The following is a 57,671-nucleotide window of genomic DNA, read 5'->3' as shown; positions in this document are numbered from 1 at the left end:
TCTTAAAAAAATAATTCATTTTAAATAAAATTCCGAGCAATTGGCACGTGGCTTGCATGATTACTGTGTTTGCTGATGACTTGTCGACGGAATACAACATTACGCTTATTAATAAAAACATGGCCGGAGAACTTTTGATGATTGGTTTTTCTGTTCAAGCGTCATGATTTTATTTAAAAATTAAAGATAATCGGTTGATATTTTAGACTAGCGGATATTTTGTAAGTATGAAATACTATACCGTTGCGAGATAGTCAAAGGCCTAAATTTCGTCTCAAAGTGACAATAAACGTCAGCTTGAGATAAGCATTTTGCTGGGAAACCTCCGCATAAATTCTTAAAGTAGCGTCATGTTCATGCTCACGCTTTTATCCATCATAAAAAGAGAAAGACACACCAATGAATAAGATATTTAAAGTTGTTTGGAACCGTACGATTCAATCTTTCGTCGTAACTTCCGAATTGGCCAAAGGCCGTGTGAAATCGTCCGCAGAACAAAACAGTACAGATGTATCTGCCGAATCCGGTAAAAATGGTATCGCGACAGTTTTTAGATTGACAGTGATTTCGGCAGCTCTTTTAGGTGCGGGTAATTCGTATGCGGCAACTGCGGGGGGAAGAGAAATTGCATTTGATGCTGTAACCAGAGCGACCGCGGTCAGCGGTGCAACAGCGACCGGTATTGGTGCGCTGTCAATAGGAGCATCAGCCAATGCTACGGCTAATGGTGCAGTTGCGGTAGGTACGAGTGCAAATGCAACACATAATAACAGCCTTGCTGTTGGTACAAATGCCAAGGCTATTCAAAATCATGCTGTTGCGATGGGTGCAGATACAAGTGCAAGTAGTTCACAAGCAACAGCGATAGGTAAAAGTGCCAATGCTGTTTCTGCAGATTCAACAGCACTGGGTGCAGATTCCAAAGCAAATGGTACGCAAGCGACAGCGGTAGGTAAGAATGCTCTTGCTAATAATACGAGCACAACAGCATTAGGTAATTCGGCACAAGCATTTGGTATAGGCTCAATGGCTTTAGGTCGTTCCAGTACATCAAGGGGCCAAGACGGCATTGCAATCGGTAGTGGCAGCCAGGCTGCAGCCAATGCGCAAAATGCCATTGCAATCGGTACCAATGCAGTGGGTTATCAAAGTGAGACTATCGCTATAGGTAGTTCAACCCAAGCTCAAGCTGCAAATACCATTGCCATTGGTAAAGGTGCAGTGGCAAATTCTCCAGCTTCGGGTAGTGCGTCATCAAGTGCTATTGCACTTGGTGCAGACGCGAATGCAACCGGACTTGGTACGATTGCTATTGGACGTGCATCTGGGGTTCTTTCTCAAAATATTATGAATGTGAATGTAACGCACAATAATATTGCTATTGGTAATACGGCTCGAGTAGGCGATTCAAGTAGTTCTAAGATAACTCAGTCTATTGCTATTGGTTCAGGTAACCGTGTTGATCCACAGGGCAGACCTGAGGGTGCGTGGGCAAAGGGAGACCAATCTATTGCGGTTGGCGGCAATGTCTTGGCTAATGGTAATTCATCTGTTGCTATTGGTGGTGATGATTTAGATGCGGTAGGTGGTACTCGATATTCTGGCAATGCAACGGATAAATTCATCAAATATAATGAAAAAGGTGCAAAGACCGGTGAATATACGCTGAGCGGTAAAAGTCTGCGTGATATTTATAAAGAGATGACTGGTGATACGATGAATTACGGTTCTTATGGTAATACTATTGCCGGTCAAGGTTCTGTTGCATTAGGTGTGCAGTCTAATTCATCTGCCGATTTGTCTCTGGCTATCGGTACCAAATCTCAGGCGACTGCTTTTGGCGGTGTAGCTTTGGGTACAGGTGCGAAGGCTACTTTGCTGAACTCTGTGGCTTTGGGTACGGCTTCTAAAACCGATAAAGAAGGTCAGGCATACGTTCAACGCGAAATTATGGGTGTAACCTACACTTGGGCAGGCGGTCAAACTACCGATGCCGGTGATGTTGTGTCTGTCGGTTCTAAAGGCTATGAACGCCAAATTATCAATGTATCCCCTGGCGATATTTCTGCTACTTCTACTGATGCCATCAACGGCTCTCAACTTTATGGCGTTTTGAGTGCAATTGAGCGTATCCGCTATTTCTCTGTTAAGTCAGAAGAAGGCAAAACTGATGGTACGAAAAACTGGAACAATGACGGCGCAAAAGCAACCAATTCGATTGCCATCGGACCGAATGCGGCAACAAGCACTAGTGCGACGGGTAGTGTCTCCTTAGGCTATAATGCCAACGTACTTGGCGAAAATTCTGTTGCTGTTGGTCAAAATGCAACGGTAACTTCGGGAACTGTGGGTGCTGTTGCCTTGGGCTCTAATGCCAATTCACGTGGTACAGGTTCTATCGCCATAGGTTTGAATACAGAAAATAATTACAATTACTCTGTAGTCGTCGGTGCTCACAGTAGGGCCAACTACGAAAATGCAACCGTTGTCGGTGCAAGGGCAGCGGCACAAAATAACGGTACGGCAATGGGCTATTTGTCAAATGCAGTCGGTGATGATTCTGTTGCAATCGGCCATCAGGCGCAGACAACGCAAGCTTATTCTATCGCCATTGGTAAGCAGGCAAACAGTTCAGGCCTTTATTCCACCGCTATTGGTTCCTCAGCCCAAGCTGCCGGGCAGAATAGTTTTGCCGGCGGTAATAATGCAAAAGCGACCGGAAGCGATTCAGTTGCTTTGGGTAGTGGCGCGACGACTACGATCGGTAGCTCTGTTGCATTGGGTAATGGTGCTGTTGGTACCGCCAATAATTTTGATGCAACAGCTAAAAATGCGACATTCAAAAACGATAGCGGTGCGACGACCAATGTCAGCTATGCAGCTTCTTCATCTGCTAAAACAGGCGCGGTTTCTGTAGGCAGCGCAGGCAATGAACGCCAAATTCACAATGTTGCCGCAGGCCGTATTTCCGCCACTTCGACCGATGCGGTCAACGGTAGCCAACTGTACACAGTTATGAACAATGTTGGACACAATATCCAACAAAACGGTACAGATAAATCCCGTATCAATAACAACGGTACAGTCAACTACGCCGATGGCAACTTGACGACCGTTGCGGTCACCGATGGCGAAAATGCGTCAAAAGTTCAAATCAATGTCACTCAAGGCACATTGTCTGTCGATAATAATGGCACAGTTTCCGCGCCGACTGCCGGTGTGGCGACTGCCGGCGATGTAGCCAATGCCATCAATAATGCCAAAACCACAACCAAGGTGGCGGCAGGCAGCAACACGCATGTCAATAAGACAACTTCAGGCAAAGAAACCACTTATACCGTCAGCGCAGATAAAGCAACGGTACAAGTTTCCAATGCTTTGAATTTGACCTCCAATGCTACAACTGCAGCCGATGGTGCAGTAACAACTGATTACAGTATCGATCTCGCTCAAAGCACCAAAGACGACATCCAAAAAGGCGTAGACGCCAAAACCACCGTTGACACCAAAGGCCTGACCTTCAACGGCGACAGCGGCAGCACCAATGTCGAAAAACTCGGCTCTACCGTGACCGTTGCCGGCGACGACAACATCACCACCGAAGCCCAAGACGATAAAGTAACCGTCAAGCTGAACAAAGACCTGGTGGTAGACAGCGTCAAAGCCGGCGACACCACCGTGAACAACGACGGTGTGAAAGTCGCAGGCGGTCCTAGCCTGACCAAGTCCGGTATCGATGCCGCAGGCAACAAAGTGACCAACGTGGCCGACGGCGACCTCAATGCCAACAGCAAAGACGCCGTCAACGGCAGCCAACTGTTTGCGACCAACCAAAACGTCGCCAACAACGCCACCAACATCGCCAAAGGTCTGAACATTGCCGCCGACAACGGCAGCGACGACAACGTCCAACTGGGCGAAACCGTTGCCTACCGCAGCAGCGACCGCAACATCGTCACCACCGTGTCCGACAACCAGATTGACTTCAAACTGGCCAAAGACATCACCGTTGACAGCGTCACCGCAGGCGACAGCAAACTGAATTCAGACGGCCTCACCATCACAGGCGGCCCGAGTGTGACCAAGTCCGGCATTAATGCCGCCGGCAACAAGATCACCAATGTTGCCGCCGGTACCGATGATACCGACGCCGTCAACTACAGCCAGCTGAAACAGCAAAGCGCCGCCGCCCGTACCGAGGTTGCTGCCGGTACCAACATCAAAGACGTGGTGAAAACGACCGGCGCCAACGGCCAAGACGTTTACACCGTCAACGCCAAAGGCACGACCGCGAGCGCAGGTTCCGACAAAGTGACCGTCACTGCTTCAGCAGCAGACGCGAACAACGTGACCGACTACAGCATCGACTTGGCGCAAGACACCAAAGACGACATCCAAAAAGGCGTAGACGCCAAAACCACCGTTGACACCAAAGGCCTGACCTTCAACGGCGACAGCGGCAGCACCAATGTCGAAAAACTCGGCTCTACCGTGACCGTTGCCGGCGACGACAACATCACCACCGAAGCCCAAGACGATAAAGTAACCGTCAAGCTGAACAAAGACCTGGTGGTAGACAGCGTCAAAGCCGGCGACACCACCGTGAACAACGACGGTGTGAAAGTCGCAGGCGGTCCTAGCCTGACCAAGTCCGGTATCGATGCCGCAGGCAACAAAGTGACCAACGTGGCCGACGGCGACCTCAATGCCAACAGCAAAGACGCCGTCAACGGCAGCCAACTGTTTGCGACCAACCAAAACGTCGCCAACAACGCCACCAACATCGCCAAAGGTCTGAACATTGCCGCCGACAACGGCAGCGACGACAACGTCCAACTGGGCGAAACCGTTGCCTACCGCAGCAGCGACCGCAACATCGTCACCACCGTGTCCGACAACCAGATTGACTTCAAACTGGCCAAAGACATCACCGTTGACAGCGTCACCGCAGGCGACAGCAAACTGAATTCAGACGGCCTCACCATCACAGGCGGCCCGAGTGTGACCAAGTCCGGCATTAATGCCGCCGGCAACAAGATCACCAATGTTGCCGCCGGTACCGATGATACCGACGCCGTCAACTACAGCCAGCTGAAACAGCAAAGCGCCGCCGCCCGTACCGAGGTTGCTGCCGGTACCAACATCAAAGACGTGGTGAAAACGACCGGCGCCAACGGCCAAGACGTTTACACCGTCAACGCCAAAGGCACGACCGCGAGCGCAGGTTCCGACAAAGTGACCGTCACTGCTTCAGCAGCAGACGCGAACAACGTGACCGACTACAGCATCGACTTGGCGCAAGACACCAAAGACGACATCCAAAAAGGCGTAGACGCCAAAACCACCGTTGACACCAAAGGCCTGACCTTCAACGGCGACAGCGGCAGCACCAATGTCGAAAAACTCGGCTCTACCGTGACCGTTGCCGGCGACGACAACATCACCACCGAAGCCCAAGACGATAAAGTAACCGTCAAGCTGAACAAAGACCTGGTGGTAGACAGCGTCAAAGCCGGCGACACCACCGTGAACAACGACGGTGTGAAAGTCGCAGGCGGTCCTAGCCTGACCAAGTCCGGTATCGATGCCGCAGGCAACAAAGTGACCAACGTGGCCGACGGCGACCTCAATGCCAACAGCAAAGACGCCGTCAACGGCAGCCAACTGTTTGCGACCAACCAAAACGTCGCCAACAACGCCACCAACATCGCCAAAGGTCTGAACATTGCCGCCGACAACGGCAGCGACGACAACGTCCAACTGGGCGAAACCGTTGCCTACCGCAGCAGCGACCGCAACATCGTCACCACCGTGTCCGACAACCAGATTGACTTCAAACTGGCCAAAGACATCACCGTTGACAGCGTCACCGCAGGCGACAGCAAACTGAATTCAGACGGCCTCACCATCACAGGCGGCCCGAGTGTGACCAAGTCCGGCATTAATGCCGCCGGCAACAAGATCACCAATGTTGCCGCCGGTACCGATGATACCGACGCCGTCAACTACAGCCAGCTGAAACAGCAAAGCGCCGCCGCCCGTACCGAGGTTGCTGCCGGTACCAACATCAAAGACGTGGTGAAAACGACCGGCGCCAACGGCCAAGACGTTTACACCGTCAACGCCAAAGGCACGACCGCGAGCGCAGGTTCCGACAAAGTGACCGTCACTGCTTCAGCAGCAGACGCGAACAACGTGACCGACTACAGCATCGACTTGGCGCAAGACACCAAAGACGACATCCAAAAAGGCGTAGACGCCAAAACCACCGTTGACACCAAAGGCCTGACCTTCAACGGCGACAGCGGCAGCACCAATGTCGAAAAACTCGGCTCTACCGTGACCGTTGCCGGCGACGACAACATCACCACCGAAGCCCAAGACGATAAAGTAACCGTCAAGCTGAACAAAGACCTGGTGGTAGACAGCGTCAAAGCCGGCGACACCACCGTGAACAACGACGGTGTGAAAGTCGCAGGCGGTCCTAGCCTGACCAAGTCCGGTATCGATGCCGCAGGCAACAAAGTGACCAACGTGGCCGACGGCGACCTCAATGCCAACAGCAAAGACGCCGTCAACGGCAGCCAACTGTTTGCGACCAACCAAAACGTCGCCAACAACGCCACCAACATCGCCAAAGGTCTGAACATTGCCGCCGACAACGGCAGCGACGACAACGTCCAACTGGGCGAAACCGTTGCCTACCGCAGCAGCGACCGCAACATCGTCACCACCGTGTCCGACAACCAGATTGACTTCAAACTGGCCAAAGACATCACCGTTGACAGCGTCACCGCAGGCGACAGCAAACTGAATTCAGACGGCCTCACCATCACAGGCGGCCCGAGTGTGACCAAGTCCGGCATTAATGCCGCCGGCAACAAGATCACCAATGTTGCCGCCGGTACCGATGATACCGACGCCGTCAACTACAGCCAGCTGAAACAGCAAAGCGCCGCCGCCCGTACCGAGGTTGCTGCCGGTACCAACATCAAAGACGTGGTGAAAACGACCGGCGCCAACGGCCAAGACGTTTACACCGTCAACGCCAAAGGCACGACCGCGAGCGCAGGTTCCGACAAAGTGACCGTCACTGCTTCAGCAGCAGACGCGAACAACGTGACCGACTACAGCATCGACTTGGCGCAAGACACCAAAGACGACATCCAAAAAGGCGTAGACGCCAAAACCACCGTTGACACCAAAGGCCTGACCTTCAACGGCGACAGCGGCAGCACCAATGTCGAAAAACTCGGCTCTACCGTGACCGTTGCCGGCGACGACAACATCACCACCGAAGCCCAAGACGATAAAGTAACCGTCAAGCTGAACAAAGACCTGGTGGTAGACAGCGTCAAAGCCGGCGACACCACCGTGAACAACGACGGTGTGAAAGTCGCAGGCGGTCCTAGCCTGACCAAGTCCGGTATCGATGCCGCAGGCAACAAAGTGACCAACGTGGCCGACGGCGACCTCAATGCCAACAGCAAAGACGCCGTCAACGGCAGCCAACTGTTTGCGACCAACCAAAACGTCGCCAACAACGCCACCAACATCGCCAAAGGTCTGAACATTGCCGCCGACAACGGCAGCGACGACAACGTCCAACTGGGCGAAACCGTTGCCTACCGCAGCAGCGACCGCAACATCGTCACCACCGTGTCCGACAACCAGATTGACTTCAAACTGGCCAAAGACATCACCGTTGACAGCGTCACCGCAGGCGACAGCAAACTGAATTCAGACGGCCTCACCATCACAGGCGGCCCGAGTGTGACCAAGTCCGGCATTAATGCCGCCGGCAACAAGATCACCAATGTTGCCGCCGGTACCGATGATACCGACGCCGTCAACTACAGCCAGCTGAAACAGCAAAGCGCCGCCGCCCGTACCGAGGTTGCTGCCGGTACCAACATCAAAGACGTGGTGAAAACGACCGGCGCCAACGGCCAAGACGTTTACACCGTCAACGCCAAAGGCACGACCGCGAGCGCAGGTTCCGACAAAGTGACCGTCACTGCTTCAGCAGCAGACGCGAACAACGTGACCGACTACAGCATCGACTTGGCGCAAGACACCAAAGACGACATCCAAAAAGGCGTAGACGCCAAAACCACCGTTGACACCAAAGGCCTGACCTTCAACGGCGACAGCGGCAGCACCAATGTCGAAAAACTCGGCTCTACCGTGACCGTTGCCGGCGACGACAACATCACCACCGAAGCCCAAGACGATAAAGTAACCGTCAAGCTGAACAAAGACCTGGTGGTAGACAGCGTCAAAGCCGGCGACACCACCGTGAACAACGACGGTGTGAAAGTAGGCGACGATGTCGCATTGACCCAAGACGGCGTTAAAGCAGGTGACGTCAAACTGACCAAAGACGGTTTGAACAACGCCGGCAACAAAGTGACCAACGTGGCCGACGGCGACCTCAATGCCAACAGCAAAGACGCCGTCAACGGCAGCCAACTGTTTGCGACCAACCAAAACGTCGCCAACAACGCCGCCAACATCGCCAAAGGCATCAACTTCGGCGGTACCACCGGCAGCAACAACTACGCATTGGGCGACACCATCAATGTCAAAGGCGACAGCAACATCATCAGCGAAACCGTAGCCGGTGGTGCACAGCTGAAACTGGCCGATGTGTTGAATGTCGGTCAAGCAGCTCCGGTGAAAATCGATGGCGACAAAGGCGAAGTCAGCGGCTTGAGCAATACGACTTTGGGTGGCAGCGATTTTGCCCAAGGCAAACGTGCGGCGACCGAAGAGCAGCTGAATGCAGCCCAAGATCAGTTGGTGAATGTATTGGGTGGCAATGCGGCCAATAACGGCGGCAATATCAGCATGACCGATATTGGCGGTACGGGTGAGAACAACATCCACGATGCAATCAAAGCCGTCAATGCAACTGCCAATCTGCCTCTGACTTTCGGCGGCGACAGCGGCAAAGACGTTGAACGCAAACCGGGTACGAAGCTGAATATTGTCGGCGGTCAAACCGATGCAGCCAAACTTTCAGACGGCAATATCGGCGTTGTAGCGAATGGCTCCGATAAGTTGGAAGTCAAATTGGCTAAGGACTTGGCAGTTGACAGCGTGAAAGCCGGCGATACCACAGTCAATACTGACGGCGTGAAAGTTGGTGATGTCAACCTGACTAAAGCCGGCTTGAATAACGGCGGTAACAAGATTACCAATGTTGCAGCCGGTACCGACGATACTGATGCGGTGAATGTTGCTCAGTTGAACAAAGCTGCGGCTGCGGCTAAGACTGAAGTCGTTCAAGGCGATAACATTGTTGTTACTCAGGATGTCGGCGCCAATGGCCAAACCATTTACAAAGTGGCGACCGATAAAAACCTGAAAGTCGACAGCGTTACCGCAGGCGATACCGTGATGAATAATGATGGTGTGAAAGTCGGCGATGATGTTGCCTTGAACAAAGACGGCTTGAAAGCAGGTGATGTGAACCTGACCAAAGCCGGTTTGAACAACGGCGGCAATAAGATTACCAACGTTGCGGCCGGTACGGATGACACCGATGCAGTCAATGTTTCTCAACTGAAACAAGCTGCCGCTGCGTCTAAGACTGAAGTCGTTCAAGGTAAGAACATCGTTGTCACTCAGAAAACAGGCGACAAGGGTCAAACTGTTTACGAGGTGGCAACCGATAAAGACTTGGATGTTGATAGCGTGAAAGCCGGCGATACCGCAGTGAACACTGACGGTGTGAAAGTGGGTGACGATGTTGCCTTGAACAAAGACGGCTTGAAAGCAGGCAAGGTAAACCTGACGAAAGACGGCTTGGATAATGCGGGCAACAAAGTAACCAACGTAGCGGATGGCGATCTCAATGCAAACAGCAAAGACGCCGTCAACGGCAGCCAGTTGTACGCAACCAACCAAAACGTAGCCAACAATGCTGCGACTATCGCTAAAGGCATCAACTTTGGCGGTACGACCGGCAGCAACAACTACGCGTTGGGCGGCACCATCAACGTTAAAGGCGACAGCAACATCATCAGCGAAACCGTTGCCGGTGGCGCTCAGCTGAAGTTGGCTGACGAGATTAGCGTGAAGACCGTGAATGCCGATACCTTCAAAGCAGGCGATACTGTGATGAACAAAGACGGTGTGAAAGTCGGCGATAAAGTTGCGTTGAACAAAGACGGTCTGACCGCAGGCAATACCGTGGTCAACAACGACGGCGTAACCATCGCTGCACCGACTGAAAGCAATCCGAACAACCAAGTCAAACTGTCTCCTGTCGGTCTGAACAACGGCGGCCAACGCATTACCAACGTGGCTCCGGGTAAAGACGGTACAGACGCGGCAAACGTGAACCAGTTGATTGGTTTGGGTACCGAGTTGCAGAACAACATCAACCAAGTAGGTAAGAAAGCCTACGCGGGTGTGGCCGGTGCGATTGCCCAAGGCTCGATTCCGCAAGTAACCCGTCCGGGTGCGACCGGTATCGGTGTCGGCAGCGGCTACTACGGCGGTCAGTCTGCCATGGCCATCGGCGTGTCTGCGATGAGCGACGGCGGCAACTGGATTGTCAAAGGCAACTTCTCGGCCAATACCGACGGTCATGTCGGTGTCGGTGCCGGTGCGCTGTATCAGTGGTAAGTTGGCAATGACAGGCAACTAGATTTGCTGCCTGAATAGGAAGGCCGTCTGAAATTTTAGGTTTCAGACGGCCTTTTTTTCTGAAAACACTTGAATTTGGGCTATCTGAAACGATATGCTTCATCTATTTACCGCATAACCCCGAAAGAGAAAAAATGAGCAAAACCGTCCATTATTTGAAAGACTACGCCGCGCCAGCGTACCGTATTCTGAAAACCGACCTGCATTTCGATATTTTAGAACCGCAAACCATCGTCAAATCCAGCCTGACCGTCCAACCTGAAAGAGCAGGGGAGCCGTTGGTATTGGATGGTTCGGCAAAACTGCTGTCTGTGAAAGTAAACGGCCGGGCCGTAGATTATGTGTTGGAAGACGAAAAACTGACGATTGCCGGCGTGCCGTCTGAAAACTTTACGCTGGAAGTGGAAACCGAAATTTTGCCGGCTGAGAACAAATCGCTGATGGGTCTGTATGCTTCCGGCGGTAACCTGTTCACCCAATGCGAACCGGAAGGTTTCCGCAAAATTACCTTCTACATCGACCGTCCGGATGTCATGTCTAAATTTACCACCACGATCGTTGCAGACAAAAAACGCTATCCAGTGTTGCTGTCTAACGGCAATAAAATTGATGGCGGTGAGTTTTCAGACGGCCGTCATTGGGTGAAATGGGAAGACCCGTTTGCCAAACCTAGCTATCTTTTTGCTTTGGTGGCAGGCGATTTGGCGGTAACGGAAGATTATTTTACGACCATGAGCGGCCGTAAGGTCAAAATCGAGTTCTACACCACTGAGACAGACAAACCTAAAGTCGGTTTTGCAGTGGAATCGTTGAAAAATGCGATGAAATGGGACGAAACACGCTTCGGTTTGGAATACGACTTGGATATTTTCATGGTCGTTGCGGTGGGCGATTTCAATATGGGCGCGATGGAAAATAAAGGTTTGAATATTTTCAACACCAAGTTTGTGCTGGCCAACAGCCGTACCGCGACCGATACTGACTTTGAAGGCATCGAATCTGTGGTCGGCCACGAATATTTCCACAACTGGACAGGCAACCGAGTGACCTGCCGCGATTGGTTCCAATTGTCGCTGAAAGAAGGTTTGACCGTATTCCGTGATCAAGAGTTTTCCGGCGACCGAGCCAGCCGCGTGGTACGCCGTATCGACAATGTCCGCATGCTGCGCCTGTTCCAATTCCCTGAAGATGCGGGCCCGACTGCGCATCCTGTCCGCCCGGCCAGCTATGAGGAGATGAACAACTTCTACACCATGACTGTCTATGAAAAAGGTGCGGAAGTCGTGCGCATGTATCACACCTTGCTCGGGGAAGAGGGCTTCCAAAAAGGTATGAAGCTGTATTTCCAACGCCACGACGGTCAGGCGGTAACCTGCGATGATTTCCGTGCCGCAATGGCAGACGCAAACGGCATCAATCTCGATCAGTTTGCTTTGTGGTACAGCCAAGCCGGTACGCCGGTTTTAGATGCCCAAGGCCGTCTGAAAGATGGTGCGTTTGAATTAACCATCAAACAAACCATTCCGGCCACGCCCGATATGGCAGACAAACAGCCGATGATGATTCCGGTCAAAACCGGTTTGCTGAACGAAAAAGGCGAAGTGGTTGAGTTTGAATATCAAGGCAAACGTGTGAAAGAGGCTGTTTTGGTATTGACTGAAGCCGAGCAGACTTTTGTGTTGGGCGGCGTCGATGAGCCGGTTATCCCGTCTCTGCTGCGTGATTTCTCTGCGCCGGTTACCCTGAACTATCCGTACAGCGATCAAGAATTGGCGACTTTGCTGGCAGCAGATGAAAATGAGTTTGCACGCTGGGAAGCTGCTCAAACCTTGTACCATCGCGCCATTAACGCCAACCGTCAGGCATTGGCGGAAGGCCGTCCTTTACCGGAACACAAAGCATTGATGGACGCTTTGGCTTTGGTGGTTTCCGGTGACTTTGATCCGGCATTCCGTGCTATTTTGCTGCAAATGCCGTCTGAGACCGATGTATGGGCGGAAGAAGAAAATATTGACCCGATTCAGGTTCATCAAGCGCGTGAAGCCTTGCTCAATGCCGTTGCCGTCAAGTTCCTGCCTCAATGGCGTGAGTTGAATCGTCAAGCTGCCGAGCAAGAAAACCAGGCCGATGCCGCTGTTCGTTATGAATACAGCCCGGAATTGGCCGGCTGGCGTACTTTGCGCAATGCTTGCAGGGCATTTGTCCTTCGTGCTGATGCTGCGCATATTGAACACGTTGCGGAAAATTACGAGGCAATGGCGCAAAACATGACCCACGAATGGGGCATCTTATCCGCAATCAACAGCAATGAAAGCGAAATTCGCGATCGTTTGTTGACGCAATTTGCCGATAAATTCTCCGATGATGCTTTGGTAATGGACAAATACTTTGCCCTGATTGCTTCAAGTCGCCGCAAAGATACTTTACAGCAAGTTCAGACGGCCTTGAATCATCCTAAATTCAGCATTGAAAACCCGAATAAGGCCCGTTCTTTGTTGATCAGCTTCAGCCGTAATATTCCGCACTTCCATGCAGAAGACGGCAGCGGCTACCGCTTTATAGCCGATAAAGTGATGGAAATCGACCGCTTTAACCCGCAGGTTGCCGCCCGACTGGTACAAGCTTTCAATATCTGCAACAAATTGGAAGCCAACCGAAAAGCCGTCATGACCAAAGAATTGCAACGCATCAATGCACAAGAAGGTTTGTCCAAGGATGTGGGCGAGATTGTCGGTAAGATTTTGAATGAAAAATAAAGCTTGTCTGTTAAACTTATTGTAATCTAGCAATAAGGACAGATAGACTAAAGGCCGTCTGAAACCGATTGGTTTCAGACGGCCTTTTTATATATCAACGCTTAAATTAATTTTCGTTGAGGGTAGGGAATATGAATAAAAAAAGAGCCTGCATAAAACAGGCTCTTTTTCATACTAATCCGAAGATTAGAATTTGTGACGCAGGCCAACCAAACCAGAGATGGTTTCAACTTTGTGAGGGCCAGACTCAGCACCACGCAACCAGCCGGCAGAAACCAAAGCAGTAGTGCGTTTAGAGAAGTCGTAGTCAGCACCAACGATAACTTGGTCGTATTGAGTGCCTTTCAGTTTTTCGCCGTCAACTTTAGCTTTGAAGCCGTGAGCGTAAGAAACGCGAGGAGTTACGTTACCGGCGCGGTAAGCGGCAGTAGCGGCAACTTCGATAGTTTCAGCAGGACGGCTGTCCAAGCCAGCAGCAGTACCGAATACTACGTTAGAAGCGTTAGTACCGGCAGCACGCATAGCAGAAGTTACAACACCGTTAGATTGGGCTTCAGCGTAGTCACCCAAAGTTTCCCAGTTTTTAGCGTATTGACCGGCTACAGATACGAACAGGTTGTTAGCATCGTAACCACCTACCAAGCGGTGTACGTGACCGTCTTTTTCAGAAACGGCGTTTTTACGGAAACCACCGGCGTATTGACCGAAGAAGCCAGAGTTTTCGTAGTTCAGGCCAGCGTAGTAAGTGTCACGGGTAGCGTCGTTGTGAGTGTATTTGTCAGAAGGGTTAGCATTGTCGCGAGGAGTGTATTGTACGCTTGCGCTGAAGCCTGAGAATACAGGGCTGTCGTAACGTACAGAAACTGCACGTTCGTCAACACGGGTAAATACAGACATATTCAAAGCGCCGTTGCTGCTTTCCCATTGGTCAACATTATCGCTAGTATTTTTAACAGTAGAGTCCAGTTTACCGGCACGAACTTTACCGAAACCACCTTCCAAACCGATGAAAGATTCGCGAGAAGCCCACTCTTTGTCGCCACCGGCGATAGAAGTGTTTTGTTCAACTTGCCAGATGGCATTCAGGTTGTTACCCAAGTGTTCGTGGCCTTTGAAGCCGATACGTGAGCCGAAGTCGGCGATTTCAGTAGCAGTTTTAGAGCTTTTCTCGTGGCCCAGTTTAGCAGCAGTTTGTTCACCCAATTTTACTTTGGATACTTCAACGCCAGCTTTAATTTGACCGTACAGAGTTACGTCAGCCATAGCTGCAACAGGCAGAGCCGCCAGAGTCAGGGCAATCAGTGATTTTTTCATTGCTGTTTTCCTTTTTTAAGTGTGAAGAAGCGAGTATTCGTCCTTCTTATTACGATATCGTTCTCTTTCAACGATTCCATGACCATAATATAAAGGTTATGGCGTAGGAAAACAAATTTTCCTCTTGTTTTGAGTGATTTTTGCAGGGAAACGTTGTTTTTTACAGACAGGGTGGAAGCAAGGCGGTCTTTTATTTTGTAATGTGTTTTCTAAAAGGGAATTTTGGGATGGCTATAAAATATGGGGTATATAAAATTGGGTTGTGAATATTGTTTATCGTGTTTTCAGACGGCCTTGGTAATTGGAATTTATCGTGTATTGGGTTTGCAAATATATAAAAAACCTGCCTGATTGCTCGGGCAGGTTTTATTTGATTGAAAGACAGATTAGTTTTTGTCTTGGTCAACCAGTTTGTTTTTGGCAATCCAAGGCATCATGGAACGCAGTTGAGCGCCGACTTTTTCAATTTGGTGGTCGGCGGTCAGACGGCGGCGGGCTGTCATGCTGGCGTAGTTGACGGCACCTTCTTGGATAAACATTTTAGCGTATTCGCCAGTTTGGATGCGTTTAAGAGCATTGCGCATGGCTTCGCGGGATTTGTCGTTGATGACTTCGACGCCGGTTACGTATTCGCCGTACTCTGCATTGTTGGAAATGGAGTAGTTCATGTTGGCGATACCGCCTTCGTAAATCAGGTCAACGATGAGCTTCATTTCGTGCAGGCATTCGAAGTAGGCCATTTCTGGGGCATAGCCTGCTTCAGTCAGGGTTTCGAAGCCGGTTTTGATCAATTCGACCACGCCGCCGCACAATACGGCTTGTTCGCCGAAGAGGTCGGTTTCGGTTTCTTCGCGGAAGTTGGTTTCGATTACGCCGCCTTTGGTGCCGCCGTTGGCTGCTGCGTAAGACAGGGCGATGTCGCGTGCTTTGCCGCTTTTATCTTGGTAAACGGCGATCAGGGAAGGTACGCCGCCGCCTTTCAGGAACTCGCTGCGTACGGTGTGGCCTGGGCCTTTAGGGGCAACCATGATAACGTCGAGGTCGGCGCGGGGTACGATTTGGTTGTAGTGTACGTTGAAGCCGTGAGCGAATGCCAATACTGCGCCTTCTTTCAAGTTCGGCTCGATTTCGTTTTTGTATACGATAGGTTGGTTTTCGTCAGGCAGCAGAATCATCACAACGTCGGCTGCTTTGGTTGCTTCGGCAACGGTGCGCACGTCGTGGCCGGCTGCTTCGGCTTTTTTCCAAGAGCCGCCTTGGCGCAGACCGATGACGACATTTACGCCGGAGTCTTTCAGGTTTGCTGCGTGTGCGTGACCTTGTGAGCCATAACCGATGATGGCAACGGTTTTGCCTTTAATCAGAGAAAGGTCAGCGTCTTTATCGTAATAAACTTGCATTTTATTTCCTTAGTGTAAGAGGGTTCCGGACAATCCGGGTTGAGTTAAAAGTAATAGGGGGTTAAGCGGGGACTTGGTTCATCAAGACGATTTCCAATGCTTCGGTTTTTCCTTCGATGGATTTGACGAAGTTTTGGAAATGTTCGCTGGCATTGTGTTCGTCAATAGCTGCTTGGGATTTCCAATTTTCTACGAATACGAAACGGTTGGGTTTGCCGATTTCTTGGTGCAGGTCGTAGCTGATGTTGCCTTCTTCTGCACGGCTGGCTTTGACCAATTCTTTAAATTGGGCAGCCAGAGCCTCGGTGTATTCGGGTTTGACGGTAACTAATGCAACGATTTGGATGCTTGACATGTTTGTCTCCTGCTGTTTTCAGACGGCCTTGGTTGAAAGTAACAGGCCGTCTGAACGATACAGCGTTAAATTTTCAAAATACGCTCGCCGCGGCCGATGCCGGCTGCGCCTGTACGTACGGTTTCCAAAATTTGAGCACGACCGACTGTTTCGAGGAAAGAGTCGAGTTTTTCGGTAGAACCTGTGATTTCGATGGTATAGCTGCGGTCTGTTACGTCAATAACGCTGCCGCGGTAGATTTCGGTCAATCGCAGGAATTCGTCGCGGTCTTTGCCGACGGCGCGGACTTTTACCAACATCAGTTCGCGTTCGACAAAACGGCTTTCGTTCAAGTCAACCACTTTGACAACTTCAATCAGTTTGTTGAGTTGTTTGGTGATTTGCTCGATGACGTGCTCATCGCCGTGGGTGACAATGGTCATACGGGACAAGGTTTTGTCTTCGGTTGGGGCTACGGCCAGGGAATCGATGTTGTAATCGCGTGCGGAGAATAAACCTACCACACGGCTCATCGCACCTGATTCATTTTCCATCAGAATAGATAAGATATGTCGCATTTCTTTCTCCTTACGCTTTTGCAATATCGCGCATATGCGGCGGCAGAACCATTTCATCCAAACCTTTGCCGTTGCCGACCATAGGCAGTACGTTTTGTTTCTTGTCTGTCAAGAAGTCGAGGAATACCAAACGGTCTTTTTGGTTTAATGCTTCCAACAGGGCGCCTTCGACGTCGGATTTTTTGTCCACACGGATGCCGATATGGCCGTAGGATTCGGCCAGTTTGACAAAGTCGGGCAATGAATCGAAATAGGTTTCCGATTCGCGGTTGCCATAATACAGCTCCTGCCATTGGCGAACCATACCCAAATAGCCATTGTTTAATGTAACGACATTGATGGGGACATTATATTGGAAGCAGGTGGACAGCTCTTGGATATTCATTTGAATAGAGCCTTCGCCTGTGATACAGAAGACGTCTTGCTCCGGAGCCGCCAGTTTGGCACCGAGGGCGTAAGGCAGGCCTACACCCATCGTACCCAAGCCGCCGGAATTGAGCCATTGGCGGGGACGCTCGAATGGATAATATTGAGCGGCAAACATTTGGTGTTGGCCAACGTCGGAAGTAATAATGGCTGAGTTTTTGGTAATTTCTGCCAGTTTTTGAACAACGTATTGCGGTTTGATGATTTCGCTGTCGTTTTCAAACCACAGGCAGTTGTGCGAACGCCATTCTTCGATGGTTTTCCACCATTTGTCCAATGAGTCGGTTGAAGGCGCAGTTTCTTGTTTGCCCCATAGATGAGTCATTTCAGTCAATACGTTTTTGACATCGCCGACAATCGGGATGTCCACTTTAACGCGTTTGGCAATGCTGGACGGGTCGATGTCGATATGGATGATTTTTTTGGGTTTGTCCAAGAATTTTGACGGTACGGAAACCACGCGGTCGTCAAAGCGCGCGCCGATTGCCAAAACGACGTCTGCATTTTGCATCGCCAAATTGGCCTCGTAAGTGCCGTGCATGCCCAACATGCCCAAGAATTGGCGGTCGCTGGAAGGGTAGGCGCCCAAGCCCATTAATGTGCCGGTACAGGGTACGCCGGTCATGCGGACAAATTGGGTCAGTTCATCGGAGGCATTGCCCAATACCACGCCGCCGCCGAAGTAAACGATGGGGCGTTTGGCAGAAGCCAGCATTTGTACGGCTTTTTTAATTTGGCCGATGTGGCCTTGTACAACCGGTTGGTAGGAGCGGATGAAGATGTCTTCTTGTGGATAGCTGAATTTGGCCATCGCTTGGGTTACGTCTTTAGGAATATCGACGACAACGGGGCCCGGACGGCCGCTGGCGGCAATTTGGAAGGCTTTTTTAATCGTATCAGCCAGCTCGCCAATATTGGTAACCAGGAAGTTGTGTTTGACACAAGGGCGGGTAATGCCGACCGTATCCACTTCTTGGAACGCATCTGTACCGATGAGGGAATTGCCCACTTGGCCGCTGATGACGACCAGGGGGATAGAATCGCTGTACGCAGTGGCAATACCGGTCAATGCGTTGGTTACGCCCGGGCCGGAAGTTACCAAGGCCACACCGACTTTGCCGCTGACGCGGGCATAGGCATCTGCCGCATGTACGGCTGCCTGCTCATGGCGGGTCAGAATGTGCTTGAATTTGTTGAGTTGGAAAATGGCATCGTAGATTTCGATAACCGCACCACCGGGATAGCCGAATACGTATTCAACACCTTCGGCTTTAAGACTTTGCACGACGATTTGTGCGCCTGATAATTGCATATTGACCTCTTTTATGCGGTTTCTAACCAATAGGAACAATCCGCCTCACCACAGCACCTGTAATGCAATTCCGCCAAGCAGCGATTTAGGGTACGCGCATTGAGGGAATACGGCGACAGTCAGACTGTCCAAACAATTGGAAAGGAACACAGAGTTTGTGAAAAAGAGTAGAAAAGATAACGCAAACCGACTGTTCAATCAAGATAAAATCTTTCATCTTTTAACATTTGAAACGGGAAAATAGATTGAAGGTTGATTTTAAAGAAATAAAAAAACAGTTTTATTGATCTTGGTGTGGATGGATTGTTGACAGTTTGAGTAAGGAGAAGGTTTTTGCAAATGACGAATTGCAAAAAACCTCTTGACTGAATCAAGAGGTTTTTTAAATTTGGTGCCCAGGGTCGGACTCGAACCGACACACCTTGCGGCGGGGGATTTTGAGTCCCCTGCGTCTACCAATTTCGCCACCTGGGCTAGCGAAGAAGTCGTTATTATAGCGAGTTCTCGAATCTTGTAAAGCGGTATTTGAAAAAAAATTGAATTATTTTTATATTTATTTGATTTTTAATGAATTAAACTTTTTGAGTTTAATGCCTGTCCAAATGGAAGGCAGGTTTTTAAAACAAAAAAACGGTATTTATCTACAAAAGGGCTACTTTTAATGTGTCAAACGCGTTAATATGAAGATGTTTTGTTTTTAGACTGGCCGGGTGGTTGTTTGGCCTTATTTATTTGAAACGGTTTTGGAGAAAATTTATGCTTTCCGTTACACGAACTTTCTTACTCAGTGCTATTGCGTTGGCCACCCTGGCTGCTTGTCAGCCTAAAGAGGAAGCCAAAGAGGCTTCTTCGGCGCCTGCCGCTTCTGCCGCACCGGCCGCTTCCGGTGAATCTACTGCCAAAGCGCAAGCGCGTGGTACCGATATGCGCAAAGAAGACATTGGCGGCGATTTTACGTTGACCGATGGCGACGGCAAACCTTTCAGCCTGAGTGATTTGAAAGGCAAAGTGGTTATCCTGTCTTTCGGTTATACCCACTGTCCTGACGTGTGCCCGACCGAGTTGCTGACTTACAGCGACACTTTGAAACAATTGGGCGACCAGGCTAAAGACGTGAAAGTGGTATTCGTCAGCATCGACCCTGAGCGCGATACGCCTGAAGTAATCGGCAAATACGCCAAACAGTTCAACCCTGATTTTATCGGCCTGACGGCCACCGGCGATCAAAGCCTGCCTGTCATCAAACAGCAATACCGCGTGGTATCGGCTAAAGTGAACCAAAAAGAAGACAGCGAAAACTATTTGGTCGACCACTCTTCAGGTGCATATTTGATTGATAAAAACGGTGAAGTGGCGATTTTCTCGCCTTACGGCAGCGAGCCTGAAACGATTGCAGCCGATGTGAAAACTTTATTGTAAAACCGTAGTTGAGGTCGTCTGAAATGGGTTGTGGATTTCAGACGGCCTTCTTGCTTTTGATACGGCAAAGGAAAAGAAAAAATGACCGACACACTTTTAACGATTGCTTTATCCAAAGGACGGATTTTTGAGGAAACCCTGCCGCTGTTGGCCGCCGCCGGTATTGTGCCTGCAGAAGAGCCGGAAAAATCGCGCAAGCTGATTATTGGCACGAATCATGACAACATCCGTTTGGTGATTGTGCGTGCGACCGATGTGCCGACTTATGTGCAATATGGTGCGGCGGACTTCGGCATTGCCGGGAAGGATGTGCTGATCGAGCATGGCGGAGATGGCCTGTATCAACCTTTGGATTTGCACATTGCTTCATGCCGCATGATGGTTGCAGTTAAAAAAGGTTTTGATTATGCCGCTGCTTCCCAACCCGGCAGCCGCTTGCGGATTGCCACCAAATATCCCGACATCGCCGCCGAACATTTTGCCGACAAAGGTGTGCATGTGGACATCATCAAACTGTACGGCTCGATGGAGCTTGCGCCTTTGGTCGGTTTGAGCGACGCGATTGTTGATTTGGTTTCCAGCGGCAATACGTTGAAGGCCAATGGTTTGGAAGCTGTAGAACATGTGGCTGATATTTCCAGCCGCTTGGTGGTCAACAAGGCGGCATTGAAAACCAAATATGCGCTGTTGAATCCGATTATTCAGGCATTTGAAAATGCCGCTAAGGCCGTCTGAAAATTTTGGATAGATATTGCAAACCTGTTTGCCAACCCAGTTTGAAAGCCCCGTCATGATGCAAAGCAAGCCGACACTCGATACGATTCTTTCCCATCGCTCCATCCGCAGGTTTACTTCCGAGCCGATTACCGATGAAATCCTCGATACGCTGGTGCGCGCCGGGCAGCAGGCTTCGACTTCCAACAACCTGCAATGCGTTTCCATCATCCGCGTATCCGACCTTGCGCTGAGACAGGGGATACATGAAGCGGCTGGAAGCGCACCTTATATTGTCCATTGTGCGGAATTTTTATTGTTTTGCATCGATTTTTCCAAACACAAGGCAATGTTTCCCGATGTACAAATTGATTGGGCGGAAGTCACCCTGATTGGCGCGGTCGATGCAGGCATTATGGCGCAAAACGTATTGCTTGCCGCCGAATCGCTTGGGCTGGGCGGCGTGTATATCGGCGCATTGCGCAATAATGCGCAAAAAGTATCGGACGTATTGAACCTGCCGGATTATTGCGTGCCTTTGGTGGGGCTCTGCCTCGGTTATCCTGACCAAGACCCGCCGTTCAAACCGCGCCTGCCGAAGGAAATGGTGTACGCCGAAAACGCCTGTCCAAGCCTGAATGCCGATGCGGTTGAAACCTATAATCAGGCAGTAGCGGATTATTATGAGTTACGCAAGGGTAGTCCGATACCTTGGAAGGAATCGCTGGCCAAAACCTTGGGCAATCCTGTGCGGCCGCATATGTTGGCGTTTTTGCAGAAAAAAGGTTTTTTGAAAAGATAATGTTCAGACGGCCTGTGTGTGGCTGAGGCCGTCTGAAAACAATAGGAATAAAACAAAGAAGAAAGCAAACCATGAAGAAACTCGACACCCAATTCCCTGATTTTCAAGCCGAACTCAAAGCGTTACTTGCTTTTGAAACCGCGCAAAATCCTGAAATAGACCGTATTGTCGCCGACATCTGCGCCGATGTTCAAAAACGCGGCGATGCGGCGCTGATTGAATACACCAACCGCTTTGACGGTACATCCGCTCAAACCATCGACGATTTAATCCTGACGCAAGACGATTTGCAGTCTGCGTTTGAGCGTTTGCCTGAAAACATTCAGATAGCCTTGAAAACGGCCGCGAGACGGGTGGAAAGCTACCATAAACACCAAAAAATGGAGTCGTGGACTTACGAAGACGAAGACGGCACGCTTTTGGGCCAACAGATTACGCCGCTTGACCGTGTCGGTATTTATGTTCCGGGCGGTAAAGCCGCTTATCCGAGTTCCGTCATCATGAACGCCATGCCTGCCCACGTTGCCGGCGTGAAAGAAATCATCATGGTCGTTCCCACTCCGAAAGGCGAGCGCAACGATATTGTGTTGGCGGCTGCTTTTGTGGCCGGTGTAACCAAAGTGTTTACGGTCGGCGGCGCGCAGGCGGTTGCGGCTTTGGCTTATGGTACGGAATCGGTGCCTCAAGTCGATAAGATTACCGGCCCGGGCAATGCTTTTGTCGCTGCGGCCAAGCGACGCGTGTTCGGCGTGGTCGGCATCGATATGGTGGCAGGGCCGTCTGAAATTTTGGTGATTGCCGATGGTACGACGCCTGCCGATTGGGTGGCCATGGATTTGTTCAGTCAGGCGGAACACGATGAAATTGCACAAGCGATTTTGATCGGTACTTCCCAAGCGTATTTGGACGAAGTTCAGACGGCCATGAACCGCCTGATTGAAACCATGCCGCGCCGTGCGATTATTGAAGCTTCATTGGGTAACCGCGGCGCAATGATTTTGGCTAAAGACTTGGACGAAGCCTGCGAAATCGCCAACTATATTTCTCCCGAACACTTGGAATTGTCGGTTGAGAATCCGCAAGAGTGGGCGAAAAAAATCCGCCACGCCGGCGCGATTTTCATGGGACGTTATACCAGTGAAAGCTTGGGCGACTATTGCGCAGGCCCTAACCACGTTTTACCGACCAGCCGCACGGCGCGTTTCTCTTCTCCTTTGGGAACGTATGATTTCCAAAAACGCTCCAGTTTGATTCAGGTTTCGGAACAAGGTGTGCAGAAGTTGGGCAAAACCGCCAGCGTGTTGGCGCATGGCGAAAGTTTGACTGCGCACGCCAGGGCGGCTGAGTTCCGTTTGAAAGACAATCCGTAAGAAACCAAAAAGGGCATCTAAACAGATGCCCTTTTTATTGTGATGAAGGTTTGGCCGATAAGGCATCAGGCCGTCTGAAAACAGGTTTAACGGTTTTTCAGCCAGTCATTACGCATTTGTGCGGCTTCTTCAAAATAGCGGTAAAGCTCGGTTTTGTTGCCGTCTGAAAGGAGCTGTTCCAATTTGGATAATTGTTCTTTCAAGTCGCCGGTCAGCTTGAGCAGGGCAGGGCGGTTGGCCAGGCAGATGTCTGTCCAGACGGCAGGGTGGCTGGAGGCAATGCGGGTAAAGTCGCGAAAGCCGGTGGCGGCATAAGGGAGATAGTCTTTGCCGTGCGGATGGTCGAACAAAGCGTGGACGTAGGCAAAGGCGGTCAAGTGAGGCAAGTGGGAAACGGCGGCAAAAATATTGTCATGTTCTTCGGCACTCATGGTGAAAATCTGCGAACCAACCGCCTGCCACAGGCTTTTCAACCGTCTTAGGCCGTCTGAAGCCTCTTGGCCGTGCAAGGTAATGATCAGGCGGCTGTTTTGAAACAAACCGCAACGAGCGGATTTTGCACCGCTTTGATCCGAACCGGCAATCGGGTGGGCGGCAAAACATTGCGGCAGGCGCTCGGACAAGTGGGTGCGGAAGGCATCGAGTGCCGATTGTTTGGTGCTGCCGACATCGGAAACGCAGGCAGTGTCTTTTAAGAGGGGCTTGATGTCGCGGCATACGTCAGGCAGGACGGAGACCGGCGTGGCAATCAAAACCAAATCGGCATGGCCGATGCTTTCAGCGCAAATATTCGGGTAGGCATGGTCGATGATGCCGCAGTCGAGCGCGTAATTGAGGTTGTCGGCATTGGTGTCGATGCCGGTAACGCTTTGCACCAGCCCCAAGCGTTTGAGGTCGAGCATGAACGAACCGCCGATTAAACCGACGCCGATAAGGGTGATATGGGGGAAAAAGGCGGAAGTGTTCATGGTTTGCATCCGGTTTTAAATGGAAAAGCTTATTTTAATCTGTCATCGAGGCCGTCTGAAAGATGAAATCAAGGTTTCAGACGGCCTTTTTTAGGGTCGATTTTTCATGATTTAGGCATAGAAAAATCCGTTTAGTAGGATCATGTAACCGATTATCAGATTTTCATACACTAAAATAATCATCTGAATTAGTATAACGTCTTAAAGTAAGTAATTGGTATTTTAAAGTAAATTATTACATCATATTTTATTCTGATTGGTATCGGATAAAGTAATTCACTCAGAAAGAAGGAATTTATGAGTTTTTCACAAACCGAATTAGTCAATGCAATGCATTTGCTTTCCACCCGTCTGCCTCAATTTCCCGAGCAGCAAAACCAAGTATCCCGCATGTTGCGCATTGTAACCGAACGTTTGAGCAGCCATTTGAATGAAAACCTGAAAGCGTTCGGCATCAATGAAAACCTGTGGTTTTCCCTGATGGCGGTTTACGTCAGCCCAAACAGCGAAATCCTGCCTTCGCGCTTGAGCGACCTGATGGACTTGACGCGCACCAGTGCCACACGCCTGTCGGACGATATGGTTGAGCGCGGCTGGGTAGAGCGCTATATCAATCAAAAAGACCGCCGTCAGATTGTGCTAAAATTGACCCCTTCGGGTGAGACCTTCATCCACGAAGTATGGCCGCAAATTGCCCGTCAGAGCGGCCAAGCGTGGGAAGATTTCACGAAAGAGGATTATGATACGCTGCAACACCTGTTGGGTAAACTGTTGAACCGTTTGGGCAATTGACAACAGACGGCCTGATGGTCTGCGGCAGGCACACATAAACGGAGTCTGTATGAAATTAGGTTTGGTCAAATCAAGCGTATGCGTTGTCGCTGTTTCGCTGTTGGCGGCATGTGCGCCTTTCGGCAAACAGTCGCCTTTGGATGAGACAACAGCCTATCCGCTGCCGCAAGGCCAATCTGCCGCTGCTGCCCAAGACGGCTGGTGGATGAAGCTGAAAGATGAAAAATTAAACAATTTGATTGCTTCCGCCATTCAGACGTCTACCAATCTGCGTGTCGTCAAAGCAAGGTTTGAGCAGGCTCAGGCGCAGCTGGGAGTTGTAGGGGCCGCAAACAAACCGCAAGTCGGCTTGGGCGTTACAGGTCTGGGTGCTTATGTTTCACCCAAGCCTCAGGCTGGTATGGTCGATACCGACCATACATTGGTTTTGGCGAACGCAGCCTTGCAAGGCAGCTTGGTTTTTGACTTTTGGGGTAAAAACCGAGAGCAGATTCAAGCTGTTTTGGGAAAAAGCCGGGCGGCGGTGTATGAGGCGCAGCACATCCGCACTGAGCTGGCTCACGCCGTTGCCGCCCAATATTTTGCGTGGCAGATGGCGACAGAACAACTGGCGCTGCTGGATACGCGCATAGAGTTGGCGGATAAAGCATTGAAACTGATGCAACAACGCGTTAAAGCGCAGCTGGCTCCTGCCGATGCATTGCACGCTCTGGAAATGGCGCAACAACAATTGCAGCTTGAAAAATCGGCATGGACTCAGAAAAACGAGAAAATCCGCAACAGTCTGGCAGTATTGACCGGCCGTGTACCGGGTGCACTGAATGGACAGGTTCCGGAAAAAATGGCCGCTGTGCCGTCATTGCCGGTTAGCCGTATTGAAGCGGACTTGCTGGCGGCCCGCCCCGATATCGCGGCACAAAAAGCCTTGCTTGAAGAGAAATGGCATATCGTCAAATCAACCGAAGCAGAGTTTTATCCGAATATTGAGTTGAAAGTTTTGGCAGGCATGACGCATATTGATGCGTTCAATCTGATTCGCGGACGGACATCCGGTATGTTGGGCATTGTTCCAGCTTTGAATCTGCCATTGTTCACCTCCGGCGCGCTGCAATCCAAATTGGCAGGCAAACGCGCCCAATATAATGAGCAGGTTGCCATGTACGACCAAACTGTTTTGAACGCCATGCGTGCGGCGGCAGATGCCGTCGTGGACTATCAAAGCCTGAAAAGCCGACAAGATACTTGGAGCAAGATGGTCAATATTGCAGATAAATCTGTACAAAATGCGAAAGGACGTGTTCGTGCAGGTTTGGATAACGGCTTAACTGCTTTGCAAAAACAAGACGAAGCTGTGCGTACGAAAATGTCGGCAGTCCAATACCATGCAGAATATCTGACAGCTTGGAGTAACCTCAATGCCCAGTTGGGCGGAGGTTTTAGATTAAATAAGAAATAAACGTTTGATTAAAACGGAAGGCCGTCTGAAAGTGATTTCAGACGGCCTTTTGCTTACCTTATTTACATTTGCTACCGGAAGAAATTATTGTAATGAATAGAGTGTAACTATAGAATATAACCCTTTAGCGCGTTAAATGCGCGTATTGGGTTGAGGGTGGAGCCAGCAGCCTGGGGTAAGACAATAATATCGTTATCACATGTACAGAATTAAAGTTGGGACTTATGGATACTCAATCAGAAAAAAATAATGTCCAAAATGAAACGGAAGTGGCCGCTTCCGGCGCAAAAACGCATCGCAAACGCAATTTGGTTATCGTTACACTCTTATTTCTTATTACGGCAGCCGCAGTTGCTTTGGCGTATTTTCTGTTTTGGCAGCATGAAGAAGAAACGGAAGATGCTTATGTGGCCGGTCATTTGGTGATGATTACGCCGCAGGTGAACGGCACGGTGCGCAAAGTCATGTATGACGATACGGACGTCGTGAAAAAAGGCGATGTGTTGGTGGCTTTGGACGACAGCGATTTTCAGCTGGCATACGATCGCGCACAAAATGAGTTGATTCAGGCCATCCGTCAAAACAAGCAGCAAACTGCGGTTAATTCAAAAGCCAAAGCGCAAGTATTGTTGCGCAAAGCCGATCTGGCCCGTGCGCAAGCCGATTTGCGCCGCCGCGAATCTTTGGCGGGTACGGAAGCGGTTTCCGGCGAAGAACTCAGCCATGCCCGCGCCGCTGTGGTTCAGGCTCAGGCTGCATTGAAAGCGGTTGAGGCGGAAGAAGTTTCTGCTCAGGCAGCATTGGGCAGCAATATTCCGCTGCGCCAACAACCGGCAGTTCAGACGGCCATCAGCCACATCAAAGACGCTTGGCTGAATCTGCAACGTACGCAAATCCGTTCGCCAATCAGCGGCCAAATTGCCAAACGCAATGTCCAAGTCGGCCAACGTATCGCGCAAGGTACGCCGATGATGGCTGTTGTACCTCTGTCTGAATTGTGGGTGGATGCCAACTTTAAAGAATCGCAACTGCGCAAAATGAAAATCGGCCAGCCTGTTGAAATGACAGCCGATTTGTACGGCAGTAAAGTGGTTTACCATGGCAAGGTCATGGGCTTGTCGGCCGGTACGGGCAGTGCGTTCTCATTGTTGCCGGCGCAAAATGCAACGGGCAACTGGATTAAAGTCGTACAACGCGTGCCGGTGCGCATCAGTTTGGATGCCAAAGAATTGCAAAAAAATCCGCTCCGTGTCGGTTTGTCGATGACTGTTAAAGTCGATGTTGCCGAGAAGGGCAGCGGTAAAGCCATGACTGCCGAAGCAGAACGAAATACTGCGCTGCCGGAAACGGAAAGTGTGGATTGGAAAGCCGCCGATGCTTTAGTCGATAAAATCTTCGAGCAATATGCAAAATAATCTTTTCAGACGGTCTGGGTCTTTTATTGAAGGCTCAGGCCGTCTGAAATATTGATTCTCTTTAATCGACCGCTTTGGCGGTTGTCTTATAGTTTAAAAATATGAATTATCCGCCGTTACAAGGGTTTAAGCTGGTGTTGGCAACGTTGGCGCTCAGCTTGGCCGTATTTATGGAGGTCTTGGACAGCACCATCGCCAACGTTGCCGTGCCTGTTATCGCAGGAGATTTAGGCGCGGCGACCACGCAGGGCACTTGGGTGATTACCTCATTTGCCGTAGCCAATGCCATTTCAGTCCCCCTGACCGGCTTTTTGGCCAAGCGGTTTGGCGAGGTGAAAATCTTTATCGCCGCTGTGATCGGGTTTGTCGTAACGTCATGGCTGTGCGGTATGGCGCATAATCTTCAAGCCTTGGTTTTTTTCCGGGTGTTGCAAGGCTTTATCGCCGGGCCTTTGATTCCCTTGTCCCAAAGTCTTCTGATGGCTTCCTATCCGCCTGAAAAACGAACATTGGCATTGGCTTTATGGGCGATGACTGTTGTCGTTGCCCCTGTATTGGGGCCGATTTTGGGCGGTTGGATTTCGGACAACTGGCATTGGGGATGGATTTTCTTTATCAATATCCCAATCGGGGTTTTATCCGCTTCCATCGCTTGGAAACAGCTTAGACACAGGGAAACCGAAATCATTAGGGCGCCGATTGATTACGTCGGGCTGGTGTTGATGATTGTCGGTATCGGTGCATTGCAAATGATGCTTGATAGGGGTAAAGAGTTGGATTGGTTTGCCTCAGGAGAGATTATCGTTTTGGGCGTTACCGCTTTGGTGTTTCTGACCTATTTTATTGTTTGGGAGCTGGGCGAGAAATACCCGATTGTCGATTTGTCATTGTTTAAAAATAGAAACTTTACGATAGGCATCGTTGCCACATCGTTGGGATTTATGGTCTATATGGGCACATTGACCCTGCTGCCTTTGGTGTTGCAATCAAATCTCGGCTATACCGCTACTTGGGCCGGTTTGGCTGCTGCACCGGTGGGTTTTTTGCCGATTATTCTGTCGCCGATTATCGGTAAGTTTGGTAATCGCGTCGATATGCGTCTGTTTGTCAGTGCCAGCTTCTTGGTGTTTGCCTACACATTTCATTGGCGAACCGATTTCTATGCCGGTATGGATATGAGCAACGTCGTTTGGCCGCAATTTTGGCAGGGTTTAGGCGTAGCCATGTTCTTCCTACCTTTGACCAGTATCACGCTGTCGCATATGAAAGGCAATCAAATTGCCTCGGCCAGTAGCCTGTCTAACTTCTTGCGTGTGTTCATGGGCGGTGTCGGAGTATCCGTTGTCAGCACCATGTGGGAACGACGCGAAGCTCTGCACCATACTCAGCTGACCGAACATATTAATTCATTGTCCTCAATCAGCAACCAATCTATTCAAGGCATGATGGCCAATGGCCTGAGCAAAGAGCAAGCCCTGGCTGCGATAAATAGTACCATTTCCCAACAAGGCTTTATTATTGGCTCAAATGAAATCTTCTTGGCAGGTAGTATCATATTCATCAGCATGATCCCCATTATTTGGCTGGCAAGACCGCCATTTAACGGCTCCAACGGGGGAGGGCATTAGATAAAAGGCCGTCTGAATTTCAGACGGCCTTTTATCTATATATTATTTAAGACTCAATAACAGATCTCTAAATGCATTCGGATCTTTAATAAATGTCATTTCGCCTGATTGAGGAAAATGGAAATCCAGTAGGCGGGATACCCAGAAACGGATACATCCGGCTCTTTGTGCAGTAGGGAAATATGCACGTTCTTCATTAGATAAAGGACGCACGCTTTCATAGCCATGGATAAAAGCATCATAAAGAGCAGGGTCTAATTTATTATCGGCTGTCCGCGCCCAGTCGTTAACTGCAATGGCCAAGTCGTACATGAAATTACCGTTACACGCATAATAAAAATCGATAAAGCCGGAAACTTTATCTTCATTAAGCAGTACGTTGTCTTTAAATAAATCGGCATGGATAATACCGGAAGGCAAATGTTCTCCAAGATTTTCATCTAAAGCAGCAATTTCAGCTTGAAGCAGTTTGGCATCTTCGCTATCTAAAACCGGGAGCAACTGAGTGCAGGCATCATGCCACCAGCCATCATAACGGGGATTTTTCATTTTTAAAGGAAAATCTTGGCCGGCTAAATGCATTTTGGCCAACATCGCACCAGTGTGGAAACATTGTGCCTCAGTCGGCCAGCCGGTATCGGAGCCATTCAAACAGGTCACCAAACAAGCAGGTTTTCCGGCTAACATAGAATGCAGTCCACCATCTTTACGGGCAATCGGAGCGGCGCAGGCAACGCCATTTTGGCTCAAGTGTTGGTTTAGCTCTAAAAAGAAAGGCAGTTCCTCTGATTTTAAAACCTCAAAAACGGTCAACACAAAACGACCGGTTGAGGTAGTCAGAAAATAATTGCTGTTAGTAATCCCTTGAGCAATCCCCTGTAAAGAGACAAAATCTCCCAAATCATATTGCAGCAAGAAATCGCGCATTTGAGCGTCGGAAACACTGGTATAGACAGACATAGCAAACTCGAAACTGAAATAAAATCAAAGAAACATCATACCAAAAAACAAGCGTCAACAATATCAATTAAAGCATAGGTCAAATTCAAAAGGCCGTCTGAAACCAAAATTTCAGACGGCCTTAGTATTGAATCGGGTTGGATTTTGGAAGTGAATAGGGAAGATTTGAGGTGTTTTTAGAAAAATAAAAACCCTGTTAAAACAGGGGGGTGGTTAAATTTCTAGAAATAATTTTGCGAAAGGTGTTGACTGGTTTTGTTGAGAGGCGTATAGTTCGGTTCTTCGCCGCTGACGCGGTGAAGAAAACGAAGCAGACAGTATAACACAGTTGGTTGAAATTTTCGATAATTTTAGTTGACATTTGCTAAATGTACTGTATAATTCGATTCGCTCTTTAAAAAACAGATTACCGATAAGTGTGAGTGCATTAGGCCTCACACTGTTTGAAAGACAGACAAGATGATGTTTTAGACATTGTCCTGTCGGTTTCTTTGAAGCAGACCAGAAGTTATAAGTTAGAGATTGAACATAAGAGTTTGATCCTGGCTCAGATTGAACGCTGGCGGCATGCTTTACACATGCAAGTCGGACGGCAGCACAGAGAAGCTTGCTTCTTGGGTGGCGAGTGGCGAACGGGTGAGTAATATATCGGAACGTACCGAGTAATGGGGGATAACTAATCGAAAGATTAGCTAATACCGCATATTCTCTGAGGAGGAAAGCAGGGGACCTTCGGGCCTTGCGTTATTCGAGCGGCCGATATCTGATTAGCTAGTTGGTGGGGTAAAGGCCTACCAAGGCGACGATCAGTAGCGGGTCTGAGAGGATGATCCGCCACACTGGGACTGAGACACGGCCCAGACTCCTACGGGAGGCAGCAGTGGGGAATTTTGGACAATGGGCGCAAGCCTGATCCAGCCATGCCGCGTGTCTGAAGAAGGCCTTCGGGTTGTAAAGGACTTTTGTCAGGGAAGAAAAGGCTGTCGCTAATACCGACAGTTGATGACGGTACCTGAAGAATAAGCACCGGCTAACTACGTGCCAGCAGCCGCGGTAATACGTAGGGTGCGAGCGTTAATCGGAATTACTGGGCGTAAAGCGAGCGCAGACGGTTACTTAAGCAGGATGTGAAATCCCCGGGCTCAACCTGGGAACTGCGTTCTGAACTGGGTGACTAGAGTGTGTCAGAGGGAGGTAGAATTCCACGTGTAGCAGTGAAATGCGTAGAGATGTGGAGGAATACCGATGGCGAAGGCAGCCTCCTGGGATAACACTGACGTTCATGCTCGAAAGCGTGGGTAGCAAACAGGATTAGATACCCTGGTAGTCCACGCCCTAAACGATGTCAATTAGCTGTTGGGCAACTTGATTGCTTAGTAGCGTAGCTAACGCGTGAAATTGACCGCCTGGGGAGTACGGTCGCAAGATTAAAACTCAAAGGAATTGACGGGGACCCGCACAAGCGGTGGATGATGTGGATTAATTCGATGCAACGCGAAGAACCTTACCTGGTCTTGACATGTACGGAATCCTCCAGAGACGGAGGAGTGCCTTCGGGAGCCGTAACACAGGTGCTGCATGGCTGTCGTCAGCTCGTGTCGTGAGATGTTGGGTTAAGTCCCGCAACGAGCGCAACCCTTGTCATTAGTTGCCATCATTAAGTTGGGCACTCTAATGAGACTGCCGGTGACAAGCCGGAGGAAGGTGGGGATGACGTCAAGTCCTCATGGCCCTTATGACCAGGGCTTCACACGTCATACAATGGTCGGTACAGAGGGTAGCCAAGCCGCGAGGTGGAGCCAATCTCACAAAACCGATCGTAGTCCGGATTGCACTCTGCAACTCGAGTGCATGAAGTCGGAATCGCTAGTAATCGCAGGTCAGCATACTGCGGTGAATACGTTCCCGGGTCTTGTACACACCGCCCGTCACACCATGGGAGTGGGGGATACCAGAAGTAGGTAGGGTAACCGTAAGGAGCCCGCTTACCACGGTATGCTTCATGACTGGGGTGAAGTCGTAACAAGGTAGCCGTAGGGGAACCTGCGGCTGGATCACCTCCTTTCTAGAGAAAGAAGAGGTCTGATGCATTCACACTTATCGGTAAACTGTAAAAGATGCGGAAGAGAAAAGCTTGAGTGAAGACAAGATTCGCTTAAGAAGAGAATCCGGGTTTGTAGCTCAGCTGGTTAGAGCACACGCTTGATAAGCGTGGGGTCGGAGGTTCAAGTCCTCCCAGACCCACCAAGAACGGGGGCATAGCTCAGTTGGTAGAGCACCTGCTTTGCAAGCAGGGGGTCATCGGTTCGATCCCGTTTGCCTCCACCAAGCACTTTACAAATCAAAGGAAGCCTGCTATACTTAGCAGCTTATTTTGATTTGCGAAGTGAAATATCGACGCATCGATCTTTAACAAATTGGAAAGCCGAAATCAACAAACAAAGACAATGAGTTTGTTTTGATTTTTTATTCTTTGCAAAGGATAAAGAATCTCTCGCAAGAGAAAAGAAAACAAACACAGTATTTGGGTGATGATTGTATCGACTTAATCCTGAAACACAAAAGGCAGGATTAAGACACAACAAGCAGTAAGCTTTATCAAAGTAGGAATTTCAAGTTTGCTTCCCTAGTCAACGGGTAGGTAAACGAAGTCAGAGAGGTTCTTGAAATGATAGAGTCAAGTGAATAAGTGCATCAGGTGGATGCCTTGGCGATGATAGGCGACGAAGGACGTGTAAGCCTGCGAAAAGCGCGGGGGAGCTGGCAATAAAGCTATGATCCCGCGGTGTCCGAATGGGGAAACCCACCTCTTAGGAGGTATCCTTATCTGAATACATAGGATAAGTGAAGCGAACCCGGAGAACTGAACCATCTAAGTACCCGGAGGAAAAGAAATCAACCGAGATTCCGCAAGTAGTGGCGAGCGAACGCGGAGGAGCCTGTACGTGATAACTGTCGAGATAGAAGAACAAGCTGGGAAGCTTGACCATAGTGGGTGATAGTCCCGTATTCGAAATCTCAATGGTGGTACTAAGCGTACGAAAAGTAGGGCGGGACACGTGAAATCCTGTCTGAATATGGGGGGACCATCCTCCAAGGCTAAATACTCATCATCGACCGATAGTGAACCAGTACCGTGAGGGAAAGGCGAAAAGAACCCCGGGAGGGGAGTGAAATAGAACCTGAAACCTGATGCATACAAACAGTGGGAGCACCCTTGTGGTGTGACTGCGTACCTTTTGTATAATGGGTCAACGACTTACATTCAGTAGCGAGCTTAACCGAATAGGGGAGGCGTAGGGAAACCGAGTCTTAATAGGGCGAACAGTTGCTGGGTGTAGACCCGAAACCGAGTGATCTATCCATGGCCAGGTTGAAGGTGCCGTAACAGGTACTGGAGGACCGAACCCACGCATGTTGCAAAATGCGGGGATGAGCTGTGGATAGGGGTGAAAGGCTAAACAAACTCGGAGATAGCTGGTTCTCCCCGAAAACTATTTAGGTAGTGCCTCGAGCAAGACACTGATGGGGGTAAAGCACTGTTATGGCTAGGGGGTTATTGCAACTTACCAACCCATGGCAAACTAAGAATACCATCAAGTGGTTCCTCGGGAGACAGACAGCGGGTGCTAACGTCCGTTGTCAAGAGGGAAACAACCCAGACCGCCAGCTAAGGTCCCAAATGATAGATTAAGTGGTAAACGAAGTGGGAAGGCCCAGACAGCCAGGATGTTGGCTTAGAAGCAGCCATCATTTAAAGAAAGCGTAATAGCTCACTGGTCGAGTCGTCCTGCGCGGAAGATGTAACGGGGCTCAAATCTATAACCGAAGCTGCGGATGCCAGTTTACTGGCATGGTAGGGGAGCGTTCTGTAGGCCGATGAAGGTGCATTGTAAAGTGTGCTGGAGGTATCAGAAGTGCGAATGTTGACATGAGTAGCGATAAAGCGGGTGAAAAGCCCGCTCGCCGAAAGCCCAAGGTTTCCTACGCAACGTTCATCGGCGTAGGGTGAGTCGGCCCCTAAGGCGAGGCAGAAATGCGTAGTCGATGGGAAACAGGTTAATATTCCTGTACTTGATTCAAATGCGATGTGGGGACGGAGAAGGTTAGGTTAGCAAGCTGTTGGAATAGCTTGTTTAAGCCGGTAGGTGGAAGACTTAGGCAAATCCGGGTCTTCTTAACACCGAGAAGTGACGACGAGTGTCTACGGACATGAAGTAACCGATACCACGCTTCCAGGAAAAGCCACTAAGCTTCAGTTTGAATCGAACCGTACCGCAAACCGACACAGGTGGGCAGGATGAGAATTCTAAGGCGCTTGAGAGAACTCGGGAGAAGGAACTCGGCAAATTGATACCGTAACTTCGGGAGAAGGTATGCCCTCTAAGGTTAAGGACTTGCTCCGTAAGCCCTGGAGGGTCGCAGAGAATAGGTGGCTGCGACTGTTTATTAAAAACACAGCACTCTGCTAACACGAAAGTGGACGTATAGGGTGTGACGCCTGCCCGGTGCTGGAAGGTTAATTGAAGATGTGCAAGCATCGGATCGAAGCCCCAGTAAACGGCGGCCGTAACTATAACGGTCCTAAGGTAGCGAAATTCCTTGTCGGGTAAGTTCCGACCCGCACGAATGGCGTAACGATGGCCACACTGTCTCCTCCCGAGACTCAGCGAAGTTGAAGTGGTTGTGAAGATGCAATCTACCCGCTGCTAGACGGAAAGACCCCGTGAACCTTTACTGTAGCTTTGCATTGGACTTTGAAGTCACTTGTGTAGGATAGGTGGGAGGCTTTGAAGCAGAGACGCCAGTCTCTGTGGAGCCGTCCTTGAAATACCACCCTGGTGTCTTTGAGGTTCTAACCCAGACCCGTAATCCGGGTCGGGGACCGTGCATGGTAGGCAGTTTGACTGGGGCGGTCTCCTCCCAAAGAGTAACGGAGGAGTTCGAAGGTTACCTAGGTCCGGTCGGAAATCGGACTGATAGTGCAATGGCAAAAGGTAGCTTAACTGCGAGACCGACAAGTCGAGCAGGTGCGAAAGCAGGACATAGTGATCCGGTGGTTCTGTATGGAAGGGCCATCGCTCAACGGATAAAAGGTACTCCGGGGATAACAGGCTGATTCCGCCCAAGAGTTCATATCGACGGCGGAGTTTGGCACCTCGATGTCGGCTCATCACATCCTGGGGCTGTAGTCGGTCCCAAGGGTATGGCTGTTCGCCATTTAAAGTGGTACGTGAGCTGGGTTTAAAACGTCGTGAGACAGTTTGGTCCCTATCTGCAGTGGGCGTTGGAAGTTTGACGGGGGCTGCTCCTAGTACGAGAGGACCGGAGTGGACGAACCTCTGGTGTACCGGTTGTAACGCCAGTTGCATAGCCGGGTAGCTAAGTTCGGAAGAGATAAGCGCTGAAAGCATCTAAGCGCGAAACTCGCCTGAAGATGAGACTTCCCTTGTGGTTTAACCACACTAAAGAGTCGTTCGAGACCAGGACGTTGATAGGTGGGGTGTGGAAGCGCGGTAACGCGTGAAGCTAACCCATACTAATTGCTCGTGAGGCTTGACTCTATCATTTGAAGAACTTCAAATAATAAAAGCTTACTGACTGATTCAGTCATCACCGAATAATTGATTAAGGCTTTACCGATTTGTAACAGTTTAAGTTTGGCGGCCATAGCGAGTTGGTCCCACGCCTTCCCATCCCGAACAGGACCGTGAAACGACTCAGCGCCGATGATAGTGTGGTTCTTCCATGTGAAAGTAGGTCACCGCCAAACACCCATTCCGAAGCCTCCGACTGATGTCGGGGGCTTTTTACATGCCTGTCGTTTCTATCGGTTTGGCGGCAGAATTGGGGTAACAGGTGTTGGGATCACACATTGGGATAGTGATATGCCGGTGTTTATGGAGTATTTGTGCATCTTGGTATTGGAATCGGAAATATTTACCCTGTTGTTATTCTTGCACAAAAGTACCGAAAGTTATGGTTAACCGTTTGGAATGTTTGAAATCGAACGGTATTTGCGTTAATATGTCGTATGCATTTATATGGAATAGGGCCGTGTTCTACTGTCGTGTGGCAGTGTCGGCGGGGTGGGGAAAACCGTCCTGCAGACGGCCCGGTTGATTCAATCCAACACGTTATAGGAAAACCCTGATGAAGAAATTTTTATTTGGTGTAGTTGCCGCCGTGTGTACGGCATTCTCTTTGGCTGCCGTGAACGTCAATACGGCCTCTTCTGTGGAACTGGAGGCATTGCCGGGTATCGGCCCGGCTAAGGCGAAGGCGATTGTGGAATACCGTCAGAAGAACGGTGCGTTCAAATCGGTGGAGGAGCTGAAAAACGTGAAGGGCATCGGTGATGCGGTGCTGAACAAGTTGAAGGCGGAGGCGACGGTTTCTTCTGCCGCGCCTAAGGCCGCCCAGCCTGCCGTGAAAAAATAAGCCGGATTCTGCCTGTATGCCGCCCTGCGGCCGAACCGTTTGCCGGTTGGGCCCGGGGCGGCTTTGTTTGGGGCGGCGGGGATGAAGCTTGAACCAGTGGGAGGATTCCATTGGGTAAAGGGATAAACGGATAGGACGCCTATTGGATAGGGATATAAAAGATAAAGGGAAGAAAGATATGTACTTAAAAGCATTTGACGGAAAACGGAATGGGGCAACTGTGCAGAGGGGCTACTCATTGGTACAGCTGTTGGTGGTGATGCTGCTGGTTTCGATCTTGGCGGCGGCTGCCTTTACGGCCTATCGGGAATCGGTCCGCTCGGCCAACCTGCGTGCGGCGCATGCCGCGCTGCTGGAAAATGCGCGCTTTATGGAGCAGTTCTATGCGAAAAAGGGTAGCTTTAAGCTGACGTCGACGAAGTGGCCGGAATTGCCGGTGAAGGAGGCGGGCGGTTTCTGTATCAGGATGAGCGGTCAGGCTAAAGGTATCCTGGAGGGTAAGTTTACCTTGAAGGCGGTGGCGCTGGATAGGGAAGCAGAGCCGAGGGTGCTGCGCTTGAACGAGTCGCTGACGGCGGTGGTGTGCGGGAAGATGAAGGGGAAGGGTAGCTGTACGGACGGTGAGGAGATATTTAGGGGTAATGATGCGGAGTGTAAGCCTTTTATGGGGTGACAATAGGGTGGAATGGATAAAGGAGAAGAAAAAGGACGTGGGGTACACGTCCTTTGAGGAGAATGAAGGGAGCGATTATTCGCTCCAGCTGACTATGCCTAGCATCCAAGTAAGGAGAATCAGACCACCGAATACGATGCGGTAGTAGGCAAAAGGAACATAGTTTTTACTGGAAACAAATTTCAGCAAAGCTTTTACTGCCAATAAACCGGCGATAAATGCTGCGATAAAACCGATGGCAATTTGTCCGACATCTTGCAAGGTAAAGAGTTTGTAGTTTTTTAAGATGTCGTAACCTGTGGCTGCAATCATCATTGGTACAGCAAGGAAGAATGAAAATTCGGTAGCTGTTTTTCGTTCCAGCCCCCACAGCATACCGCCCATGATGGTACTGCCTGAACGTGATGTACCAGGGATAAGGGCACAAATTTGGGCGCATCCTACAACAAATGCGTCAATTGGGCGCATATCATCGACATGGCTGACTTTAGGTTTGGCTGTTGTTTGGCGTTTTTCAACCCATAAAATGAAAAAGCCACCTAATACCAGCATGGTAGCAACGGTAATCGGGTTGAAAAGATGCAATTTAATTTGTTTACTGAATAAGAGGCCGACAATCGCAGCAGGGATGAACGCGATAAATAAATTCAGCACAAAGCGATTGGCTGTTCGCTCTTTGCCTAGTCCTTTTATGATATGGGTAAATCGTTGGCGATATTCGAATACGACGGCTAATACGGCACCGAGCTGGATGGCGATTTCGAATACTTTTCCGTTGCTTTGGAAATTCATCAAGTCGCCGAATACAATCAAGTGACCGGTACTTGAAATAGGGAGGAACTCGGTTAAACCTTCGATGATACCGAGAATAAGTGCTTTAAATAAAATCAGAATGTCCATAAGTTTTCAGACGGCCTTGAGGCCGTCTTTCTTTTGTTGAATAGTTAAAGTGGTTTTGAGGATTGTTCGCGGCGGACTTTAATGATGAGTTCGTCTATGGTTTTCATACCGGCTTTCCAGTCGCTACCGTTGAAATTGACTTTGTATTTACCACCGACAATGACAGTTGGTGTGTTTTCAATTCGATAAGTTTCCGTCAATTGCTGCATTTTTGCAGCAGCCGATGCGGCAGCAGGGCTGTTATAGGCTTGAAGCAGTTTTTTACTGTCAAAACTTGTCTGTTTACTGACCCATGTGCGGAATACATTTGCATCAGCCAAGTTAATCTTCTGTTTGTAAACGGCTGTGAAGATGACTGGATTGGCCTGATATTTTAAACCTGAAAGATTGACGGCAGCGGCTACTTTGGCCAAGCCCAACATTTCAGGCATCCAAACGACGTGTTCTGTCCGTAAGGAAACATCTTTGGCGAAGGTTTTGCTGTGTTGCAACAAAACTGGATCGAGATGGTAACAATGGACGCAGAAGTAGCCAAAAAATTCTAGCACTTCAATTTTTCCGGCTTGCTGCTGCGGGATAGGGCGATTAAGAACGGTATAGTCCACGCCCTCGGTAGCAGCCTGCGCACTCAGACTGAGCAGGCTCAGGCTGAGTGCGGCAATAGTTTGTTTCATACGCTGCTTCATCAGTGATTCCATTATTTGGTAGAACGAATCAAGCTGTTGATATTATGGCCTTGCAGGTTTTTTTGCAGTTTCACAGCGGCTTCCTGCGGCATGGTGTTACTTTGAACTCGATAAATGGTTTTGTCGCCGTTTTGCGATTCAACCACTTTGGAAGAAACACCTAAAATAGCCAGTTTTGCACGTTGTGAGTCTGCGCTGGAGCGGTCTGCATATGAACCAAGTTGCAGGAAGGCTTTTTTACCGCTGTTGGCAGCTGCTTCAGCTTTTTCTGCAGACTGTTTACTTGCAGCGTTGCTGCTTTCTTTTGTTGCAGAGGCATTTGCTGCTTTACGTGCTTTTTCGATGCTGCCGCTGTTGAGGATTTGCTCAGGTGTCGGCTTGTTTTGTTTTTTGGCTTCGGCTGCTTTTTTCTCAGCCAATTTGCGCTCGGCACGCTCTTTTTGTTTGTCGGTCAGTTGGTCGGCCGCTTTTTTGTCTTTTGCAGTTTTATCAGCAGCTTCTTTTTCAGCTTTGGCTTTTTCTGCGCGTTTTTTTTCTAATTCGGCTTTTTTCTCGGCCAGTTTTTTCTTAGCGGCTTCTTTTTCTGCTTCCGCTTTTGCGGCTTTTTCTTTGGCTTCACGTTCGGCTTTGTCGGCGGCAGTTTTGTCTGCTCTTTCTTTGGCTTCGCGTTCGGCTTTGTCGGCGGCGGCTTTTTCAGCTTTTTCTTTAGCTTCGCGTTCGACTTTTTCTGCTTCGGCTTTATCCGCTTTTTCTTTGGCTTCGCGCTCGGCTTTTTCCTGAGCCTCTTTTTCTGCTTGTGCCGCTTTCTCTTCAGCTTCTTTGGCAGCCTTTTCAGCCGCTTCTTTTTCAGCTTTGGCTTTTTCTTCATCTGCTTGGCTGGACGAATTGTCGGTAGCAGGGCGTTTTTCTGCTTTGTCTTGAGGCTTCAGGATTTCAGGTTCTTCACTTTGTTTAGGCTGGGTCAGCTCTTTGAAAACGTTTTGGTTGCCTTGGTTCAGGAAGAACAAAATACCGGCAATAATACCTGTTGCCAGTATCAGGCCGAAAAAGAAACCGGCCAAGCCTTTGCCATATTGTGTAGATTTTTTCATGACTTACCTTGTAATAATGGGTTCAGACGGCCTGAAGGGAGACTGTCTGAGTTTGAATTCGATATTTTATCAATAACCGTTATAGACGGCAAAATCCTGATGCTTTGTTTACTCTAGTTTTACTTAAATATAAAGATTCAGGCCGTCTGAAAAGTTAGAGGGCGCGACGGAAACCGATGGCTTTCATCACATGGGTTTTACTGACTTCTTCGTCGCCTGCCAAATCGGCCAGCGTACGGGCAACGCGCATGATGCGGTGGAAACTGCGCGCGGATAGGGACAGTTTTTCGAGCATGGTTCCTAAGGCTTCTTGCGCTTCTTTTTGGATACGGGCTTTGCCATCGAGCTCGCTGACACTCAATTCGGCATTAACTTTGCCTTGTCGGCCGTATTGGATTTTGCGCGCGGCGGTAACGCGTTCTAATACGGCGGCACTGGATTCGCCGGCTTCTTGTTGCATCAGCTCGGCGGCGGAAAGGCTGGGTACTTCGATGGTTAAATCAATGCGGTCGAGTAGTGGCCCTGAAATTTTGCTGCGGTAACGGGCGATGCTTTCAGGCGTGCAGCGGCAAGGTTTGGACGGATGACCGAGATAGCCGCAAGGGCAGGGGTTCATGGCGGCGACGAGCTGGAATTTGGCCGGATAAACGGCTTGGCGTGCGGCGCGGGAAATATGGATTTCGCCATTTTCCAAAGGTTCGCGCAATACTTCCAATACTTTACGGTCAAACTCGGGCAATTCGTCTAAAAACAACACACCGTGGTGCGCCAATGAAATTTCACCCGGACGCGGGTCGGAACCGCCGCCGACCATGGCGGCCGAGCTGGCGCTGTGGTGGGGACTGCGGAAAGGACGGTTGCTGTCGAGTTGCTGTTGATGGTTGGGCAGGAGCGAACGCAATGCCCAGACTTCGACCAATTCGTCTTCGGTCAAAGGCGGCAGAATGCCGGGCAGCCGTTGGGAAAGCATGGACTTGCCCGTTCCCGGCGGGCCCATCATCAACAGGCTGTGTCCGCCTGCCGCGGCGATTTCCAAGGCGAGGCGGGCGGTATGTTGGCCTTTGACATCGGCTAAGTCGGGTATTTTACTTTGTTCAGACGGCCTTCGTGGCAGTTTGCATTCGGTTTGTGTCAACAGTTCGATGCCGTTTAAATGGGCGGCCACTTCGCCCAAAGAACGCGCGCCATAAACCGCAATGCCGCGCATGACGGCAGCCTGTTCGGCATTTTCTTGCGGCAAGACGAACGAACGGCCGGCCTGCATTCCCTGCCATGCCATGGCCAGCGCGCCGCGTACGGGACGCAGCAAGCCGGACAGCGCCAATTCTCCGGCAAACTCATATTGCGCGAGCTTTTCAGGATTAATTTGTCCCGATGCGGCAAGAATGCCTAAGGCAATAGGCAAATCGAAACGGCCGGATTCTTTGGGGAGGTCGGCCGGTGCGAGGTTGACGGTAATTTTCTTGGCGGGGAAGTCGAAACCGCTTTGGATGATGGCGGCACGCACGCGGTCGCGGCTTTCTTTGACTTCGGTATCGGGCAAACCGACGATATTGAAATGTGGCAAGCCGTTGGCAAGGTGGGCTTCCACTTCGACCAACGGCGCGTTCATACCGCTTAAGGCGCGGCTGTAAACCAAAGCAAGCGACATGTTTCAGACGGCCTTATTCGGCGGCTTCGGTTTGTTGTACGATTTCGGCAACCGCTTCTTCGGCAGCGGCTTCGGCAGCTTTCAAAGCAGCTTCTTCAGGCTCTTGGGCGGCTTCGAGTTTGGCCAAACGGGCTTCCAATTCGGCCAGCTTGGTACGGGTTTTAATCAAAACCTGTTGTTGGATGTCGAATTCTTCTCGGGTTACCAAATCCATGCGGTTAAACGCGCTGCCGAGCATGGCTTTAACGTTTTTTTCCATGTCTTTGGCAGGGCTGTTGGCGATGGTTTCGCTGATTTTGGAGCTGACTTCTTCAAAAAGTTGTTTGCCGAACATAATCCGTATCCTTTATTCAGAATGTATATAGAAATTCAAGTGGCTATTGTATAAGGAAAAAGGCCGTCTGAAAACGTTTTGCTTTTCAGACGGCCTCAAATGCGGAAGTTTACACGCCTGCGGCTGCTTTCAATGCAGCTGCTTTGTCGGTACGCTCCCAAGTAAATTCAGGCTCTTCGCGGCCGAAGTGGCCGTAGGCGGCAGATTTGCTGTAAATCGGGCGCAAGAGGTCGAGCATTTGGACGATGCCTTTAGGACGCAGGTCGAAATGTTCGCGAACCAGGGCAATCAGTTTTTCTTCGCTGATTTTGCCGGTGCCGAAAGTATCGATAGAAATCGAAGTCGGTTCGGCAACGCCGATGGCGTAGGAAACTTGGATTTGACATTGGGTTGCCAAACCGGCGGCAACGATGTTTTTCGCAACATAGCGGCAGGCATAGGCGGCGGAACGGTCGACTTTGGACGGGTCTTTGCCGGAGAATGCGCCACCGCCGTGCGGAGCTGCACCGCCGTAGGTATCGACGATGATTTTGCGGCCGGTCAAACCGCAGTCGCCTTGCGGGCCGCCGATGACGAAGCGGCCGGTCGGGTTGATCAGGTATTTGGTTTCGTCGGTCAGCATTTCAGACGGCAGAACCGGTTTGATGATGTGTTCGATCACGGCGTTTTTCAGCTCTTCGTAATCGATAGACGGATCGTGCTGGGTAGACAGGACGACGGTGTCGATGCGTTTTACTTTGCCGGTTTCGCTGTCGTAAACCACGGTCAGTTGCGCTTTGGCATCAGGACGCAGCCACGGTAGGCGGCCGTCTTTGCGCAATTCGCTTTGACGTTGCATCAGGCGGTGGCTGTAATAGATGGCAAACGGCATCAGGGTAGGAGTCTCGTCACAGGCGTAGCCGAACATCAAACCTTGGTCGCCTGCACCTTGATTCAGGTCGATGCCTTCGCCTTCGTTCACGCCTTGGGCGATGTCGGGGGATTGTTGGTCGTAGTACACGCCAACCGCGCAGCCGTTGGCATCAAAGCCCAGCTCGGAGGAGTTGTAACCGATGCGTTTGATGGTTTCGCGTGCGATTTTGATGTAGTCCACTTGGGCGGTGGTGGTGATTTCGCCTGCCAATACGCACAAGCCTGTGTTGACCAGGGTTTCCGCGGCGACACGCGCTTTGGGGTCTTGCGCCAAGATGGCATCCAAAATCGCATCGGATACTTGGTCGGCAACTTTATCCGGATGGCCTTCGGATACCGATTCGGAAGTAAACAGATATTCGCTCATTGCTATTCTTTCATTAAAAACAGGCTGCTGTGTTTTCAGACGGCCTTTTATTTCGGACAGCGGAAATCATAACAAAAACTCCGCTTTTTCTCTATACAAGTGAGAAACATTCGCACTTGCCTGCTGTTTCGGAATCCTGTTGCGCGTTTCTTACAGGCAAAAAAATTCCCGCATTAAGCGGGTTTGGATTGCTCTGGCGAGCCACATCGGTTTTTCAACCGTCCACCTTACCTTTCCGTTTGAAAAGCAGGTTGGCATGGAATTCCCAACTCTTAATGCAGCGCGGATAGTAGCAGAAAAGCAGGTGTGCCGCAATATATTTGCCCGAAGTCTGTTTTGTTCAGACGGCCTGTTTCGTTTACAATCTGTCCACTTCATTTTGGTAAACCCTTATGCAAACGCTTGTTACCTTTGTTTTTAAATTTTTGGCCGCGCTGCCTTTGGCTTGGTTGCACAAATTAGGCAACCTGCTCGGCAGTTTGGGTTTCCGCGTGCTGTCGAAAGATCGCCGGCGTGTTTTTGAAAACATGAAACTTGCCGGATTGAACCCGACGGACGAGGCAGTGAAAAAAGTTTTCCGTGAAACGGCAAAAGGCGGCTTGGAATTGCCGGTGGCGTTTTTCAGACGGCCTGAGGAAATTGAAAACCTGTTTGTCAGTGTCAACGGTTGGGAACATGTTCAGACGGCCTTGAGTGCGGGCGAAGGTTTGCTGTTTATCACGCCGCACATCGGCAGCTATGATTTGGCGGGCCGCTACATCAGCCAGCAGCTGCCGTTTCCGCTGACGGCGATGTACAAACCGCCGAAAATCAAGGCTTTTGATGCGGTAATGCAGGCAGGGCGTGTGCGCGGCAAGGGCAAGACTGCGCCGACCAGCATTCAGGGTGTCAAACAAATCATCAAGGCCCTGCGCGGCGGTGAGGCGACCATTGTGTTGCCGGACCATGTACCGTCTCCGGAAGAAGGCGGCGACGGCGTATGGGTGGACTTTTTCGGCAAACCTGCCTACACCATGACGTTGGCGGGCAAGCTGGCGCAAGTTAAAGGTGTGAAGGCTTTGTTTTTCTGCGGCGAGCGTCTGCCCGACGGCAAAGGCTTTGTCTTGCACATCGAGCCATTGCGCGGTGAATTGAACGGCGATAAGGAGAACGATGCGCGCGTGATCAATGAAAATACCGAATATTGGATACGCCGTTTTCCGGAACAATATTTGTTTATGTACAACCGCTACAAACATCCCGAAGGCGCGCCTTTCCCGCCGCCGGAAGTATAGGCTTGCCGAATGTAAAAAACCTGCTTGGATTCAAGCAGGTTTTGTATTTGGTCGGAATGAGAGGATTCGAACCTCCGACCCCTTCGTCCCGAACGAAGTGCGCTACCGGGCTGCGCTACATTCCGAATGTGGGGAATTATAGGATAGGAGAAACCGGTTTGTACAGGGGGTCGATAAATAATTAATAATTGGCTGCTGATGGATTTGTTTTGTTTTAGGCCGTCTGAAGCGATGTGTTTCAGACGGCCTGTGTTTTTGTTTGCTGCTTCTGCTGAAGCATTTGTCCTAATGGCATTATAATGTGGGCAATTGTTTTTTAGATTGTCTGCTATGTTTTATCTTTATCAGTCCGACCGTTTGGAAGCGCTTGCCGAAATGTGCGCGCATATTCATCAGGCCTTGCCTTTGGATGCGGTATTGGCGCCGGAAGAAGTGGTGGTGCAGAGCCAGGGTATGCGGCGGTATCTGAATGTGTTTTTTGCGCGCAAACTCGGCGTGGCGGCGAATTTGAAGTTCAGCCTGCCGGCCGGTTTGGCGTGGCAGCTGATGCGTAAATTGGTTCCCGATGTGCCGCCGCTCAGCCCGTTTTCGCCTGAGGTCATGCGTTGGCGTTTGCTGAATTTGTTCCGCAGCGAAGCGTTTCAGACGGCTCCGGAATACGAAAACGTGCGCCTGAAGCTGGAAAGTTATTTGCACAGCTCGGCATCGGCGGATTATCAGCTTGCTGGACAAATGGCGGATATTTTCGACCAATATTTGGTGTACCGGCCGGATTGGATTGATGCGTGGCAGGCTGGGAAGCTGCTGGGCTTGGGCGATGATGAGGATTGGCAGGCGCGGTTGTGGCGTTATTTGGACGATGGCAGCCAATCGGCGCCGCACCGCGTGGCCTTGTGGGAAAAGTTGTTGGCGCAGTTGGATAAATCGGTCTTGCCGCAAAGGTTGTTTGTATTCGGCATTTCGACAATGGCGCCGATGTATCTGCAACTGCTGCACCAAATTTCCAAGCATTGCGATGTGTTTGTGTTTGCGCTCAATCCGAGCAGCCAATATTGGGGCGAGGTCATTGACGAGGCGCAGATTTTGAAAAGGGGCGATGAGGCGGATTTGTCGCAGGCAGGACATCCGCTGTTGGCTTCTTTGGGCAAGCAGGGACGCGATTTCTTTGATTTTTTGTCGGAAGTGGAAACCGAGCAGGATATTCAGGTTTATGAAGAGGGAAAAGACGATACCTTGTTGCATTGCCTGCAAAACGATATCCAAAACTTAATTATGCCGTCTGAACGCTTATACCAACAGGAAGAAGGCGAGGCAGGCGCGCAGCAGGCTTGGGTTCAAGTCCACGATGCGGACGGCAATCCGGTGTGTGTCGAGCCGGACAAGCTGTTGAACGACGGCTCGGTCAAAATCGTCGCGGCCCACAGCCCTTTGCGCGAACTGCAGATTTTGAAAGAAGAGCTGTCGCTGGTGTTGCAAAATAATCCCGACTGGCAGCCGCACGATATTGCCGTTTTGACGCCGAACATCGAGCCCTACAGCCCGTTTATCGAAGCTGTTTTTGGACAGGAGCAGGCCGGCAGCCAGGCTTTGCCGTATTCGATTTCGGATGTAAAACTCAGCCGCCGTCAGCCCTTGTTGTATGCTTTGGCGCAAACGTTGGACTTGCTGGAAAGCCGGTTTGAAGTGGACAAGGTTTTGCCTTTGCTGGAAAGCCGGTTGGTGCTGCAACGCTTCGGTTTGAGCGAAGAAGATGTGCCGCTGCTGCATGAGGCTGTTGCCGGATTGAATGTGCATTGGGGTTTGGACCAAACCATGCGCGAGGGTAAAGACAACCTCTTTACTTGGCAGCAGGCGGTAGAGCGTTTGGCCTTGGGCTGGATGCTGCCCGAAGGCGGCAACGGTATGTGGCAGGGCGTGAGCGCGTGGCATAGCAACGTCAACCAGTTGGACGTGTTCAGCGGTTTTGCCGAATTTATCCGTACTTTGGCCGATATGGCGGCGCAATGGCAAGAGCCTGCCGATGTGGAAGGCTGGGTGCAGCGTTGCCACGATTTGCTGGAGAAACTGTTTGCTCCGGATACGGACGACCAATACGCGAAACAGCAGTTTGAGCAGTCTTTGGCGAAATGGCAGGAAGAGGCGCAGTTGGCCGAATTTGACGGATTGTTGCCGTGTAAAACCGTTATCCGCCATATCCGTCGTTTTTTGGACAGTGAAAGCCAAGCCGGATTTTTGAGCGGCGGCATTACTTTTTGCAGTATGGTGCCGATGCGCAGCCTGCCGTTTAAAATGGTTTGCCTGTTGGGTTTGAATGACGGTGATTTTCCGCGCAATACCAAAGCGGCGGTGTTCGACCTGATTGCCAAACATCCGAAAAAAGGCGACCGCGCCCGCCGCGACGACGACCGTTATCTTTTCCTCGAAGCCTTAATCAGCGCGCGCGAAATGCTGTATTTGTCTTATATCGGCCGCGATATACGCAATGATGCCGAGTTTGCGCCGTCTTCGTTAATCAGCGAGCTGCTGGATACCATTGCCGCCATGACAGGGAAAAGCGGGCGCGAGTTGGCGGAGAAATGGGTGAAACATCATCCTTTGCAGGCGTTTTCGCGCCGTTATTTCCAAAAGGATGCGCTTTCAGACGGCCTCTTCAGTACGCGCCAAGATTACGCCGATGCGCTGAACCAACCGCCTACGCAACCGCAGCCGTTTTTCCTTGAGGCTTTAAGTCAGGAAGAGCCGGGCAAAACCATTCAGCAGGGCGAGCTTATCAGTTTTTGGCGCAACCCTGTCAAAGTTTGGCTGAAGAGAAATTTAAGCTGGGATCAGCCGTATTTGGACGGCGCATGGGAATCTGCCGAACCGTTTGAGCCGCAACATGAAGGCCGGATTGCCGATGCCTATTTGGATGCGCGGCGCAAAGGTGAAGATTTTGAAGATACGGCCATTCGGCTGAATGCAGAAAGCCTGATGCCGGTGGGCGAATTAGGCGGCTTGTGGCAGAAGCAGTATCAGATATCTGCGAAAAACGTAGATGCCGAGTTGATACGCAGCAACAAAAGGCCGTCTGAACCTTATGAATTACACTTTGACGACTTGGTTTTACAAGGCACCATCGGCAATCTTTACGAATGCGGACGCATTGTGTTCCAAAACCAAAAAGACAATGCGCCCAACCGCATTGCCCGTTTATTGGAGCATTTGATTTTTTGCGCCGTCGCCCCTCAAACCGTTGCCAACCGACAAACCTATATTGTCAGCCTGGGACAGACCGAAACCTATGCCGCCATCGGGCAAGAGGCGGCGAGAGAGCTTTTGAAAGAATGGTTGGTATATTTCCGAATCGGACAAAATACCCCCTTGCCGTTTTTTGCCAAAACCAGCCTTGCCGCTGCGGAGGAGTACGGCAAGAAAGAGGATTGGGATGCTGCCTTGAGAAAAGCCTATGAGGTTTTTAACGGCAATAAAATGAACAAAGCGCAGAAAGAATATACCGAAGTGAAGCTGGTGTTCGGTCATTCGAACGAAGCGCCGCTTGAAGAGCCGCTATTTGAAAACCTCGTCGTCAATCTGCTTGTTCCGCTTTTGAACAGCGCGGCAGGGAAAAACAATGCAACAGAACAGGAGTAAAGCATGGCCACTTATACAGAATATTTGGATTTTGATACCGAAGAAGACAAATTGAAACAGCAGCAGCTCTATCAGGCGACCGAGTTGTCGGCGCAAACGGTAGCGACGGTTAAAAAGATCAGCCGTCCGCAAAACTGGCTGCTTGTCGCTGCGCCATATTGCCCTGATTGCCGTGTGTTTGTGCCGTTTATTCAAAAAATGGCGGAGCTGAACCCCAATATCCGCGTCAACTATATTGCCCGCAACGATTTTGACGACAGCAGCCGTTTTGAGAATCCGCGCCAACAGGAAATCGTCCGCGCCAATCAAAAAATCCCTGCGCTGTTTTTGATGGGTCATGAAGAGGAGGGGCCTGTGTTTAACGAGTTTCCGCAAGTGGTGTTAAACCAAATTGCGGCAGATGAAACCCGTCGCACAGAATTGCGCGATGCGTACCGTGCCGGCGAGTTTAATGCCGATATTGAGGCTCAGGTTGTAGCGGCCTTGGCATGGGCAGAGCAGCGTTGTTGAGTAGATATTGTTGGTGTGTAAGACTATATTTTGAGCCACTTTGATAAAGGGGACAATTTCTAGTGTAATTTAGTTCTTACCTAGATTTTCTCATTATGTATTTACGTTCTGGAACTTCAATGGTTTGAACAATTTCAAATCCCTCTTTTTGGTAGAGGTCTCTAGCTATTTGATTTGACTCAAAAACCGTTAGGGAAATACTTTCTATTTCTTCATTTTCAAACATTTCTTGAAGAAAGTATTGAAAAGCTTTTCTACCTAATCCTTTTCCCTGCTTCTGTGGAGCTATGAGAAATCTTCCAATATGAAGATTTTTATCTTCTAGTTTGATTTTCTGGATGATGCCTACAAACTCTTCTCCAACAAAAATGGAAAAAATCCCTTCCATCTTTTGCAAGGATTGGGCAATCAAGGGATAAGAAATCTTTGGCCCCATCCATTGCTTCTGAAAACTTTCTCCCAAAGCATTAGACCACTGACAAATGAGTTGGGCATTTTCTAACTGAAGTCCTTTTTCAAAGTGAATTTTCATATTTGCTCCTAAAACTTCTCTTATATCCAACTATTATACTCTTTCTCATATTTTTTCCGAATAATTAAGTATGATTCAACTTTATTTTTTTCTTGTTGGAACGATTCTTGCTTCCTTTCTTTGCTTTGTAATAAAAAGGCCGTCTGAAAAGATTTCAGACGGCCTTTTTTTAATGCTTAACGCTTGATTAAATTTCGATTTTATTCGGCGTAAAGGTTTGCCATTTGTTGCAGGCCGGGCAGTGCCAGAAGAAGACTTGGGATTTGAAGTGGCAGTTGCGGCAGCGGTACATGACACTTTTTTGCAGCTGGCGGCCGATAATGGAACGAATCATATCGGTATCGGCTTTCCACTCAGGATTCATACTGCTGAGTTTCAAACCAAGCAAGCGGTACACGCCGTTGAGGTCGGGTTTTTGGCGGACGAGTTCGACAGCGATTTGCGCCGCTTCGGTTTCGCCCTTGAGCAGCAGGGCTTTCTCGTAGATGACGTTGATCAGGTCAAGATCGGGAAAGGTTTGCATATAGCCGATGAGGCGATTGAGGCCTTCTTCCTGTTTGCCTTGTGCGGCATAGGCTTCATAGAGTTTTTCGCCGACCATGCTCAAATAGGCGTGGTTTTGCTGCTCGATGGCGGAATATGCTTCTACTGCGGCAGGGAAGTTGCCCTGACGATATTCGATGTCGCCGAGGATGATGTTGGCGCGCGTACATTTTTTGTTGGCTTCGAGTGCTTTGCCGATGTTGTAGCGGGCGGCGTCGAAGTTGGATTTGAACAGCGCGGCTTGGGCGATTTCGCAATAGAACTGGGCGATTTCAAACTGGTAGGTCTGTTCGTCATGGCTCAAGAGCTGCGCCATTTCGATGGCCTTTTCCCAGTCGCGGTCTTGTTGGTAGATGCTCAGAAGGTGTTGGCGGGCTTCGCGTGCCATGTCGCCTTCCTGCAAACCGAGGAAGATTTGTTCGGCACGGTCCACCAAGCCTGCGCTTTGGTAGTTTTGCGCCAATTCAAAAAGCACGCGCGCGCGTTTTTCGTTGACGGTGTCGGGCGAATCGAGCAGGGCGCGGTGCATATTGATGGCTTTGTCGTTTTCGCCGCGTTGGCGGTAGAGCTTGCCTAAAGTCAGGTTCAAATCGTATGACTGCGGCTGCTGGTCGATGACTTCCGCCAATTCGCGCGCGGCGCGGCCGCTGTTGCGGTCAACGAGGGCGTCAAGGCTTTTGTAAAAGCCGGCCGGTATGCTTTTGGCCTGTTTTAGGACGGTCTTCATATCGACGCGCGCGGCAAACCAGCCCATAGCGAAGAAAACGGGGAGGAGGACGATGGGTAGTAAGATGACCCACAATTCGTTGTCCATGGTATTCCTTTATTGATTGGTGGCGTTACGCTTTGGGAGCGGTTTCGGAAGCCGTTGCCGGTGTTTCGGTTTTGACCGGAGTCAGGTCTTTTTCGGAAAGGTGGGCGTATTTTTTCACTTCGGCACGTAGGCGGTTGTTTTCGCTGCGCAGGGTCAGCAGACGGCCGAAGAGGGCAAACATACCGAACACGATGCCGATAATAAAGGCACCGAAAAGCACGACAATCAGCGGCAGATTGACGTTTTGTCCGGGCAGGTAGAAGAAGGATACGGTGTGGGTATTGGTGATGGCCAGCAGGAGGAAAACAAGAAGAATCAGGATTTTGATGATGGTATAGATGAGTTTCATGGGTTGCTCCGGGTGGGCCGCGGTTGGGGCAGGCCGTCTGAAAAATGGTATCAGTTTAAACGATTTGCCGGATTTCGGATAGGACGGCATGTTTCAGACGGCATGGAAAGAGTGCCTTTAATGCTGACGGGTACTTGTCAAACCCATATTGAAAGGCGTATTGTTCAGTCTTTAGTTATTATCTTACAAATCAGAATAAGAAAGGCAATCATCATGAGCAGACCAGTCCCAGCCGTATTCGGCAGCGTTTTCCACGCTGAAATGCCCGTTATCGCTTATCGTGAAGGTAAATGGCAACCGGTAGAATGGCAATCTTCCAAAGACCTGACACTCGCCCCGGGCGCACACGCCCTGCATTACGGCAGCGAATGTTTTGAAGGTTTGAAGGCATTCCGTCAGGCAAACGGCAAAATCGTGATGTTCCGCCCGACCGCCAACATTGCGCGTATGCAGCAAAGCGCAGATATTCTGCACCTGCCGCGTCCTGAAACGGAAGCTTATTTGAATGCTTTGATCGAATTGGTCAAACGCTCCGCCGAGGAAATCCCTGACGCACCTGCCGCTTTGTACCTGCGTCCGACTTTGATCGGTACCGACCCTGTGATCGGTAAAGCCGGTTCTCCTTCCGAAACAGCCTTGCTGTACATTTTGGCTTCTCCTGTCGGCGACTACTTCAAAGCCGGTTCGCCCGTTAAAATCTTGGTGGAAACCGAACACATCCGTTGCGCCCCGCACATGGGCCGCGTGAAATGCGGCGGCAACTACGCTTCCGCCATGCCTTGGGTATTGAAAGCCAAAGCAGAGCACGGTGCAAACCAAGTATTGTTCTGCCCGAATGGCGACGTTCAGGAAACCGGCGCGTCTAACTTTATCCTGATTAACGGCGATGAAATCATTACCAAACCGTTGACCGATGAATTCTTGCACGGCGTTACCCGCGATTCCGTACTGACTGTTGCTAAAGATTTGGGCTACACCGTTACCGAGCGCAACTTTACTGTCGACGAGCTGAAAACTGCGATTGAGAATGGTGCGGAAGCGATTCTGACCGGTACGGCTGCGGTTATTTCTCCGGTAACTTCTTTCGTGATTGACGGCAAAGAAATCGAAGTGAAGAGCCAAGAGCGCGGTTATGCAATCCGTAAGGCAATTACGGACATTCAATACGGTTTGACAGAAGACAAACACGGCTGGTTGGTCGAAGTTTGTTAAGTAGAACGCAGTGAATATAAAAGGCCGTCTGAAATATTTTTTCAGACGGCCTTTTTTTATTGGTTTTTTGATGGGGAAAACGATAATAAAATGCTAAATTTTTTAAACAAACGGTAGTATTTTTAGATAATCGGTATATAATGCGCAGGCATGTTGTAAAAATACATATTGGAAATATCGAATTTTATTGATTTTTAGAAGAAGTTAAAAACAGTTGTAGATATTTATTCTGTATATTTTGTAAATTTAGTTAAATAGGGAATGCTAAAAACATATCGTGTTAGAATTTCCCTCCTTTTGGGCTTCGCGGGATTCACTCTGTCAAGCTAAAAAGGAAAACGATGCAAGATAAAACCATTTTTATTTTGCTATAAAAATCAAAAATAACTTAACTTTGGATGAACTAATCAATTAAAAAGGGACTCTGATACATTTCCGTCAAAAATAACCGGACACATGGTACGCGGACAGATTGCCTATATAAAGTCATCCAAGGGTTCTGTCTGACACCATGACCGTTTCCAATCAGAAAACCGGCAGAAGGGGAAACGCTGCCGAGTTTCTCAAAGCGGCCAACTTCAGTTTGGCCTTTATACAGGCAATTGCTGTTACGACAGAATCCGTCTTACCTCTTTAATCAATCGGCTTTTTTGTTGCACGCTTGTGCGGTGGGAAAGGCGATATTCGATACAAGGAAATACGCTGATTATGTCACATAAACTTGCTCCTCTTGGCCGTACCCACATTCGTCACGGCTCATCCACACCTGAAGCAAATTCCAAATCATCTTCTCCTCTAAAAGAATGGATACACACCCACAATTGGGGGGATATGCCGTCGGTTTCTCCTGAGCTTAAGCAATTAAGCGGTAAAAATACGGTAACGAGAGAAGTGGTGCATGTGGCGGAGGCAGCAAGATTCGACAGTTCTTCATCATCTTCAGACGGCCTTGTGACCAAAATGCATGTTGCACGGGCCAGCGTTGCTTCTGTAAGCAGCGTTTCCAGTAAACATACCATTGCGCCTAAAGTGGCGAGCAAACACGTTGTTTCAAAAGAGCCGGTAAACAAGCCAGTTAATCAATCGATGGAAAAAGTCCTGGCTGAAAGGCAAAAAGTTTACGAAGAAGCCAAAGCAAAAAAAATAGCCGAGGCTGCTGCAGCCAAAGCAAAAGCTGTCGAGCGCGCAAAAGAAGCGCATAAAGCGGCAGTCGAAAAAGCGGTTGCAGAGCGTAAAGCCAAACTCGAAGCCGCACGCAAAGAAAAAGAGGCGGAAGACAGAATTGCCGAAGAAAAAGAAACCGTTGAGATTATCCATAAAAAGAATCTGAAGGATTCAGACGGCCATGACAAAATAGCGGGCGTTTCTTCCGGTAAAAAAGCAATCAATAGCCACGACGGCCACCTCAGTTCGGGTAAAGCAAACAAAATTGATGATCATGCCGAAGGCAGGGAAGGTCTATCCGGAAAATACCGCGTGTATGAATCTAAAGAGTATGGTAATTACGTTCGCGTGAATGATTTTGGTGCCGATGCGCAGGGTAAAAAAGACAGCCTTCAGGCATTTAAGGCAGCTTTAGAAGCGGCGCACAAAGAAAAAGCCATGGTTTTCTTGGATGGTACTTACTATATTTCCAATCAGATTGTGATGGATAAAACCGTCTCCGGCGCGCGCGGCTTGTTTGGTTCGGGCATGGGCAAAACCAAAGTAACGTTTGATAAGGCGCAAACAGGCGAATTCAATCCGGACACTAACCATGACGATATCCGCGAATTTGCCGGTATTTTGGTTGATGGGCAAAACAATAAAACCATTGCCGATTTGTCGGTTCAATATACCAACCCTGATTTTTACCGCAAAGGCTTAAGCTATTTTGGCAAGGTAAACGGTATTTTGGTCAACGATGCGGACAATACTTTAATCAGTAAAGTAGAGGTTTCCGGTGCCAACCGTGCTGGTGTGATGTTTACCTCGACCGCTTCTTTGGAAACGGAAAAAGGCCATAAGCTGACCTTTAAAGAGCGCGTGCAAAGCGGCGAAATTGATGAAAAATACGAAGCGCTGCCTTTGGGTGAAAACAACCGTATTGTCGATTCGTATCTGCACCACAACCGCGTTGCCGGTGCGCTGATCGGTTTCCAACAAAACTTTATCGGCGAGGGCAACCGTTTGGATTGGAACGGCCACGAAGCGGATGGTGGGACAGGGTACGGTATGGCTGTGGCTGCCGGCAGCTACAATTACGGCATCACATACCGTAAAAACACGACCGACCACAACTACCGCAAGGGTTTGGATGTGCATGATGGTACAGGCATTGTCATTGAAAACAATGTGTTAACGGGTGATAGGCTGTATGGTATTGTTGCCTACAACCGTCAGTTTTCTATGGATAAAGTCAAAATTACCGGCAATACCATTATCCAAGACCCGAACTTCCGTTTGAATGTTGATGATGACTTGGGCAAGTACTACCACATGTATTCAGGTATTCAGGTGCAAACCAATACCCAATACAGAGATTTGCACTCAGCTGACAAAGGCTATTTCGATATCAGCGATAATGTCATTAAAAATCTGACGGTTTATCAAAATAATATTCAGACCTACGCGATTGAGTTCCGTAACCATGAAAGCAAAATGGATTACACGCTCAATATGGCAAACAATAAGATCAGCGGCGAATCCACCAAATATCTGATTGCCGTCATCAACGATACTTACGACCGCGTTTTATCTAAAAACGGCATTGGTAGCGGTACCATTACCATTAGCGGCAATGATGCCGATATCGGCAAGATTATGAAAGGCGCAGTACCGGTTTATGTGGAAGAACACCATGGCAATGTCGCTATGCATGGGGCGGTAACGATTCACAACAACAAAATTTCTGTGCGTGAAGAATCTGCCGGCTACGTCGAATTTGCTTATTTAAAGAGCAATGCCAAAGAGTACAACATCACCAATAATACATTGAAACTTGGCGGTGATTTGAATGATGCTTTGATAGACGTACACAGTACCAACCCTAAGGGCAAGGCATCTTTAAATGTGGCCAACAACAAAATCCTGACGGACATTAAAGGTGAACTATATGATTCATGGCTGCGCTTTGAGAATGACATCAACACGTATTCTGAAGGCAATAGCCATAACGGCGCGACACTGAAAAAAGTGAATACGACCAGCAGTAAAGTGGCATTGAGTGATGTTCTGTCGGAAGCCAACCATATTGTTGAAACGACTAAAGAGACTGTGTATCACCATACTCAGAACGTGTATACATCAGGAGTGGAAGAACATCATACAACGACAGGGATTTTGTAAATTGTTGAAGTCGTAATCTTTATGTTTTAAATATTGATAAATAAAAAAAGGCCGTCTGAAAATTTTCAGACGGCCTTTTCATCTAACTCACATTATTTAGCCAGTTCGGCACGCAATTTGTGGGTTACGTTCATCATCACTTGGAGTTGTTCCAGAGTTTCTTTCCAGCCACGGGTTTTCAGGCCACAGTCCGGGTTCACCCATAGACGTTCAACCGGTACGACTTCGATGGCTTTGCGCAGCAGATGCTCAACTTCAGCTTCAGTCGGTACGCGTGGGCTGTGGATGTCGTAAACGCCCGGGCCGATGTCGTTCGGGTATTTGAATTCGCCGAACGCGGTCAAGAGTTCCATGTCGGAACGTGAAGTTTCGATGGTGATCACGTCAGCATCCATAGCGGCGATGGCCGGCAGGATGTCGTTGAACTCAGAGTAGCACATATGGGTGTGGATTTGAGTGCTGTCTTCGCAACCGGTAGAGGACAGGCGGAAAGATTCGCCGGCCCAGTTCAGGTAAGCATCCCAATCGGCACGTTTCAAAGGCAGACCTTCGCGGATGGCAGGTTCGTCAATTTGGATGACTTTGATGCCGGCTTTTTCCAGATCCAATACTTCGTCGTTCAGAGCCAGTGCGATTTGTTTGCACACGGTAGAGCGAGGAATATCGTTGCGGACGAAAGACCATTGCAGAATGGTTACAGGGCCGGTCAACATACCTTTCATCGGGCGTTTGGTCAGGCTTTGAGCGTAAGTGGACCAAGCGACAGTCATGGCCTCAGGACGGCTTACGTCACCGAAGATGATAGGTGGTTTAACGCAGCGTGAGCCGTAGCTTTGTACCCAGCCGTATTGGGTGAATGCAAAACCGCTCAACAATTCGCCGAAGTATTCAACCATGTCGTTACGCTCGGCTTCGCCGTGTACCAGTACGTCCAAGTCCAGTTTTTCTTGCTCTTCAACCACCAAGGCGATTTCTTTTTTCATCGCGGCTTCGTAATCAGCGGCAGACAGTTCGCCTTTTTTGAAGGCTGCACGTGCTTGGCGGATTTCGGTAGTTTGTGGGAAAGAACCGATGTTGGTCGTCGGCAGCAGAGGCAGGTTCAACCATGCTTGTTGCGCTTTGATACGGTCGGCAAATGGAGATTTGCGTTGGTCTGCGTTGGCAGGCAAATCGGCCAGGCGTTTGGCAACGTCTGCACGGTGGATTTCGCTGCTGTTGGCACGGGAGTCGGCGGCAGCTTGGCTGGCAGCCAGTTCTTCGGCAACAGAATCACGACCTTCGTTCAATGCGGCTTTCAGAACGCGTAATTCTTGGGTTTTTTGCAGGGTGAATGCCAACCAAGAGTACAGGTCAGGTTTGTTGGCTTTCAGTTTTTCTTCAACTGACAAGTCAAATGGGGTGTGCAGCAGGGAGCAAGAGCTGGAAATCCACAAACGGTCGCCCAGTTTGGCTTGCAGAGGCTCAACAGTTTCCAAAACTTTGTTCAGGTTGGCGCGCCAAATATTGCGGCCGTCGATAACACCGGCAGACAGAACTTTGTCGTAGTCGGCAAATGCGTCCAGTTGCTCAGGGGCGCGTACCAAGTCGATGTGCAGGCCGTCAACAGGCAGGGATTTCAGCAAAGCAGCGTGTTCGGCAACGGAACCGAAGTAAGTGCTCAACAGGATTTTGGCGTTTACTTTGCTCAAAGTGGCGTAAACGTCTTTGTAGGCTTCTACCCATTCTTTAGGCAGGTCGACAGCCAAAGCAGGCTCGTCGATTTGAATCCATTCGGCACCGGCTTCAACCAAAGCGTTCAGGATTTCAACGTAAACAGGCAACAGTTTAGGCAACAGGCTCAGACGGTCGAATTCGACAGCGCCTTTTTCTTTACCTACCCACAGGAAAGTCAATGGGCCGACGATGGTCGGTTTGGCTTTCAGGCCCAAAGCTTGGGCTTCTTGCAGTTGTTGAACGTAGTGTTTAGCGTTGGCTTTGAATTCGGTATCGGCGTGGAATTCAGGCACCAAGTAGTGGTAGTTGGTGTCGAACCATTTGGTCATTTCGATAGCGAATTGGTCTTTGTTACCACGCGCCAGTTGGAAGAATTGTTCCAAAGACAGGTTTTGGCTGTCGAAGCCGAAGC

At 49.8% G+C, this 57,671-nt stretch carries 34 protein-coding genes, 4 tRNA genes, 3 rRNA genes and 1 riboswitch (1 of these 42 only partly in view); of the genes, 22 read left to right on the top strand and 19 right to left on the bottom strand.

Features of this window, described 5'->3' with window-relative positions:
• Positions 1-399 precede the first annotated feature (399 nt).
• Together BBP27_RS06820 and pepN are read left to right on the top strand one after the other, a co-directional pair.
• Positions 400-10,635 carry a YadA-like family protein gene (locus BBP27_RS06820; protein ID WP_265511045.1) on the top strand — a complete coding sequence of 3,412 codons (10,236 nt, stop codon included), beginning with the start codon at positions 400-402 and terminating at the stop codon, positions 10,633-10,635.
• 155 nt (positions 10,636-10,790) lie between these two features.
• Complete coding sequence (pepN, locus tag BBP27_RS06815) at positions 10,791-13,412, top strand: aminopeptidase N (protein ID WP_188211767.1); 2,622 nt, start codon at positions 10,791-10,793, stop codon at positions 13,410-13,412.
• A 186-nt stretch (positions 13,413-13,598) separates the two neighbouring features.
• Here pepN and porB read toward each other — a convergent pair whose 3' ends face one another.
• From porB to BBP27_RS06785, 6 genes are all read right to left on the bottom strand, one after another.
• Positions 13,599-14,726, bottom strand: coding sequence for a trimeric porin PorB (gene porB, locus BBP27_RS06810; RefSeq protein WP_107724250.1), 1,128 nt, complete (start codon positions 14,724-14,726; stop codon positions 13,599-13,601).
• A 386-nt stretch (positions 14,727-15,112) separates the two neighbouring features.
• Positions 15,113-16,126, bottom strand: a complete 1,014-nt coding sequence (ilvC, locus tag BBP27_RS06805) for a ketol-acid reductoisomerase (protein WP_004521030.1) — start codon at positions 16,124-16,126, stop codon at positions 15,113-15,115.
• 61 nt (positions 16,127-16,187) lie between these two features.
• Positions 16,188-16,481: a putative quinol monooxygenase gene (locus tag BBP27_RS06800; protein WP_107857323.1), complete on the bottom strand. Its 294-nt coding sequence runs from the start codon at positions 16,479-16,481 to the stop codon at positions 16,188-16,190.
• A gap of 65 nt (positions 16,482-16,546) precedes the next feature.
• Positions 16,547-17,038 carry an acetolactate synthase small subunit gene (gene ilvN, locus BBP27_RS06795; RefSeq protein ID WP_003748480.1) on the bottom strand — a complete coding sequence of 164 codons (492 nt, stop codon included), beginning with the start codon at positions 17,036-17,038 and terminating at the stop codon, positions 16,547-16,549.
• 10 nt (positions 17,039-17,048) lie between these two features.
• Positions 17,049-18,776 carry a biosynthetic-type acetolactate synthase large subunit gene (gene ilvB / locus BBP27_RS06790; protein WP_188211766.1) on the bottom strand — a complete coding sequence of 576 codons (1,728 nt, stop codon included), beginning with the start codon at positions 18,774-18,776 and terminating at the stop codon, positions 17,049-17,051.
• Between the two features lie 389 nt (positions 18,777-19,165).
• Positions 19,166-19,250 (bottom strand) — tRNA-Leu (locus tag BBP27_RS06785).
• Between the two features lie 282 nt (positions 19,251-19,532).
• On the opposite strand from BBP27_RS06785, the gene BBP27_RS06780 reads away from it, so the two are divergent.
• From BBP27_RS06780 to hisD, 4 genes are all read left to right on the top strand, one after another.
• Positions 19,533-20,195 (top strand): SCO family protein, encoded by a 663-nt coding sequence (locus tag BBP27_RS06780; RefSeq protein WP_049349096.1) that lies wholly within the window; start codon positions 19,533-19,535, stop codon positions 20,193-20,195.
• Positions 20,196-20,276: 81 nt separating this feature from the next.
• The gene (hisG, locus tag BBP27_RS06775; RefSeq protein ID WP_150538149.1) at positions 20,277-20,930 is read left to right on the top strand and encodes an ATP phosphoribosyltransferase; all 654 of its coding nucleotides are present in this window, start codon (positions 20,277-20,279) and stop codon (positions 20,928-20,930) included.
• Positions 20,931-20,985: 55 nt separating this feature from the next.
• On the top strand, positions 20,986-21,711 hold the full coding sequence (gene nfsA / locus BBP27_RS06770; RefSeq protein WP_188211765.1) for an oxygen-insensitive NADPH nitroreductase: 726 nt from the start codon (positions 20,986-20,988) through the stop codon (positions 21,709-21,711).
• Positions 21,712-21,782: 71 nt separating this feature from the next.
• Complete coding sequence (gene hisD / locus BBP27_RS06765) at positions 21,783-23,081, top strand: histidinol dehydrogenase (RefSeq protein WP_188211764.1); 1,299 nt, start codon at positions 21,783-21,785, stop codon at positions 23,079-23,081.
• 86 nt (positions 23,082-23,167) lie between these two features.
• Here hisD and BBP27_RS06760 read toward each other — a convergent pair whose 3' ends face one another.
• Entirely contained in the window at positions 23,168-24,049 is an 882-nt protein-coding gene (locus BBP27_RS06760; protein ID WP_188211763.1) for a prephenate dehydrogenase, read from the bottom strand.
• Between the two features lie 297 nt (positions 24,050-24,346).
• Between BBP27_RS06760 and BBP27_RS06755 the strand changes: the two genes are divergently transcribed.
• The 4 genes from BBP27_RS06755 (at position 24,347) to BBP27_RS06740 (ending at position 29,340) form a co-directional block, all read left to right on the top strand.
• Positions 24,347-24,841, top strand: coding sequence for a MarR family transcriptional regulator (locus tag BBP27_RS06755; protein ID WP_003748495.1), 495 nt, complete (start codon positions 24,347-24,349; stop codon positions 24,839-24,841).
• 49 nt (positions 24,842-24,890) lie between these two features.
• Positions 24,891-26,297, top strand: coding sequence for an efflux transporter outer membrane subunit (locus BBP27_RS06750; RefSeq protein WP_188211762.1), 1,407 nt, complete (start codon positions 24,891-24,893; stop codon positions 26,295-26,297).
• A gap of 224 nt (positions 26,298-26,521) precedes the next feature.
• Entirely contained in the window at positions 26,522-27,712 is a 1,191-nt protein-coding gene (locus BBP27_RS06745) for an HlyD family secretion protein (protein ID WP_188211761.1), read from the top strand.
• 101 nt (positions 27,713-27,813) lie between these two features.
• A complete protein-coding gene (locus BBP27_RS06740; protein ID WP_188211760.1) occupies positions 27,814-29,340 on the top strand; it encodes a DHA2 family efflux MFS transporter permease subunit in 1,527 nt (508 codons plus the stop codon).
• Between the two features lie 42 nt (positions 29,341-29,382).
• On the opposite strand, the gene thrB is transcribed toward BBP27_RS06740, so the two are convergent.
• Positions 29,383-30,300, bottom strand: coding sequence for a homoserine kinase (gene thrB, locus BBP27_RS06735; protein WP_188211759.1), 918 nt, complete (start codon positions 30,298-30,300; stop codon positions 29,383-29,385).
• A 524-nt stretch (positions 30,301-30,824) separates the two neighbouring features.
• Here thrB and BBP27_RS06730 point away from each other — a divergent pair.
• The 7 genes from BBP27_RS06730 to BBP27_RS06700 all read left to right on the top strand — a co-directional run bounded on the left by BBP27_RS06730 (position 30,825) and on the right by BBP27_RS06700 (position 37,414).
• Positions 30,825-32,365: ribosomal RNA gene (locus BBP27_RS06730) — 16S ribosomal RNA — on the top strand.
• Between the two features lie 105 nt (positions 32,366-32,470).
• A tRNA-Ile gene (locus BBP27_RS06725) sits at positions 32,471-32,547 on the top strand.
• Positions 32,548-32,552: 5 nt separating this feature from the next.
• Positions 32,553-32,628, top strand: a tRNA-Ala gene (locus BBP27_RS06720).
• 347 nt (positions 32,629-32,975) lie between these two features.
• Positions 32,976-35,864: ribosomal RNA gene (locus BBP27_RS06715) — 23S ribosomal RNA — on the top strand.
• 95 nt (positions 35,865-35,959) lie between these two features.
• Positions 35,960-36,073: ribosomal RNA gene (gene rrf, locus BBP27_RS06710) — 5S ribosomal RNA — on the top strand.
• Together the 16S, 23S and 5S rRNA genes with 2 tRNA genes alongside form the textbook arrangement of a ribosomal RNA operon.
• Positions 36,074-36,453: 380 nt before the next feature.
• Complete coding sequence (locus BBP27_RS06705) at positions 36,454-36,741, top strand: ComEA family DNA-binding protein (RefSeq protein ID WP_188211820.1); 288 nt, start codon at positions 36,454-36,456, stop codon at positions 36,739-36,741.
• 178 nt (positions 36,742-36,919) lie between these two features.
• The gene (locus tag BBP27_RS06700) at positions 36,920-37,414 is read left to right on the top strand and encodes a type IV pilin protein (protein ID WP_081456519.1); all 495 of its coding nucleotides are present in this window, start codon (positions 36,920-36,922) and stop codon (positions 37,412-37,414) included.
• Positions 37,415-37,489: 75 nt separating this feature from the next.
• On the opposite strand, the gene BBP27_RS06695 is transcribed toward BBP27_RS06700, so the two are convergent.
• From BBP27_RS06695 to metK, 6 genes are all read right to left on the bottom strand, one after another.
• Entirely contained in the window at positions 37,490-38,314 is an 825-nt protein-coding gene (locus BBP27_RS06695) for an undecaprenyl-diphosphate phosphatase (RefSeq protein WP_188211528.1), read from the bottom strand.
• 44 nt (positions 38,315-38,358) lie between these two features.
• The gene (locus BBP27_RS06690; protein WP_188211527.1) at positions 38,359-39,000 is read right to left on the bottom strand and encodes a thiol:disulfide interchange protein DsbA/DsbL; all 642 of its coding nucleotides are present in this window, start codon (positions 38,998-39,000) and stop codon (positions 38,359-38,361) included.
• An 11-nt stretch (positions 39,001-39,011) separates the two neighbouring features.
• Positions 39,012-40,091 (bottom strand): SPOR domain-containing protein, encoded by a 1,080-nt coding sequence (locus BBP27_RS06685; RefSeq protein WP_188211526.1) that lies wholly within the window; start codon positions 40,089-40,091, stop codon positions 39,012-39,014.
• 154 nt (positions 40,092-40,245) lie between these two features.
• Entirely contained in the window at positions 40,246-41,742 is a 1,497-nt protein-coding gene (locus BBP27_RS06680; RefSeq protein WP_188211525.1) for a YifB family Mg chelatase-like AAA ATPase, read from the bottom strand.
• Positions 41,743-41,755: 13 nt separating this feature from the next.
• Positions 41,756-42,076, bottom strand: coding sequence for an accessory factor UbiK family protein (locus tag BBP27_RS06675; protein WP_070849164.1), 321 nt, complete (start codon positions 42,074-42,076; stop codon positions 41,756-41,758).
• A 109-nt stretch (positions 42,077-42,185) separates the two neighbouring features.
• Positions 42,186-43,355: a methionine adenosyltransferase gene (metK, locus tag BBP27_RS06670; protein ID WP_188211524.1), complete on the bottom strand. Its 1,170-nt coding sequence runs from the start codon at positions 43,353-43,355 to the stop codon at positions 42,186-42,188.
• A 173-nt stretch (positions 43,356-43,528) separates the two neighbouring features.
• Positions 43,529-43,639, bottom strand: a riboswitch (SAM-I-IV-variant riboswitch).
• Positions 43,640-43,747: 108 nt separating this feature from the next.
• Here metK and BBP27_RS06665 point away from each other — a divergent pair.
• Positions 43,748-44,629, top strand: a complete 882-nt coding sequence (locus BBP27_RS06665; RefSeq protein ID WP_003745542.1) for a lysophospholipid acyltransferase family protein — start codon at positions 43,748-43,750, stop codon at positions 44,627-44,629.
• 48 nt (positions 44,630-44,677) lie between these two features.
• Here the strand turns inward: BBP27_RS06665 and BBP27_RS06660 are convergent.
• Positions 44,678-44,754: transfer RNA gene (locus BBP27_RS06660), tRNA-Pro, on the bottom strand.
• Positions 44,755-44,959: 205 nt separating this feature from the next.
• Here BBP27_RS06660 and recC point away from each other — a divergent pair.
• A complete protein-coding gene (gene recC, locus BBP27_RS06655) occupies positions 44,960-48,259 on the top strand; it encodes an exodeoxyribonuclease V subunit gamma (RefSeq protein WP_188211523.1) in 3,300 nt (1,099 codons plus the stop codon).
• A 3-nt stretch (positions 48,260-48,262) separates the two neighbouring features.
• Positions 48,263-48,769, top strand: coding sequence for a thioredoxin family protein (locus tag BBP27_RS06650; RefSeq protein WP_188211522.1), 507 nt, complete (start codon positions 48,263-48,265; stop codon positions 48,767-48,769).
• Between the two features lie 76 nt (positions 48,770-48,845).
• On the opposite strand, the gene BBP27_RS06645 is transcribed toward BBP27_RS06650, so the two are convergent.
• From BBP27_RS06645 to BBP27_RS06635, 3 genes are all read right to left on the bottom strand, one after another.
• A complete protein-coding gene (locus BBP27_RS06645) occupies positions 48,846-49,301 on the bottom strand; it encodes a GNAT family N-acetyltransferase (protein WP_004521061.1) in 456 nt (151 codons plus the stop codon).
• Positions 49,302-49,488: 187 nt separating this feature from the next.
• A complete protein-coding gene (lapB, locus tag BBP27_RS06640; RefSeq protein WP_003684462.1) occupies positions 49,489-50,658 on the bottom strand; it encodes a lipopolysaccharide assembly protein LapB in 1,170 nt (389 codons plus the stop codon).
• A gap of 25 nt (positions 50,659-50,683) precedes the next feature.
• Positions 50,684-51,007, bottom strand: coding sequence for a LapA family protein (locus tag BBP27_RS06635; protein WP_036490154.1), 324 nt, complete (start codon positions 51,005-51,007; stop codon positions 50,684-50,686).
• 213 nt (positions 51,008-51,220) lie between these two features.
• Here BBP27_RS06635 and ilvE point away from each other — a divergent pair, with 213 nt between their 5' ends.
• Complete coding sequence (ilvE, locus tag BBP27_RS06630; protein WP_036493516.1) at positions 51,221-52,219, top strand: branched-chain-amino-acid transaminase; 999 nt, start codon at positions 51,221-51,223, stop codon at positions 52,217-52,219.
• Between the two features lie 1,086 nt (positions 52,220-53,305).
• A complete protein-coding gene (locus BBP27_RS06625; protein WP_188211529.1) occupies positions 53,306-55,546 on the top strand; it encodes a right-handed parallel beta-helix repeat-containing protein in 2,241 nt (746 codons plus the stop codon).
• Between the two features lie 92 nt (positions 55,547-55,638).
• Here BBP27_RS06625 and metE read toward each other — a convergent pair whose 3' ends face one another.
• Positions 55,639-57,671 carry the 3' portion of a 5-methyltetrahydropteroyltriglutamate--homocysteine S-methyltransferase gene (metE, locus tag BBP27_RS06620; RefSeq protein ID WP_003745555.1) on the bottom strand. 244 nt of this gene lie beyond the right edge of the window, so 2,033 of the gene's 2,277 nt are visible here — the last part of the coding sequence; its start codon lies beyond the right edge, outside the window; the stop codon is at positions 55,639-55,641.

It is taken from the genome of Neisseria sp. RH3002v2g (assembly GCF_014596425.2).
Classification (GTDB): Bacteria; Pseudomonadota; Gammaproteobacteria; order Burkholderiales; family Neisseriaceae; genus Neisseria.
The sequence above is the reverse complement of the archived record's forward strand: the minus strand, read 5'-3'. Positions and strand labels throughout refer to the sequence as shown.

Bases quoted from the DNA above. Each gene is read 5' to 3' on its own strand.
- BBP27_RS06820 (WP_265511045.1), top strand. From the start codon at position 400: ATGAATAAGATATTTAAAGTTGTTTGGAACCGTACGATTCAATCTTTC.
- pepN (WP_188211767.1), top strand. From the start codon at position 10,791: ATGAGCAAAACCGTCCATTATTTGAAAGACTACGCCGCGCCAGCGTAC.
- porB (WP_107724250.1), bottom strand. From the start codon at position 14,726: ATGAAAAAATCACTGATTGCCCTGACTCTGGCGGCTCTGCCTGTTGCA.
- ilvC (WP_004521030.1), bottom strand. From the start codon at position 16,126: ATGCAAGTTTATTACGATAAAGACGCTGACCTTTCTCTGATTAAAGGC.
- BBP27_RS06800 (WP_107857323.1), bottom strand. From the start codon at position 16,481: ATGTCAAGCATCCAAATCGTTGCATTAGTTACCGTCAAACCCGAATAC.
- ilvN (WP_003748480.1), bottom strand. From the start codon at position 17,038: ATGCGACATATCTTATCTATTCTGATGGAAAATGAATCAGGTGCGATG.
- ilvB (WP_188211766.1), bottom strand. From the start codon at position 18,776: ATGCAATTATCAGGCGCACAAATCGTCGTGCAAAGTCTTAAAGCCGAA.
- BBP27_RS06780 (WP_049349096.1), top strand. From the start codon at position 19,533: ATGCTTTCCGTTACACGAACTTTCTTACTCAGTGCTATTGCGTTGGCC.
- hisG (WP_150538149.1), top strand. From the start codon at position 20,277: ATGACCGACACACTTTTAACGATTGCTTTATCCAAAGGACGGATTTTT.
- nfsA (WP_188211765.1), top strand. From the start codon at position 20,986: ATGATGCAAAGCAAGCCGACACTCGATACGATTCTTTCCCATCGCTCC.
- hisD (WP_188211764.1), top strand. From the start codon at position 21,783: ATGAAGAAACTCGACACCCAATTCCCTGATTTTCAAGCCGAACTCAAA.
- BBP27_RS06760 (WP_188211763.1), bottom strand. From the start codon at position 24,049: ATGAACACTTCCGCCTTTTTCCCCCATATCACCCTTATCGGCGTCGGT.
- BBP27_RS06755 (WP_003748495.1), top strand. From the start codon at position 24,347: ATGAGTTTTTCACAAACCGAATTAGTCAATGCAATGCATTTGCTTTCC.
- BBP27_RS06750 (WP_188211762.1), top strand. From the start codon at position 24,891: ATGAAATTAGGTTTGGTCAAATCAAGCGTATGCGTTGTCGCTGTTTCG.
- BBP27_RS06745 (WP_188211761.1), top strand. From the start codon at position 26,522: ATGGATACTCAATCAGAAAAAAATAATGTCCAAAATGAAACGGAAGTG.
- BBP27_RS06740 (WP_188211760.1), top strand. From the start codon at position 27,814: ATGAATTATCCGCCGTTACAAGGGTTTAAGCTGGTGTTGGCAACGTTG.
- thrB (WP_188211759.1), bottom strand. From the start codon at position 30,300: ATGTCTGTCTATACCAGTGTTTCCGACGCTCAAATGCGCGATTTCTTG.
- BBP27_RS06705 (WP_188211820.1), top strand. From the start codon at position 36,454: ATGAAGAAATTTTTATTTGGTGTAGTTGCCGCCGTGTGTACGGCATTC.
- BBP27_RS06700 (WP_081456519.1), top strand. From the start codon at position 36,920: ATGTACTTAAAAGCATTTGACGGAAAACGGAATGGGGCAACTGTGCAG.
- BBP27_RS06695 (WP_188211528.1), bottom strand. From the start codon at position 38,314: ATGGACATTCTGATTTTATTTAAAGCACTTATTCTCGGTATCATCGAA.
- BBP27_RS06690 (WP_188211527.1), bottom strand. From the start codon at position 39,000: ATGAAGCAGCGTATGAAACAAACTATTGCCGCACTCAGCCTGAGCCTG.
- BBP27_RS06685 (WP_188211526.1), bottom strand. From the start codon at position 40,091: ATGAAAAAATCTACACAATATGGCAAAGGCTTGGCCGGTTTCTTTTTC.
- BBP27_RS06680 (WP_188211525.1), bottom strand. From the start codon at position 41,742: ATGTCGCTTGCTTTGGTTTACAGCCGCGCCTTAAGCGGTATGAACGCG.
- BBP27_RS06675 (WP_070849164.1), bottom strand. From the start codon at position 42,076: ATGTTCGGCAAACAACTTTTTGAAGAAGTCAGCTCCAAAATCAGCGAA.
- metK (WP_188211524.1), bottom strand. From the start codon at position 43,355: ATGAGCGAATATCTGTTTACTTCCGAATCGGTATCCGAAGGCCATCCG.
- BBP27_RS06665 (WP_003745542.1), top strand. From the start codon at position 43,748: ATGCAAACGCTTGTTACCTTTGTTTTTAAATTTTTGGCCGCGCTGCCT.
- recC (WP_188211523.1), top strand. From the start codon at position 44,960: ATGTTTTATCTTTATCAGTCCGACCGTTTGGAAGCGCTTGCCGAAATG.
- BBP27_RS06650 (WP_188211522.1), top strand. From the start codon at position 48,263: ATGGCCACTTATACAGAATATTTGGATTTTGATACCGAAGAAGACAAA.
- BBP27_RS06645 (WP_004521061.1), bottom strand. From the start codon at position 49,301: ATGAAAATTCACTTTGAAAAAGGACTTCAGTTAGAAAATGCCCAACTC.
- lapB (WP_003684462.1), bottom strand. From the start codon at position 50,658: ATGGACAACGAATTGTGGGTCATCTTACTACCCATCGTCCTCCTCCCC.
- BBP27_RS06635 (WP_036490154.1), bottom strand. From the start codon at position 51,007: ATGAAACTCATCTATACCATCATCAAAATCCTGATTCTTCTTGTTTTC.
- ilvE (WP_036493516.1), top strand. From the start codon at position 51,221: ATGAGCAGACCAGTCCCAGCCGTATTCGGCAGCGTTTTCCACGCTGAA.
- BBP27_RS06625 (WP_188211529.1), top strand. From the start codon at position 53,306: ATGGAAAAAGTCCTGGCTGAAAGGCAAAAAGTTTACGAAGAAGCCAAA.